The sequence below is a fragment of the Cellulomonas sp. genome, from assembly GCF_015234515.1.
Classification (GTDB): Bacteria; Actinomycetota; Actinomycetes; order Actinomycetales; family Cellulomonadaceae; genus Cellulomonas.
In genome coordinates, this window is record NZ_JADGMY010000021.1 from 113,662 (window position 1) to 156,119 (window position 42,458).

General features: G+C 73.7%; 38 protein-coding genes (1 of these 38 running past the window's edge). 20 read left to right on the forward strand and 18 right to left on the reverse strand.

Annotated elements, in window-relative coordinates; genetic code table 11:
- Both IR158_RS08665 and IR158_RS08670 read left to right on the forward strand, forming a co-directional pair.
- Window positions 1-979, forward strand: partial view of an ATP-binding protein gene (locus tag IR158_RS08665; protein ID WP_291812054.1) — the 3' portion only. Its footprint begins 110 nt before the window's first position; only the last 979 of its 1,089 coding nucleotides appear in the window; the start codon falls outside the window, past its left edge; it ends in the stop codon at window positions 977-979.
- Window positions 980-1,222: 243 nt separating this feature from the next.
- A complete protein-coding gene (locus IR158_RS08670) occupies window positions 1,223-4,990 on the forward strand; it encodes a multifunctional oxoglutarate decarboxylase/oxoglutarate dehydrogenase thiamine pyrophosphate-binding subunit/dihydrolipoyllysine-residue succinyltransferase subunit (RefSeq protein ID WP_291812057.1) in 3,768 nt (1,255 codons plus the stop codon).
- A 91-nt stretch (window positions 4,991-5,081) separates the two neighbouring features.
- Here IR158_RS08670 and IR158_RS08675 read toward each other — a convergent pair whose 3' ends face one another.
- Window positions 5,082-6,083, reverse strand: a complete 1,002-nt coding sequence (locus IR158_RS08675; RefSeq protein ID WP_291812060.1) for a helix-turn-helix domain-containing protein — start codon at window positions 6,081-6,083, stop codon at window positions 5,082-5,084.
- Window positions 6,084-6,175: 92 nt separating this feature from the next.
- Between IR158_RS08675 and IR158_RS08680 the strand changes: the two genes are divergently transcribed.
- The 3 genes from IR158_RS08680 (at window position 6,176) to IR158_RS08690 (ending at window position 7,573) form a co-directional block, all read left to right on the forward strand.
- On the forward strand, window positions 6,176-6,337 hold the full coding sequence (locus tag IR158_RS08680) for a hypothetical protein (RefSeq protein WP_291812061.1): 162 nt from the start codon (window positions 6,176-6,178) through the stop codon (window positions 6,335-6,337).
- 137 nt (window positions 6,338-6,474) lie between these two features.
- Window positions 6,475-7,077: a GDSL-type esterase/lipase family protein gene (locus IR158_RS08685; RefSeq protein ID WP_291812065.1), complete on the forward strand. Its 603-nt coding sequence runs from the start codon at window positions 6,475-6,477 to the stop codon at window positions 7,075-7,077.
- Complete coding sequence (locus IR158_RS08690) at window positions 7,067-7,573, forward strand: hypothetical protein (RefSeq protein WP_291812066.1); 507 nt, start codon at window positions 7,067-7,069, stop codon at window positions 7,571-7,573. Before IR158_RS08685 ends, IR158_RS08690 begins: the two co-directional genes overlap by 11 nt.
- 28 nt (window positions 7,574-7,601) lie before the next feature.
- Here IR158_RS08690 and IR158_RS08695 read toward each other — a convergent pair whose 3' ends face one another.
- The 5 genes from IR158_RS08695 to IR158_RS08715 all read right to left on the reverse strand — a co-directional run bounded on the left by IR158_RS08695 (window position 7,602) and on the right by IR158_RS08715 (window position 11,604).
- Window positions 7,602-8,207, reverse strand: a complete 606-nt coding sequence (locus tag IR158_RS08695) for a PadR family transcriptional regulator (RefSeq protein ID WP_291812069.1) — start codon at window positions 8,205-8,207, stop codon at window positions 7,602-7,604.
- Complete coding sequence (locus tag IR158_RS08700; RefSeq protein ID WP_291812072.1) at window positions 8,207-9,115, reverse strand: DUF4097 family beta strand repeat-containing protein; 909 nt, start codon at window positions 9,113-9,115, stop codon at window positions 8,207-8,209. Before IR158_RS08700 ends, IR158_RS08695 begins: the two co-directional genes overlap by 1 nt.
- A gap of 131 nt (window positions 9,116-9,246) precedes the next feature.
- Window positions 9,247-10,335 carry a type IV pilus twitching motility protein PilT gene (locus tag IR158_RS08705; RefSeq protein ID WP_291812074.1) on the reverse strand — a complete coding sequence of 363 codons (1,089 nt, stop codon included), beginning with the start codon at window positions 10,333-10,335 and terminating at the stop codon, window positions 9,247-9,249.
- A 301-nt stretch (window positions 10,336-10,636) separates the two neighbouring features.
- Window positions 10,637-10,954, reverse strand: a complete 318-nt coding sequence (gene rsrA, locus IR158_RS08710) for a mycothiol system anti-sigma-R factor (protein ID WP_291812076.1) — start codon at window positions 10,952-10,954, stop codon at window positions 10,637-10,639.
- Complete coding sequence (locus IR158_RS08715; RefSeq protein WP_366928422.1) at window positions 10,951-11,604, reverse strand: sigma-70 family RNA polymerase sigma factor; 654 nt, start codon at window positions 11,602-11,604, stop codon at window positions 10,951-10,953. Before IR158_RS08715 ends, rsrA begins: the two co-directional genes overlap by 4 nt.
- A 232-nt stretch (window positions 11,605-11,836) precedes the next feature.
- Between IR158_RS08715 and IR158_RS08720 the strand changes: the two genes are divergently transcribed.
- The 5 genes from IR158_RS08720 (at window position 11,837) to IR158_RS08740 (ending at window position 16,466) form a co-directional block, all read left to right on the forward strand.
- On the forward strand, window positions 11,837-12,388 hold the full coding sequence (locus tag IR158_RS08720; RefSeq protein WP_291812080.1) for a DoxX family membrane protein: 552 nt from the start codon (window positions 11,837-11,839) through the stop codon (window positions 12,386-12,388).
- A 35-nt stretch (window positions 12,389-12,423) separates the two neighbouring features.
- A complete protein-coding gene (aroA, locus tag IR158_RS08725) occupies window positions 12,424-13,755 on the forward strand; it encodes a 3-phosphoshikimate 1-carboxyvinyltransferase (protein WP_291812083.1) in 1,332 nt (443 codons plus the stop codon).
- Complete coding sequence (rsgA, locus tag IR158_RS08730; protein ID WP_291812086.1) at window positions 13,755-14,840, forward strand: ribosome small subunit-dependent GTPase A; 1,086 nt, start codon at window positions 13,755-13,757, stop codon at window positions 14,838-14,840. Before aroA ends, rsgA begins: the two co-directional genes overlap by 1 nt.
- Before the next feature lie 85 nt (window positions 14,841-14,925).
- A complete protein-coding gene (gene hisN, locus IR158_RS08735; protein ID WP_291812089.1) occupies window positions 14,926-15,708 on the forward strand; it encodes a histidinol-phosphatase in 783 nt (260 codons plus the stop codon).
- Window positions 15,705-16,466, forward strand: a complete 762-nt coding sequence (locus IR158_RS08740; RefSeq protein ID WP_291812092.1) for a class I SAM-dependent methyltransferase — start codon at window positions 15,705-15,707, stop codon at window positions 16,464-16,466. The genes hisN and IR158_RS08740 overlap by 4 nt, the downstream gene beginning before the upstream one ends.
- A 12-nt stretch (window positions 16,467-16,478) precedes the next feature.
- Here IR158_RS08740 and IR158_RS08745 read toward each other — a convergent pair whose 3' ends face one another.
- Both IR158_RS08745 and gltX read right to left on the reverse strand, forming a co-directional pair.
- On the reverse strand, window positions 16,479-17,204 hold the full coding sequence (locus IR158_RS08745) for an HAD family hydrolase (RefSeq protein WP_291812094.1): 726 nt from the start codon (window positions 17,202-17,204) through the stop codon (window positions 16,479-16,481).
- A complete protein-coding gene (gltX, locus tag IR158_RS08750) occupies window positions 17,201-18,712 on the reverse strand; it encodes a glutamate--tRNA ligase (RefSeq protein ID WP_291812098.1) in 1,512 nt (503 codons plus the stop codon). The genes IR158_RS08745 and gltX overlap by 4 nt, the downstream gene beginning before the upstream one ends.
- Window positions 18,713-18,800: 88 nt before the next feature.
- Here gltX and IR158_RS08755 point away from each other — a divergent pair, with 88 nt between their 5' ends.
- Window positions 18,801-19,634, forward strand: coding sequence for a GTP pyrophosphokinase family protein (locus IR158_RS08755; RefSeq protein WP_291812100.1), 834 nt, complete (start codon window positions 18,801-18,803; stop codon window positions 19,632-19,634).
- A gap of 22 nt (window positions 19,635-19,656) precedes the next feature.
- On the opposite strand, the gene IR158_RS08760 is transcribed toward IR158_RS08755, so the two are convergent.
- The 3 genes from IR158_RS08760 to IR158_RS08770 form a co-directional block, all read right to left on the reverse strand.
- On the reverse strand, window positions 19,657-21,114 hold the full coding sequence (locus tag IR158_RS08760; RefSeq protein ID WP_291812103.1) for a sodium:alanine symporter family protein: 1,458 nt from the start codon (window positions 21,112-21,114) through the stop codon (window positions 19,657-19,659).
- Between the two features lie 64 nt (window positions 21,115-21,178).
- Entirely contained in the window at window positions 21,179-21,967 is a 789-nt protein-coding gene (locus IR158_RS08765) for a fumarylacetoacetate hydrolase family protein (protein ID WP_291812106.1), read from the reverse strand.
- 29 nt (window positions 21,968-21,996) lie between these two features.
- Window positions 21,997-22,815 carry a methyltransferase domain-containing protein gene (locus IR158_RS08770; protein ID WP_291812109.1) on the reverse strand — a complete coding sequence of 273 codons (819 nt, stop codon included), beginning with the start codon at window positions 22,813-22,815 and terminating at the stop codon, window positions 21,997-21,999.
- Window positions 22,816-22,950: 135 nt separating this feature from the next.
- Between IR158_RS08770 and IR158_RS08775 the strand changes: the two genes are divergently transcribed.
- Window positions 22,951-24,054, forward strand: a complete 1,104-nt coding sequence (locus IR158_RS08775; protein WP_291812111.1) for a heparan-alpha-glucosaminide N-acetyltransferase domain-containing protein — start codon at window positions 22,951-22,953, stop codon at window positions 24,052-24,054.
- 16 nt (window positions 24,055-24,070) lie between these two features.
- Here the strand turns inward: IR158_RS08775 and IR158_RS08780 are convergent, their stop codons facing one another.
- From IR158_RS08780 to IR158_RS08795, 4 genes are all read right to left on the reverse strand, one after another.
- Window positions 24,071-24,853 (reverse strand): amino acid ABC transporter ATP-binding protein, encoded by a 783-nt coding sequence (locus IR158_RS08780; RefSeq protein WP_291812114.1) that lies wholly within the window; start codon window positions 24,851-24,853, stop codon window positions 24,071-24,073.
- A 13-nt stretch (window positions 24,854-24,866) separates the two neighbouring features.
- Complete coding sequence (locus tag IR158_RS08785) at window positions 24,867-25,535, reverse strand: amino acid ABC transporter permease (protein ID WP_291812116.1); 669 nt, start codon at window positions 25,533-25,535, stop codon at window positions 24,867-24,869.
- 42 nt (window positions 25,536-25,577) lie between these two features.
- Window positions 25,578-26,363 carry an amino acid ABC transporter substrate-binding protein gene (locus IR158_RS08790; protein ID WP_291812119.1) on the reverse strand — a complete coding sequence of 262 codons (786 nt, stop codon included), beginning with the start codon at window positions 26,361-26,363 and terminating at the stop codon, window positions 25,578-25,580.
- A gap of 276 nt (window positions 26,364-26,639) precedes the next feature.
- The gene (locus IR158_RS08795; protein WP_291812122.1) at window positions 26,640-27,284 is read right to left on the reverse strand and encodes a pyridoxal 5'-phosphate synthase; all 645 of its coding nucleotides are present in this window, start codon (window positions 27,282-27,284) and stop codon (window positions 26,640-26,642) included.
- A gap of 60 nt (window positions 27,285-27,344) precedes the next feature.
- Here IR158_RS08795 and IR158_RS08800 point away from each other — a divergent pair, with 60 nt between their 5' ends.
- Entirely contained in the window at window positions 27,345-28,241 is an 897-nt protein-coding gene (locus IR158_RS08800) for a 3-methyladenine DNA glycosylase (protein ID WP_291812125.1), read from the forward strand.
- Window positions 28,242-28,444: 203 nt separating this feature from the next.
- Here the strand turns inward: IR158_RS08800 and IR158_RS08805 are convergent, their stop codons facing one another.
- On the reverse strand, window positions 28,445-30,766 hold the full coding sequence (locus IR158_RS08805; RefSeq protein ID WP_291812128.1) for a beta-L-arabinofuranosidase domain-containing protein: 2,322 nt from the start codon (window positions 30,764-30,766) through the stop codon (window positions 28,445-28,447).
- A gap of 99 nt (window positions 30,767-30,865) precedes the next feature.
- Between IR158_RS08805 and IR158_RS08810 the strand changes: the two genes are divergently transcribed.
- From IR158_RS08810 to IR158_RS08825, 4 genes are all read left to right on the forward strand, one after another.
- Complete coding sequence (locus IR158_RS08810) at window positions 30,866-31,879, forward strand: LacI family DNA-binding transcriptional regulator (RefSeq protein ID WP_291812130.1); 1,014 nt, start codon at window positions 30,866-30,868, stop codon at window positions 31,877-31,879.
- 83 nt (window positions 31,880-31,962) lie between these two features.
- Entirely contained in the window at window positions 31,963-32,649 is a 687-nt protein-coding gene (locus IR158_RS08815; protein WP_291812133.1) for a ThuA domain-containing protein, read from the forward strand.
- Window positions 32,634-33,776, forward strand: a complete 1,143-nt coding sequence (locus tag IR158_RS08820) for a Gfo/Idh/MocA family oxidoreductase (protein WP_291812136.1) — start codon at window positions 32,634-32,636, stop codon at window positions 33,774-33,776. The genes IR158_RS08815 and IR158_RS08820 overlap by 16 nt, the downstream gene beginning before the upstream one ends.
- A 23-nt stretch (window positions 33,777-33,799) precedes the next feature.
- Window positions 33,800-34,945, forward strand: a complete 1,146-nt coding sequence (locus IR158_RS08825; RefSeq protein WP_291812161.1) for a Gfo/Idh/MocA family oxidoreductase — start codon at window positions 33,800-33,802, stop codon at window positions 34,943-34,945.
- A gap of 39 nt (window positions 34,946-34,984) precedes the next feature.
- On the opposite strand, the gene rnhA is transcribed toward IR158_RS08825, so the two are convergent.
- Both rnhA and IR158_RS08835 read right to left on the reverse strand, forming a co-directional pair.
- Window positions 34,985-35,425, reverse strand: coding sequence for a ribonuclease HI (rnhA, locus tag IR158_RS08830; RefSeq protein ID WP_291812162.1), 441 nt, complete (start codon window positions 35,423-35,425; stop codon window positions 34,985-34,987).
- A 106-nt stretch (window positions 35,426-35,531) separates the two neighbouring features.
- The gene (locus IR158_RS08835) at window positions 35,532-37,241 is read right to left on the reverse strand and encodes an AMP-binding protein (RefSeq protein ID WP_291812164.1); all 1,710 of its coding nucleotides are present in this window, start codon (window positions 37,239-37,241) and stop codon (window positions 35,532-35,534) included.
- 149 nt (window positions 37,242-37,390) lie between these two features.
- On the opposite strand from IR158_RS08835, the gene mgtE reads away from it, so the two are divergent.
- From mgtE to IR158_RS08850, 3 genes are all read left to right on the forward strand, one after another.
- Complete coding sequence (gene mgtE / locus IR158_RS08840) at window positions 37,391-38,728, forward strand: magnesium transporter (protein WP_291812138.1); 1,338 nt, start codon at window positions 37,391-37,393, stop codon at window positions 38,726-38,728.
- Between the two features lie 27 nt (window positions 38,729-38,755).
- Window positions 38,756-39,583, forward strand: a complete 828-nt coding sequence (locus tag IR158_RS08845) for an aminoglycoside 3'-phosphotransferase (RefSeq protein ID WP_366928423.1) — start codon at window positions 38,756-38,758, stop codon at window positions 39,581-39,583.
- Window positions 39,584-39,689: 106 nt separating this feature from the next.
- Window positions 39,690-42,287 carry an RNA helicase gene (locus IR158_RS08850; protein WP_291812139.1) on the forward strand — a complete coding sequence of 866 codons (2,598 nt, stop codon included), beginning with the start codon at window positions 39,690-39,692 and terminating at the stop codon, window positions 42,285-42,287.
- Window positions 42,288-42,458 lie beyond the last annotated feature (171 nt).

Genomic DNA, 42,458 nt, shown 5'->3' on the forward strand with positions numbered 1-42,458 from the left:
GGGGGTCCTGGTCGCCGCGACGGTCACGCTCGCCGCGTTCGTGATCTGGGTGGGCTACGGGCAGGCGCTGGGGCCGAGCCGCACGCTGCCGCTCGCCATCGCGCTGTCCCTCATCGCCACCCAGATCCTCGCGCGCGGCATGACGTCCCCGCTGCGCGAGATGACGGAGGCCGCGCGTGCGATGGCCGGCGGCGACTACAGCCGGCGGGTGCGCTCGACCAGCCGCGACGAGGTCGGTCAGCTCGCCGAGGCGTTCAACACGATGGCCGACGACCTCCAGCAGCTCGACACGTTCCGCCGCGAGCTCGTCGCGAACGTCTCGCACGAGCTGCGGACGCCCGTGACGGCGCTGCAGGCCCAGCTGGAGAACATGGTCGACGGTGTCAGCGAGCCCGACCCCGCGACCCTCGCGGTCGCGCTCGCGCAGACCGAGCGGCTCTCGCGCCTGGTGTCCTCGCTGCTCGACCTGTCACGCGTCGAGGCGGGCGCGATGGCGCTGCGGATCGAGGAGGTGCACGTCGGTGACCTGCTGCGGCAGGCCGCCGACGAGGCGACGCTGGTCGGTGCCGACAAGCGGCTGCGGTTCACGGTCGACGTCGAACCGGCCGACCTCACGGTGCCGGCCGACCCGGAGCGGCTGCACCAGGTGATCGCGAACCTCCTGCAGAACGCCGCACGGCACTCACCCGCGGACGACGAGGTGCGCGTCGTCGCCCGCCGCGACGGGGCCGACGTGCGGATCGACGTCGTGGACCACGGCCCGGGCATCGCCCGCGACCAGCGCGCGCACGTGTTCGAGCGCTTCGTGCGCGGCAACACGCCCGCGCTCACCGGCCAGGGCTCCACAGGGGGCACCGGGCTCGGTCTGGCGATCGTCCGGTGGGCCGTCGAGCTGCACGGCGGGTCGGTCGTCGTCGCGGACTCCGCGTCGGGCTGCACGATGCGGGTGCGGCTGCCCGCCGCACGGCCCCCGGGGTGACGGCTCACCCGCGGTGGCGTCCCACGCCGCTGGCCTGCCGCGGACCCGGCCTTGAGCCGCGTCCCAGACCCGCTTTAGCGGCTGTTGACCCCCGCACGCGGACGGGGTGAAGAGGCTGCACAGATCACGACCGACGCGGCTGCGCAAGGGGCCTGGGGCCTCCCGCAGCACGTAGTGTTGTCATCAACAGAACTGGCGATGGCGCGGTCCGTGAGCCGCGCACCGGAAGTGGGCGATCCCAGCGTGACGCAGAACGCGCAGTCAGACTCCACCCGTGCCGACTTCGGTGCGAACGAGTGGCTGGTCGACGAGCTGTACGAGCAGTACCAGAAGGACCGCAACGCGGTGGACCCCGCCTGGTGGGACTTCTTCGAGGGCTACAAGCCCGAGACGACGGGTGCTGCGACCAACGGTGACGTCGCCAGGTCCGCACCGCCGGGGCCAGCGGCCCCTCCAGCCGCGCCGACCGCCCCTGCGCCCTCGGGCAGCGCACCCGCGCCGGACGCCGCGCCCCGGGCCGACACGGCCGCGGCACCGGTCGTCGAGGTGACGCCCTCGCCGGTGGCCACCGCCCAGCCCGCCACCGCGCCGTACGCCGAGGTCGCGACGCGTCGCACCGACGCACCCGACGTCCTGCCGGTCGACGACGTGCAGAAGCTGCGCGGGCCCGCTGCACGCGTCGTCACCAACATGGAGTCGTCGCTCGAGGTGCCGACCGCCACGTCGGTGCGCGCCGTGCCGGCCAAGCTCATGGTCGACAACCGCATCGTCGTGAACAACCACCTGGCCCGCGGTCGTGGCGGCAAGGTGTCCTTCACGCACCTCATCGGCTTCGCGCTGGTCGAGGCGGTGCGCGAGATGCCCGCCATGAACTCCTCGTACACGCTCGTGGACGGCAAGCCGGGCGTGCTCGCGCCCGCCCACGTCAACCTCGGCCTGGCGATCGACCTGGCCAAGCCCGACGGCACCCGCCAGCTCCTCGTGCCGTCGATCAAGAAGGCGGACACGCTCGACTTCGCGCAGTTCTGGAACGCGTACGAGGACGTCGTGCGCCGCGCCCGCAACAACAAGCTGACGGTCGAGGACTTCGCCGGGACGACGATCTCGCTGACCAACCCCGGCACGATCGGCACGGTCCACTCCGTGCCGCGCCTCATGCAGAGTCAGGGCACGATCGTCGGCGTCGGCGCGATGGACTACCCGGCCGAGTTCGCGGGGACGTCGGACGAGCAGCTCAACCGCATGGGCGTCTCGAAGGTCCTGACGGTCACCTCGACGTACGACCACCGGATCATCCAGGGCGCGCAGTCGGGTGACTTCCTGCGCATCCTCGCGCGCAAGCTCATGGGCGAGGACGGGTTCTACGACCGCGTCTTCGCCTCGCTGCGCGTCCCGTACGAGCCCGTGCGCTGGGTCCGTGACGCGAACCACGACCCGGACGCCGAGGCGATCAAGCCCGCGCGCATCGCCGAGCTCATCCACGCGTACCGCTCGCGCGGGCACCTCATGGCCGAGACCGACCCGCTGGCCTACCGCCAGCGCAAGCACCCGGACCTCGACGTGCAGAACCACGGCCTGACGCTGTGGGACCTGGACCGCACGTTCCCGACCGGGGGCTTCACCGGCAAGACCCGCGCGACCCTGCGTGAGGTCCTCGGGCTGCTGCGCGACTCGTACTGCCGCACGGTGGGCGCCGAGTACATGCACCTGCAGGACCCGCGCCAGCGCCGCTGGCTGCAGGAGCGCCTCGAGTCCGGGTACGCCCGCACCCCGCGTGAGGACCAGCTCCGGATCCTGCGTCGCCTCAACGCGGCCGAGGCGTTCGAGACCTTCCTGCAGACCAAGTTCGTCGGCCAGAAGCGGTTCTCGCTCGAGGGTGGCGAGTCCCTCATCCCGCTGCTCGACGCGATCCTGTCGAAGGCCGCCAACGGCGGTCTCGACGAGGTCGGCATCGGCATGGCGCACCGCGGCCGCCTCAACGTCCTGGCGAACATCGCCGGCAAGTCGTACGGGCAGATCTTCAGCGAGTTCGAGGGCAACCAGGACCCGAAGTCGGTCCAGGGCTCGGGCGACGTCAAGTACCACCTCGGCACGGAGGGCGTCTTCACGGCGGAGTCCGGTGCGACGACCGACGTGTACCTCGCGGCGAACCCGTCGCACCTCGAGGCCGTCGACCCGGTCCTCGAGGGCATCGTCCGTGCCAAGCAGGACCTCATCGACCTCGGCGGCGACGGGTTCTCCGTGCTGCCGATCCTCATCCACGGCGACGCCGCGTTCGCGGGCCAGGGCGTCGTGTTCGAGACGCTGAACCTGTCCCAGCTGCGCGGCTACCGCACGGGCGGCACGATCCACGTGATCGTCAACAACCAGGTCGGGTTCACCACGGGCCCGTCGTCGTCGCGCTCGTCGCACTACGCGACGGACGTGGCCAAGGGCCTGCAGGTCCCGATCTTCCACGTCAACGGGGACGACCCCGAGGCCGTGGTCCGCGTCGCCGAGCTCGCGTTCGAGTACCGCGAGCAGTTCGACCGCGACGTCATCATCGACCTGGTCTGCTACCGCCGCCGCGGCCACAACGAGGGTGACGACCCCTCGATGACGCAGCCGCTGATGTACAACCTCATCGAGGCCAAGCGGTCGGTGCGCAAGATCTACACCGAGACGCTCGTGGCCCGCGGCGACATCACGATCGAGGAGGCCGAGCAGGCCCTGCGCGACTACCAGTCGCAGCTCGAGCGGGTGTTCAGCGAGACGCGCGAGGACGGCTGGACGCTCCCGCCGGCCGACGTCGACACGGTGGCGGGTCTGGAGCGCCCGGAGTCGCAGCAGGAGGACGCCGGCGTCATGGTCGGCTGGCAGACCGCCGTGCCCGCGTCGGTCCTGCACCGCATCGGCCAGGCCCACGTCAGCCCGCCCGAGGGCTTCACGGTCCACCCGAAGCTCGCCCAGCTCCTGGAGAAGCGCGAGCGGATGAGCCGCGAGGGCGGCATCGACTGGGGCTACGGGGAGATCCTCGCGTTCGGCTCGCTCCTCATCGAGGGCACGCCCGTCCGGCTCGCCGGGCAGGACTCACGCCGCGGCACGTTCGTCCAGCGCCACGCCGTGCTCCACGACCGCGAGACCGGCGCCGAGTGGACCCCGCTGCTCTACCTCTCGGGCGACCAGGCGAAGTTCTGGGCCTACGACTCCTCCCTCTCGGAGTACGCCGCGCTCGGCTTCGAGTACGGCTACTCGGTGGAGCGGCCGGACGCGCTGGTGCTGTGGGAGGCCCAGTTCGGCGACTTCGTCAACGGCGCGCAGACCGTCATCGACGAGTTCATCTCCTCCGCGCAGCAGAAGTGGGCGCAGCGCTCGTCGGTCGTGCTGCTCCTGCCGCACGGCTACGAGGGCCAGGGACCGGACCACTCGTCGGCCCGGATCGAGCGGTTCCTGCAGCTGGCGGCCGAGGACAACATGACGATCGCGCAGCCGTCGACGCCCGCGTCGCACTTCCACCTGCTGCGTCGTCAGGCGTACCAGCGCCCGCGCCGTCCGCTCGTGGTGTTCACCCCGAAGTCGATGCTGCGCCTCAAGGCCGCGACGTCCGACGTGCAGGACTTCACGTCCGGCACGTTCCGCACGGTGGTCGGCGACGACCTGGCCGCCGCCAAGGCGGACCAGGTGACGCGTGTGCTGCTGTGCTCGGGCAAGGTCTACTGGGACCTGCTCGCGCACCGGGTGTCCTCCGGGGACCAGCAGACCGCGATCGTGCGGTTCGAGCAGCTCTACCCGCTCGAGCCCGACGCGATCGCCGAGGTGCTCGCACCGTACGGCGACGCGGAGCTGGTGTGGGTGCAGGACGAGCCGCGCAACCAGGGGCCGTGGACCTTCATGTCCACGCACCTGCCGCAGATCGTCGGGCGCGACGTGCAGGTCGTCTCCCGCCCCGAGTCGGCCTCCCCGGCGGCCGGCTCGGCCAAGAAGCACGCGGCCGAGCAGAAGGCCCTGGTCGAGGCCTCGTTCGAGCGCTGAGCCACCGCGACGGGCCGGCCGACTCCCGCGAGGGAGACCGGCCGGCCCGTCGTCGTCGGTGCCGGGTCCTGCGCGCGGCCGTCCCGCGCGGTCAGGACGCCCGTTCGTCCTGCTCGTCGCCCGTCTCGTCCACGTCGCCGCGCGGTCTGCAGGTGAACCGGCGACGATAGGCCATCGGTGTCGTCCCGAGCGTGCGGGCGAAGTGGTGGCGCAGCAGCGCGGCCGTGCCGAAGCCGCAGCGCCTGGCCACCTCGTCGACGGGGACGTCGGTGCGTTCGAGCAGCTCCTGGGCCCGGGCGACGCGCTGCCGTGCGACCCACGCGGCCGGGGTGGCACCCGTCTCGGCCCGGAACCTGCGGGCGAACGTGCGCTCCGACATCAGTGCGCGTGCGGCCAGGCTCGGGACGCCGAGCTCCTCGTCGAGGTGCTCCAGCATCCAGGTGAGCAGCGGCGCGAGGGTGTCGGCCACCGGGGGCAGGGGCGTGTCCACGTACTGTGCCTGTCCCCCGTCGCGCTGGGGCGGCACGACCATCCGCCGGGCGACGCTGGTGGCGGCCGCAGCGCCGAGCTCCCGACGGACGAGGTGCAGGCACGCGTCGATGCCCGCAGCCGTCCCGGCCCCGGTGATCACACGGCCGTCCTCGACGAACAGCACGTCGGGGTCGACGGTCGCCGCCGGGAACCGGGCGGCGAGCGCTGCGGCGTGCATCCAGTGCGTCGTGCAGCGACGCCCGTCGAGCAGGCCCGCCTCCCCCAGCGCGAACGCGCCGCTGCAGATCGACAGGATCCAGGCGCCGCGCGCGTGCGCGTCCCGCAACGCCTCCAGGACCTCCGCCGGCACGGCCGCCGCGGGCATGCCGTAGGCCGGCACGACCACGAGATCGACGTCCCGTGTCGCCTCCAGACCGTGCTCGACGACGATGGAGAAGCCGCCCTTCGTCGGCATGACGGCACCGGCGGTCGGGCCGCAGACGCGGAAGTCGAAGCTGGGGCCACCGGTGTCGGAGCGGTCGATGCCGAAGACCTCGCACGCGGTCCCGAGCTCGAAGGCAGCGACGTGCGGCAGGGCCAGGACGGCCACGGTCCGGAGCATGCCCCACCGTCGCACGCCCTTGGCGGAATTTCAACGTGCATCGTCGCTTCTGCCACTCGTGGCGCGATGTGCATGAGCGGAGGATTTCTGCCATGGACATCTTCTGGCTCGTCCTCACCCTCCTGGCCACCGCCGCCGTCCTCGGGGGCCTCGCCCGAGCCGTCCGTGACGACGGTCTCGGTCACCGGGAACCGCCGCGCTCCCACCCGCACGACAACGACGGCACGCCCGTCATGCACGTCTTCTCCCGTTGATCCCCCGCGCGCCTCCCGTCGCACCACGACACGGCCGCCATCCGGGGCCGGAACGGCGCTGTTACGCTCCCGCCGCCTGAGAGACTGTCGCCCAGCAGGCTCCGGACGGCCCGGCGCTGCGGGCATGGGCAGGGGTGATGTGCGTGGGCGAGCAGCCGCTGCGCCTCGCGGTGGTCGGGGACGAGCTGGTCGCCGGCACCGGCGACCCCAAGGGCCTCGGGTGGGTGGGGCGCGTCGCCGCGCGGACCCCGACCCCGGAGCCGCTGACGGTCCTCACGCTCGCCGTCCCGGGTGAGACGAGCACCGACCTGGGAGCCAGGTGGGACGCCGAGGTGTCACGCCGCCTGTCACCGCACGCCGACAACCGGCTCGTGGTGGCGCTCGGACGCGCGGACATCGCCGCCGGGCTGTCGCTCGCGCGCAGCCGCCTCAACCTCGCCAACGTGCTGGACGTCGCCGACCAGCGCCGCATCCCCGCGTTCGTCGTGGGGCCTCCTCCGGGCGCACCCCACGACGGCGACCGGCTGGCCGAGCTGTCCGCCGCGCTCGGCGACGTCGCCGCGCGGCGCCGCGTGCCCTTCGTGGACATGTACTCGCCGCTCGCGGCGCACGACCAGTGGCTCGCCGACATGGCGACGTCGCCGCAGCACCTCCCGGGCCAGGCCGGTTACGGCCTCATGGCGTGGCTCGTCCTGCACACGGGCTGGCGCACGTGGCTCGGCCTGCCCGATGACGTCTGAGCCGGCACCCGAACCACCGCCGGTCGACGTCACGGCCACGCACGTGGCCGCCACGGTCCTGGGCCCGCAGGCCGTCCTCGAGGTCTGCGCGCGCGCCGCGCTGATCCTGCTGGGCGGCGCGCTCGTGCTGTACGTCGGCTACCTGGCGCTCGAGCGACCGACGGCCCACGACACCGTCGACGCCGAGAGCGCCGCGATCATCGTCGCCCTCATGTACGGCGTGCACCTGGCCGCGCTGTTCGCGCTCGGCTGGCCCGGTGGGATGGTGACCGCCCACCTCATGCGCCGGCACACGTCCGAGCGTCGGCACGTCGCCGCGTTCGGAGTGACCGGAGCGGTGCTGGGCGCCGCGGTGCTGCTCACGATCGGCTCCGCCGGGCCCGCGAGCGTGTGGGCCGTCGTCGGAGGGGTGTCCGCGGGCGGTGCGCGCGCGTGGACCGGTCACGCGCGCCACCGCCGGGCGGCCCGCCGGTCGACGCACCCCGCGGCGACCTGACGCGACCGGCCCGGAAGGCGCGACCGCGTCAGCGCAGGGTCGCGCGCATCGTCCGCAGCGCGGTGTCGAGCACGGTGCGCAGCGTCTCGACCGTGAGCTCGTCGACACCTGCCGCGGCGTCCGCCCGGCGCAGGTCGGCACGCACCTCGTCGCCGAACCGCCGCACGATCGCGTCGGCCTCGACCCGGCGCCGGTGCGACGCCGTGCGCTGCGGGTCCGGCTCCCCCGCCACCGGGTGGGCACCGTCACGGGCACGCTGCGCCGCGGACGTCAGATCCGCCCGCAGGCCGCGCATCGCCGCCTGCACGTCCTGACGCACCTGGGACGCCTGTGCGCGCACCGTCTCGGCGATCGACGCCTCGAGATGGGCCAGGTCGCCCCGGCGCGCGTCGAGCTCGGCGCGCCCGGCGTCCGTCAGCGTGTACGTCGCCTTGCGCCCGTCGTCGGACCGGCGCACCAGACCCTCCTCCTCCAGCCGTGCCAGGCGCGGGTAGACCGTGCCGGCGCTGGGCCGGTAGGTGCCACCGAAGCGGTCGCTGAGCGCGGTGATGAGCTCGTAGCCGTGCCGGGGCCCGTCCTCCAGCAGCGCCAGGAGGTACAGCCGCAGCTGGCCGTGCGCGAAGACCTGGGCCATCAGCGGGACCCGTCGACGGGGGCGTCGGCGACGTCACCGGCGGCCGTGCCGTACCGCACCGCCTCGCCCGGCACCGCCTCGTCGGGCACCGCGTCGGCGACGGGGGCCCGCAGCACGGTGACGTGACCCGTGACGGTCGTCGCCGACAGGAAGGCGCCGCCCTCGCCGGCCTCGAGGTCGACCGTGCGGTGGCCCGGTCCGGTGCCCTTGTGCTCCCGGCCGTCGATGACGAGCCGCCCGGACACGGACTGCGCACGCACCTGCAGGCCCGCGCCGTCCGGGATCCGCACGGTCAGGTCACCCGACACGGTCGTGACCGTGAGCGAGGAGGTGCCGGCACCGACGTCGAGCGAGACGGCCCCGGACACGGAGTTCCCCTGCACGAGCGTGAGGTCCCCCGACGCCGCGAGCTCACCCGAGACGGTGTTGAATCGCAGGTCGCCGTCGAGGCGGCGCACGACCATCTCCCCGGAGACCGAGTTGGTCGACAGCCTGCCGTGCACGTCGTCGACGACGACGGAGCCCGAGACGGTCGAGACCGACACGTCCTGCCGCAGGCCCGCGACCAGACCGTCGGCGCTGACGGTCGCGACCTTGGCGAGGACGCTGCGCGGCACGGCGAGGTGCACGTCGGCACGGTCCTTGTCCTGGAAGTTGCGGAACTTCTCGACGAAGCCCTCCCAGCCACCGAGCGTGAAGCTGTAGCCCACGCGCAGTTCCCCGTCGGAGAGCGTCACCTCGAGAGGGCGCCCGTCGACGCGGTGCACCTCGAGCCGGGCACCGTGCGCCTCGGGGTCGTCGTGCGCGACCACGTCGACCCGTCCGCCGACCAGCCCGACGCGCAGTGCGCGCACGTCGTCGATCTCGATGACCTGCGGGCCGGCGACGACCCAGGATTCCGTGGACATCCGTACCTCCAACGCGATATGTCGTGTGATAAAGACACGCTATATCGCGTCTCGACGCCGCGCAAGAGTGCACAGCACGACGGCCGGCGACCCGTGAGGGTCACCGGCCGCCGGCCGTCCGCGGGCGCGCGTCAGGACACGACGCCGGCACCACGCAGCTCGACCGTCAGGTCGTGCGGGTTCGACGCGACCGCCAGCGCCTCCTCGTACGTCACGACCCCGTCGTGGACGAGTGCGTAGAGGTGCTGGTCGAACGTCTGCATCTTGTAGAAGTCGCCGTCCTTGATCAGGTCCAGCAGCGGCGGGTTGTCCTGCGGCTCGATGATCGCCTCGGCCGTGCGGCCTGTGTTGACCATGACCTCGATCGCCGCCTGCCGTCCGTTGCCGTCGGCCTTGCGCACCAGACGCTGCGAGACGATGCCGCGCAGCGACTGTGCGAGCGCGATGCGGACCTGCTTCTGCTCGTGCGGCGGGAAGAAGTCGACGATGCGGTTGATGGTCTCGGCGGCGTCGATCGTGTGGAGCGTCGACAGCACGAGGTGGCCGGTCTCGGCGGCCGACAGCGCCGCACGCACCGTCTCGACGTCGCGCATCTCGCCGACGAGGATGACGTCGGGGTCCTGCCGCATGGCCGCCCGCAGCGCGACCGTGAAGTCCGCCGTGTCCTGGCGCACCTCGCGCTGCGAGACGATGGCCTTCTTGTCCGAGTGCAGGATCTCGATCGGGTCCTCGATCGTGACGATGTTGACCTCGCGGTAGGAGTTGATGAGGTCGACCATCGACGCCAGCGTCGTGGTCTTGCCGGACCCCGTCGGGCCCGTCACCAGCACCAGGCCGCGCGGCTCGAGCGCGAGCTCGCCGACGACCTCGGGCAGCCCCAGCTCCCCGAGCGACTGCGCTCCCACCGCGACCCGGCGGAAGACCATGCCGTACGTCCCGCGCGCCTGGTAGGCGTTGACGCGGAACCGCCCGACGCCGGACAGCGAGTACGCGAAGTCCGCCTCCTTGGTGTCCCGGAACTTCTCCACCAGGTCGTCGGGGAGGACCTCCTCGAGCATCCGCTCGGTGTCCAGCGGCCGCAGCTCCGGCGCCTGCAGCTTGCGCAGGCGGCCGTCGACCCGCACGCGCGGTGCGGACCCGACCTTGCAGTGCAGGTCGGAGCCCCCGGTGCTGGCCAGGGCGTGCAGGAACGGGATCACGGACTGGGGCTGCTGACTCACGTCAGGGGTATCGGGATGCGGACGCCCGCACTTGAGCCACGACGGGGGGCGCGCGCGGCCCGCGCGATGTGGGACGATGGAGCGATATCCCCGGCGTGCGCGGCTACTGCGCGCGCGCCGCGAACCAAGGAGAACCAGCGATGAGCAAGCGTGGCCGCAAGCGTCGCTCCCGCAAGGGGAACGCCGCCAACCACGGCAAGCGTCCCAACGCCTGAGCGTTCGACGCCCTGACGTGCCGACGGGCCCGGAGCATCGCTCCGGGCCCGTCGCCGTCCCACCCGACCTCTCGAGGCCGTGCGGTTCAGACCTCCGGTGCCGTCCCTGTGCGCAACCGCAGCACCGTCAGCTGCTCGTGGATCCGCATCCGCAGCGCGGCAGGCGCCTCCTCCTTGCAGCAGCGCCGGACGAGCTGCTTGAGGACCACCTCGATGTGCTCCTCCTCGAGGCACGGCGCGCACTCCTCGAGGTGAGCCTCGACACGCTGCTGGTCGAGCGCACCGAGCTCGGAGTCGACGTACTCCCAGAGCCGCTCGACCGCCTCGTCGCACCCGCACGGGACGCCCTCCACCGGGCGGGGCCCGGCGGCCGACCCGCTCGCGGCGTCCTCGGTCGCGCTCACCGCGCACCGTCCGGGACCGTCGGTGAGGCACCGGCCAGCCCTCGCTCGCGCGCGTAGTCGGACAGCAGGTCGCGCAGCTGTGCGCGCCCCCGGTGCAGGCGGGACATCACCGTCCCGATCGGCGTGCCCATGATCTCGGCGATCTCCTTGTACGCGAAGCCCTCGACGTCCGCGAGGTACACCGCGATGCGGAAGTCCTCGGGAATCTGCTGCAGTGCGTCCTTCACGTCGGAGTCCGGCAGGTGGTCCAGCGCCTCCGCCTCGGCGGAGCGCAGCCCGCGCGACGTGTGGGACTCCGCACGGGCGAGCTGCCAGTCCTCGATCTCCTCGGACCGGGACTGCTGCGGCTCGCGCTGCTTCTTGCGGTACGTGTTGATGTACGTGTTCGTGAGGATCCGGTAGAGCCACGCCTTGAGGTTGGTGCCCGGACGGTACTGGTGGAACGCCGCGAACGCCTTGGTGAAGGCCTCCTGGACGAGGTCCTCCGCGTCGGCCGGGTTGCGCGTCATCCGCAGGGCAGCGCCGTACAGCTGGTCGAGGTAGACCAGCGCCTCCGCCTCGAACCGGTCGGTGCGGGCGGCGTCGTCCTCGCCGGCAGGGGCACGCGTCGTGCCCTGGTCGTCGTCGACGCCCTCGGGTAGCTCACTCATCGCCCACGAGCCTAGTGCTCCGGGGACCATGGGACCCGACCGGGCGGCGGGCTCACCCCACGGCGCGACGGCCGGCAGCGGTCCGGGCGCGGGACGGGTCTCGAGGGCACAGCTCATGACCGGCCCAACACCGCGCCACCACGTGCGCATTCCCGTGGGTGCGCGCCAGGGGTCCGACGACACTAGCGTGGGAGCACCGCCGAACCGCGGTCGATCCCTTCAGGAGGAACCCGTGCTGCTGCGTCGCCTCGCCCGTCCCATGTTCGCGTCGTGGTTCGTCAGCCAGGGGCTCGACGCGCTGCGGCATCCCGGCGCCCACGCGCAGGTCGTGCGCGACGGGCTGGACTCGGTGCGCTCCCGCGTGCCCGCCGCGGCGCGGTCGTCAGCGCCCGCGCCGCTGGCGAAGGCCCTCGACGGCGGTCTGAGCGACAAGCAGCTCGCGACCGCGGCGCAGGCGCACGGTGCCGCCATGCTGGTCGCCGGCACGATGCTCGCCGTCGGCCGAGCGCCCCGCACGGCTGCGCTCGCGCTCGCGGGCCTGACCGTGCCGCTGGTGCTGGTGAACCTCCCGATCGGCGGGCGGGGGGTCCTGACGGCCGCGGAGAAGAAGGCGCGCAAGGAGCGACTCGTGCGCGCGCTGTCCTTCGCCGGCGGCGCCGTCCTCGCGGGGGTCGACCTCGAGGGCCGGCCCGGGGTGACGTGGCGCGTGCAGCACGCCCGCACCGACCGCGCCGCGCTGCGCGCCGCACGCGCGACCGAGGCTGCCAAGCACGTGGACGGCTGACGCCCGCCACGCACCGACGCCGCTAGCCTGGCCGCATGACGAGCTCGCACACCGACCTGTGGTCCGCGCCCGTGGCCCAGGCACCCCTCGACGCCACGGTCGCCGTGCCCGGCTCGAAGTCGCTGAGCAACCGCTACCTCGCCCTGGCCGCCCTGGCCGAGGGGCCGAGCACGCTGCGCTCGCTGCTCGTCTCGCGCGACACGCGGCTCATGGCGGCGGCGCTCGAGACGCTGGGCGTGCAGGTGGACCTCGGCGGTGACGCCGTGCGCGTCACCCCTGCCCAGCTGCGCGGGCACGTCACGATCGACTGCGGCCTGGCCGGGACCGTCATGCGCTTCCTGCCCGCGATCGCGGCGCTCGCCGACGGCCCGGTGCACTTCAAGGGCGACGTCGAGGCGCTCGTGCGACCCATGGGTCCGCTGCTGCAGGCGCTGCGCGCGCTGGACGTGCGCGTGGACGAGGAGGGTGAGCCCGGCCACCTGCCGTTCACGGTCCACGGCCGCGGCGCGGTGGGCGGTGGCCACGTCGACATCGACGCGTCGGGGTCGAGCCAGTTCGTCTCCGGCCTGCTGCTCGCGGGAGCGCGCTTCGAGCGCGGGCTCACGGTGCGTCACACGGGCCCCACCCTGCCGAGCCTGCCGCACATCGAGATGACCGTCGCCGTGCTGCGTGCCGCGGGCGTCGTCGTCGACGACTCGCGTCCCGAGATCTGGCGCGTCGAGCCCGGCCCCGTCGCGGGACGTGACGTGCACGTCGAGCCGGACCTGTCGAACGCCGCGCCGTTCCTGTGCGCCGCGATGGTCGCCGGCGGGTCCGTGCGCGTCCCCGGGTGGCCGGCGAGCACCACCCAGCCCGGTGGGCTGCTGCCGGACATCCTCACGCGCATGGGTGCGTCGGTCACGCTCGACGGGGAGGTGCTGACCGTCACCGGCACCGGTGAGGTGCGCGGTGTCGACCTCGACCTGCGGGCCGCCGGCGAGCTCGCACCGACGATCGCCGCGCTCGCGACGCACGCGGACTCCCCCACGCGGCTGCGGGGCATCGCGCACCTGCGGGGGCACGAGACCGACCGGCTGGCCGCGCTCGCGGCGGAGATCACCCGGCTGGGTGGCCAGGCCGAGCAGACGTCCGACGGCCTGGTCATCACGCCGCGGCCGCTGCACGGCGGCGTGTGGCGCACGTACGCCGACCACCGCATGGCGACCGCGGGCGCCCTCGTGGGGCTGCGCGTGCCCGGCGTCGAGGTCGAGGACGTCGCCACCACCGCCAAGACCCTGCCGGGCTTCGTGGACCTGTGGACCGGCATGCTCGCGGCGTCCGCCGGCCACGTCGTGCGTGACGGGCTGACCGCGGGACCGACCGCCTGATGGCCGAGCGGCGCTACGACGAGCGGGACGTGCGGATCCGTCCCGGTCGAGGTTCGCGCCCCCGCACCAAGCGACGGCCCGAGCACGCCGACGCGCGCACGGCCATGGTCGTGGCCGTCGACCGCGGCCGGTACACCGTCCTCCTCGACCCGGGCGGCCCCGACGAGACCCGGATCCTCGCCATGAAGGCGCGCGAGCTCGGCCGCGACCGCGTCGTGCCGGGTGACCGCGTCGACGTCGTGGGCGACACCACCGGTGCGGAGGGCTCGCTCGCGCGCATCGTGCGGATCGGTGAGCGCCGCACCGTGCTGCGCCGCACGGCCGACGACACCGACCCGGTCGAGCGCATCATCGTCGCCAACGCCGACCGGCTCGTCGTCGTCACCGCGCTGGCCGACCCCGAGCCGCGCACGCGGATGATCGACCGGTGCGTGGCAGCGGCGTACGACGCGGGCATGGAGGTGCTGCTGGCCCTCACCAAGGGTGACCTGGCGGACCCCGCCGAGCTGATCGCGATGTACGCACCGATCGGCGTCGACGTCGTCGTGACGAGCCGTGGCGTCGACCCCGTGACGGGTGAGCGCACGATCGTCGGGCTCGACAGGCTGCGCGACGTGCTGACGGGCGACGTGTCCGTGCTGGTCGGCCACTCGGGCGTCGGCAAGTCCACGCTCGTCAACGCCCTCGTGCCGGACGCGCGGCGCGCCGTGGGAGTCGTCAACGACGTGACGGGCCGCGGGCGTCACACGTCGTCCTCCGCGATCGCGCTCGAGGTCCACGGCACGGACGCCCCGACGTGGGTCATCGACACCCCGGGCGTGCGCTCGTTCGGGCTCGCGCACGTCGACCCGAGCCACCTGCTGGGGGCGTTCCCCGACCTCGACGAGGTGGCGCGCGAGTGCCCCCGCGGGTGCACGCACCTGGCCGACTCCCCCGACTGCATGCTCGACGAGTGGGTGGCGGACGCGCCGGACGACGTCGTCCGCGCGGCACGCGCCGCGCGGCTCGACTCGTTCCGCCGGCTGCTGGTCAGCCGCCTCGGCGTCGAGGACGAGAGCGACGGGGACGGCGCGCGCGGCCGGTGATGTGCCCCGCGTTTCGGTAGGTTGACGCCGCGGACCGCCCGCCGACGACGGCGGACGGGTACCGCACCCGTAGTAGAGGAGCCCCATGGCCTACGACGACGACCTCCGGCTGGCGCACGTCGTCGCCGACACGGTCGACTCGCTGACGATGTCGCGCTTCAAGGCGCAGGACCTCCAGGTCGAGACCAAGCCGGACCTGACGCCGGTCACCGACGCGGACCGTGCCGCCGAGGACCTGGTCCGCTCGCAGCTGGGCCGCGCGCGACCACGCGACGCGGTCCACGGCGAGGAGCGCTCGGACACCGGGCACGGCCCGCGCCGCTGGGTCGTCGACCCCATCGACGGCACGAAGAACTTCGTCCGCGGGGTCCCCGTGTGGGCGACGCTGCTCGCGCTGATGGACGGCGACGAGGTCGTGCTGGGCGTGGTCAGCGCACCGGCGCTCGGGCGGCGCTGGTGGGCGGCGAAGGGCACGGGCGCGTTCACCGGCAAGTCCCTCGCGGCCGCGACGCGGCTGCGCGTCTCGGGCGTGGAGCGCCTCGAGGACGCGTCGCTGTCGTACTCCGACCTGGGCGAGTGGGAGGAGCACGGGCGCCTGGACCCGTTCCTCGACCTCAGCCGTCGCGTGTGGCGCACCCGCGCGTACGGCGACTTCTGGTCCTACGTGCTCGTCGCCGAGGGCGCGGTCGACGTGGCCGCCGAGCCGGAGCTCGAGCTGTACGACATGGCCGCGCTGGTCCCCGTCGTCACCGAGGCCGGCGGACGCTTCACGTCGCTGAAGGGCGTGGACGGCCCGCACGGCGGCAACGCGGTGGTCACCAACGGCCTGCTGCACGACGAGGTGCTGGCCGTCCTCGACGGCCGATGAGCTCGCGCGAGGACGCCTCCACGGGTCGGCACGCAGCGCACGCGGAGTCGTTCACCCACAACGCCGACGCGTACGCGGCCGTCCGGCCGGGCTACCCGCCCGCAGCGGTGGACCTGCTGGTGCCGTCGGACGCCCACGACGTCCTGGACCTGGCCGCCGGCACGGGCAAGCTCACCGAGCCGCTCGTCGCACGCGGGCTGCGTGTCGTGGCCGTCGAGCCCGCCGAGGGCATGCGCGAGCAGCTCGTCGCCCGCCTCCCCCAGGTGGAGGTGCTCGACGGGACCGCGGAGCGGATCCCCCTGCCCGACGCGTCCGTCGACGCGGTCACGGTCGCCCAGGCGTGGCACTGGTTCGACGAGCCCGTGGCCGCCGCCGAGGTCGCGCGCGTCCTGCGCCCGGGCGGCACGCTCGGGATCGTCTGGAACGACCGCGACGAGGACGTGCCGTGGGTCGGCGCGTACGGCGCGCTGCTGCACGAGGTCGCCGGACCCCAGCTCGCGCGGGGCACCCATCCCACGCTCGGCGACGCGTTCACCGACGTCCTGCGCACCGACGTGCGGTGGGAGCACGTCCTGACGCCGGAGGAGCTCGTGCGCCTGGCGGGCACCCGCTCGTACGCGCTGGTCCTGCCGGCCGACGAGCGGGAGGCGCTGCTGGAGCGCGTCCGCACGCTCGTCACGACGCACCCGGACATCGCGGGGCGCGACCGCGTCCCGGTCCCGTACGTCACGCGCGTGTACTCGGCTCGCCGCCGCTGACGGGCAGGGCGCTCAGGGCAGGTCCAGCACCCCGGGCAGCTCGTCCAGGGAGTGGATGACCGTGACGTCCGCTGCAGCGACGTCGGCGTCGGTCACGACGACACGGCGCGGGCCCGGGCGGTCGAGCCACACACCGAGCAGCCCGGCGTGACGCGCCGCGACCGGGTCGACGTCGAGCTCGTCGCCGACGTACGCGGTGCGTCCGGGCGCGGTGCCCAGCCGTCGGCATGCCTCGAGGAACACGCGCGGGTCGGGCTTGCCGTAACCGAGCGTGTCCACGCCGACCAGGACCTCGAGCCGGTCCCCCAGCCCGGCACGGACGAGCTTGGTCGTCTGGTAGGCGCTCCTCGCGTTCGTCAGCGCCCCCACGCGGACGCCCGCATCGAGGAGCCGCACCAGGACGGCGTCCGCGTCGTCGTGCGCGGCCCACCCCGACGCGAACGCGTCGTCGAACAGGGCGTCCCACTCGTCGTACGCGTCGTCATCGAGCGCCGGACCGCCGAACGCCGCGTGCAGCTCGTTCGCGCGCGTCATCCGCTGCTCGCGGAACGTCCGCTCGCCGCGCGTGTACGCGCGGTAGTGGCCGCCGGGGTCGGCGCGCCACAACGCCAGCGCCGCGTCGACGTCCGCACCCGGCGCGTACCGCTCGAGGACGGCCGCGAGCGCGACACGGAACGCCGCGCGCGTCTCGACGAGCGTGTCGTCGATGTCGAACAGGACGCCGTCGACCGCGGTCACAGGGTCGTGCGCAGCGCGGCGATCCGCGCCAGGGTTGCGTCCTTGCCGAGGATCTCCATGGACTCGAACAGCGGCGGCGACACCCGGCGGCCCGTCAGTGCGACGCGCAGCGGCGTGTACGCGAACCGCGGCTTGATGCCCAGGCCGCCCTCCTCCGCCGGCGCCACGAGCGCGGCGCCGAGCACGGTCTGCGTCGCGTCGGTCGTGAAGCCGTCGGCGGGGATCTCGGCGAGCACCTGCGCCGCGCGGTCGAGCACGTCCGCGGACTCGGCGCGCAGCGCACCGCGGGCGTCCTCGGCGACCTCGAGCGCGTCGTCGGCGACGAAGAGGAAGCCGAGCATGCCCACGGCCTCGCCGAGCAGCGTCATGCGCTCCTGGACCAGCGGCGCGCCCGCGTCCAGAAGGGCCCGGTGCTCGGCCGACAGGTCGGCGTAGGAGTCCGCCGGGACCAGGCCCGCGGCGTGGAGGTACGGCACCAGGCGGTTCCGGAAGTCCTCGGGGGCCAGCAGCCGCACGTGGGCGCCGTTGATCGCCTCGGCCTTCTTGAGGTCGAAGCGCGCCGGGTTCGGGTTGACGTCGGCGACGTCGAACGCCGCCACCATCTCCTCGAGCGTGAACACGTCGCGGTCGGGCGCGATCGACCAGCCCAGCAGCGCCAGGTAGTTCAGCAGCCCCTCGGGCGTGAACCCGCGCTCCCGGTGCAGGAACAGGTTGGACTCGGGGTCGCGCTTCGAGAGCTTCTTGTTGCCCTCCCCCATGACGTACGGCAGGTGGCCGAACTGCGGCACGACGGTGGCGACGCCCAGGTCCAGCAGCGCGCGGTAGAGCACGACCTGACGCGGCGTGGAGGACAGCAGGTCCTCGCCGCGCAGGACGTGCGTGATGCCCATGAGCGCGTCGTCGACCGGGTTGACCAGCGTGTACAGCGGGTGGCCGTTGCCGCGCACGATGACGTAGTCGGGCACCGACCCGGCCTTGAACGTGATCTCGCCGCGGACGACGTCGACGAACGAGACGTCCTCGTCGGGCATCCGCATCCGGATGACGGCCTCGCGCCCCTCGGCCCGGTAGGCCGCCTTCTGCTCGTCGCTGAGGTCCCGGTCGTAGCCGTCGTAGCCGAGCTTCGGGTCGCGGCCGGCGGCGCGGTGCCGGGCCTCGACCTCCTCGGCGGTCGAGAAGGACTCGTACGCGTACCCGCCGTCGACCAGCCGCGCGACGACGTCCCGGTACAGGTCGTAGCGCTGCGACTGCCGGTACGGCTCGTGCGGGCCCCCGACCTCGACGCCCTCGTCCCAGTCCATGCCCAGCCAGCGCAGCGCGTCGAGCAGCTGCAGGTACGACTCCTGCGAGTCGCGCGCCGGGTCCGTGTCCTCGATGCGGAAGACGAACGTGCCGCCGACGTGCCGGGCGTACGCCCAGTTGAACAGCGCGGTGCGGATGAGGCCGACGTGGGGCGTACCCGTCGGGGACGGGCAGAAGCGGACACGCACGGGGCTGCTGGCGGACACGGAACACCTCGGTGATGGCAGGAGCGGGATCCCCTGCAGCCTACCGAGCGGCCGGAACCCCGACGTGCCGCGGGTCGTTGGAGGGGACATGCACGGCACCGCCGCAGGACCGCTGATCGACCCGACGTCTCGACCCGCAGCGGCGGCACCGCCGGACGGCGACGCGTCGGCCGGCACGTCCCAGGCCGTGGGCGACGTCGTGCGACGGCGGGCCGCCGAGCTGGTCGCAGCCGACATGGACCCTGGCAGCGTCGCCGGGCACGTGCGTGACGCGCAGCGTGAGATGGCGCGCTTCCGGATGGGCTACGAGTTCGGCATCGAGGAGATGCTGACGAAGATCCGCATCCTGCGCTCGGAGTTCCGCCAGACGCACGACCACAACCCGATCGAGCACGTCACCTCCCGGCTGAAGTCGATGGACTCGATCCTCGACAAGGCCGTGCGCTACGGCTGCGCCACCGACGTGCCGACGATCCGCGAGCGCATCCGGGACATCGCCGGCATCCGCATCACGTGCAGCTTCGAGTCGGACGCGTACTGGGTCGCCGACATGCTGTCGCAGCAGCCGGACGTCGAGATCGTGCAGCGCAAGGACTACATCGCCGCCCCCAAGGCCAACGGGTACCGCTCGCTGCACCTCATCGTGCGCATCCCGGTGTTCCTGTCCGACCGGACCGAGCACGTGTTCGTCGAGGTGCAGATCCGCACCATCGCGATGGACTTCTGGGCGAGCGTCGAGCACAAGCTGTCCTACAAGTACCGCGGCGACGTGCCCGGCCACCTGGCGACCGAGCTCCTGGACGCCGCGCACACCGCAGCCGAGCTCGACGCACGCATGGGGCGGCTGCGCGACGAGGTGCGTGACCTGGGGACGGAGGGCGCCCCTGGCGCACCTCGCGACGCCGAGACGACACCGGCCTGACGAGGACCGCGCTGCGGCGCGCTCAGCGGGCCGGGACGGCGTCACCGTCGTGCACCCCCGCCGCCCAGACGTCACCCGGCACGTCGCCCGGCAGCAGGGGGTTGCCGTGCCCCTGGAACCGGTCGTCCCGGCCCGCGCGCCGGGCGGCCTGGTAGTCGGCCAGCGCGCCGAACGCCCAGCGGGACAGCAGCAGGATCGCGACGAGGTTGACGGTCGCCATCAGCGCCATGGCGATGTCCGCGACGGCCCACACGGTCGTCAGCGCGAGCAGCGAGCCGATGCCGATGGCGGCCAGGACCAGGGTGCGCAGCGCCGTCAGGGCGCGTCCCCGGATGCCCAGGTAGGTCAGGTTGGTCTCCGCGTAGGAGTAGTTGCCGAGCACCGAGCTGAACGCGAACGAGAACACGAGCACCGTCATCGGCAGGATCGTCCACGACCCGAGCTCGTGCTCGATCGCGGCCGACGTCAGCGCCGCACCCGCGTTCGGGCCGGTCTCCCCCGGCACGTACACCTCGGGCCCGGCCGACAGGACGATGAACGCCGTCGCCGAGCAGACGAGCATCGTGTCGACGAACACCCCGAACGACTGCACCAGGCCCTGCTTCACGGGGTGCGACACGGTGGCGGTCGCCGCGGTGTTCGGCGCCGAGCCCATGCCCGCCTCGTTGGAGAACAGGCCGCGCTTGGTGCCGTTGAGCACCGCCGCCAGGATGCCCCCGGCCGTGCCGGCCAGCGCGCTGTCCAGTCCGAACGCGCCGCGCAGGATCTGCCCCACCACGTCCGGGAGGGCCGAGATGTTGAGCGCCACGATGACGATCGCGAGCAGCAGGTACGCGGCGGCCATGAGCGGCACGACGACCTCGGCGACGCGGGCGACGCGGCGCACCCCACCGAACAGCACCGGGGCGGCGATGACCATGAGCCCGACGGCGGTCCACGCGACGGGGACCTCGTGGCTGGAGGACAACGTGTCGGCGATGGTGTTGGCCTGCACCATGTTGAAGGCGAACCCGAACGTGACCACGAGCAGCACGGCGAACACCGCGCCCCACCGGTAGGAGCCCAGGCCGCGCTGGATGTAGTACGCGGGGCCGCCTCGGTAGGAGCCGTCCTCCTGGCGCACCTTGAACACCTGGGCGAGCGTCGCCTCGATGAGCGCGGTGGCCATGCCGACCGCGGCCACGACCCACATCCAGAACACCGCGCCGGGTCCGCCGAGCGTCAGCGCGACCGCCACACCGGCGATGTTGCCCGTTCCCACGCGCGACGCCAGACCGACGGCGAACGCCTGGAAGGACGAGATGCCGCCCTCCGCGCCGGAGCGCGACGACACGAGCTGCGCGACCATCGTCGGGAACAGCCGCACCTGGACGAAGCCCGTGCGCAGCGTGAACCACAGGCCCACGCCGACGAGGGCGTAGACCAGCCAGTAGGAGTACAGCGCGTTCGTCAGCCAGTCGATCCCCACCTGCAGGTCCATGGCGCGCCCCCGTCGTCGGTCCCGTGGAGCCGACGCTAGACGGGGCGCTCCCGTGGGGCTAGGGCTACGGGGTCCGGCGCAGCACCGGGTTGCGCAGCACGCCGATCTCCTCGACCTCGACCTCCACGACGTCGCGGTGCTCGAGGCGGCCGACGCCCGCGGGCGTGCCGGTGAGGATCACGTCACCGGGCAGCAGCGTGAACACCTCGGAGACGTACGAGACGAGGTACGCCACGTCGAACACCATCTGCGACGTGCGACCGTCCTGCCGGCTCTCGCCGTTGACGCGGGCGGTCACCGCGAGGTCGTCGACGTCCAGGCCGGGCACGATCCACGGGCCCAGCGGGCAGGAGGTGTCGAAGCCCTTGGCGCGCGTCCACTGGTCGTCGGAGCGCTGGATGTCGCGCGCCGTGACGTCGTTGGCGACGGTGTACCCGAACACGTGGTGGAGTGCACGCTCCGGCGGCACGTCCTTGGTGACCTTGCCGATGACGACGGCCAGCTCGGCCTCGTGCTCGACGTGCTCGGTCCAGTCCGGCAGCACGATCGGGTCGTCGGGGCCGATCACGGAGGTGTTGGGCTTGAGGAACAGCAGCGGCGACGTGGGGACGTCGTTGCCGTGCTCGGCCGCGTGGGCGGCGTAGTTGCGGCCGACCCCGATGATCTTGGACCGCGGGATGACGGGCGCGAGCAGGCGCACGCCGTCGTCGTCGAGGCGGACCCGCTCGCCCGTGGGCTGCACCGGCGTGTAGATGGGGTCGCCGCTGATGACGACGAGCTCCTCGTGGCCGGGCTCGCCCTCGACGAGCGCGTAGCGGGGGTCGGAACCGTTGGTGAACCTGGCGATGCGCACGGGCCCAGCCTAAGTCCGCCCCGGGCGCCTCAGGCGCGGGCGAGGACCTCGCCGTGCGGGACCATGAACCAGCCGTCCGGCGAGGTCCCCCACTCGCGCCACGCGTCGGCCAGCAGCTCGAGCGCCACCTCGTCGGCGAGGTGGTGGCCCATCGCCTGCACGGCGAAGTTCGACGCGACGCACCGGTCGGCCCACAGGCTCGCCCACCACGTCCGGTCCTCGGGTGTCGCGTAGCACCAGACGCCCGCACCGGGCGCGACGCCCGCCGGGTCGAAACCGGCCTGCCGCACCCAGGAGAGCAGGCGCCGGCCGGCGTCCGCCTCCGCGCCGTTGGCCTGCGTGACCTCGTGGTACAGCGCCTGCCACTCGTCGAGGCCGGGGTGCGCGGGGTACCACGTCATGCCCGCGTAGTCGGCGTCGCGCACCGCGACGACACCGCCGGGGCGCGTCACGCGTCGCATCTCGCGCAGCGCGGCCACGGGGTCGGTGAGGTGCTGCAGCACCTGGTGCGCGTGCACGACGTCGAACGTGTCGTCCTCGAACTCCAGCGCGTACGCGTCACCGACCTCGAAGCGCACGTTCGCCGCGCCCTTCTCGGCCGCGTGCTCGGTGGCGACGGCCAGCACGGCGGCGGACCGGTCGACACCCACGACGTCACCCGGGGCGACGCGGGACGCGAGGTCCACCGTGACGGTGCCCGGGCCGCAGCCCACGTCGAGCAGCCGCTGGCCCGGCGCCAGCGCCGGCAGCAGGTAGCCGGCGGAGTTCTCCGCCGTGCGCCACCTGTGCGAGCGCAGCACGCTCTCGTGGTGGCCGTGCGTGTAGACGTCGTGGGTCCGCGTGGTCACAGAGCACTGTAGGCGCGCGCCCGGCCACCGGACCAAGGTCCGGGACGGATGAGGTCACATGCTGAGAACTGGTGCGCCCTGCACCGCGTGCGCCACCCGGGGCGGACCTCGGCACACCCGTCTAGCATGCCCAGGGTGCGACGCATCGTGGGGGTGGACACCGCCCGTGGACTCGCCGTGCTCGGCATGGTGACCGCGCACGTCGGCCTGGCCGACCCCGAGCGCACCTTCCCGCCCGGCGGCTGGGCGCAGCTCACCGACGGCAGGCCGTCCGCGCTGTTCGTCCTCCTGGCGGGCGTGGGCCTCGCGCTGCTGTCCGGCGGCGACACCCCGGTGCTGGGCACGCGCCTGGTCCAGGCCCGGCTGCGGATCCTCGTGCGTGCCGTGCTGCTCGTGGTTCTCGGGACGGGCCTGGTGCTCCTCGAGACGCCCGTCGTCGTGATCCTCGTCGTCTACGCCGCGCTCTTCGCGGCCGGCACGGCGGTGCTGCGGTGGCCGCGCTGGGCGCTCGTCGTCACGGCCACCGTCGTCGCGCTGCTCGGGCCCGTGCTGCGCCAGCAGCTCGCCGTGCACGTCGAGGTCGACGACGCCCGCCCGCTGGACCTGCTGACGGTGCTGCTCGGCCAGTACTACCCGGCGATCGTGTGGATCGCGTACGTGCTGGTCGGGCTCGCGGTGGGCCGCAGCGACCTGCGCGCCGGGCGCACCCACGCGGCGCTGGCCGCCTGGGGTGCGGGGCTGGTGGTCCTCGGTCACGGGGGCGCGTGGGCGGCGCGGCTCCTGCTGGGGAGCGTCACCGAGCTGACGACGGCCGAGCCGCACTCGTCGACGTTCTTCGAGGTCGCCGGCAACACCGGCACGTGCCTGCTGGTGCTCGCCGTCTGCCTCGCCGTCGGCGTGCGGTGGCCGCGCGCGCTGGCGCCCGTGTCGGCGACGGGCGCGCTCGCCCTGACCGCCTACACCGGGCAGCTCCTGGCCATCGCCGTGCTGGGCGACGACGTGGTGTGGCAGGCGACCGCCACCAGCTGGCTGGCTTTCCTGCTGGTCACCGTCGGGTTCTGCTGGCTGTGGCACGCCACCGTGGGACGCGGCCCGCTGGAGACCGTGCTGCACGCGGTGTCGGTGCGCGCCGCGGACGTCGCACCGGACACGCTGCCCCCGCGCACCGAGCCGGGGCATCGACCGGCCCCGGCACGTGCGCCCGACGCCCCGCGCACCGACCCCGTCGACCAGCGCTGACCGCGCGAGGCGCGGCTCAGAGCGGATCGAGGATCCGCTGCAGGAACCGCCGCGTGCGCTCGTGGTGCGGGTCGGCCAGCACGTCGTCGGGCCGCCCCTCCTCGACGACGACGCCGTCGTCCATGAACACGACGTGGTCGGCGACCTGCCGCGCGAACCGGATCTCGTGCGTCACGACGACCATCGTCCAGCCCTCCGCCGCCAGGTCGCGCATGACGGCGAGCACCTCCCCCACGGTCTCGGGGTCCAGCGCCGACGTCGGCTCGTCGAACAGCAGGAGCCGCGGGCGCAGCGCCAGGGCGCGCGCGATGCCCACGCGCTGCTGCTGACCGCCCGACAGCTCGTGCGGGTACGCGTCGGCCTTGTCGGCGAGCCCGACCTTCGCGAGCAGCGCCGTCGCCTCGGCCACCACCTCACCGGCCGGGCGTCGCTGGGCGAACAGCGGCCCCTCCGTGACGTTCTGCAGCGCCGTGCGGTGCGGGAAGAGCTGGTGGGACTGGAACACCATGCCGGAGGTCGCGCGCAGGCGCCGCAGCTCGGCACGCGTGGGGCGACGCGCGAGGTCGATCTCGACGTCGTCGACGCGCACGGTGCCCGCCTCCGGCACCTCGAGCGAGTTGAGGCAGCGCAGCAGCGTCGTCTTGCCGGACCCGGACGGTCCGATGAGCACGGTCACGCTGCCGCGGTCGACCGTCAGGCCGATGCCGCGCAGCACGTGCAGGTCACCGAAGGACTTCTCCAGGCCCCGGACCTCGACCAGCGGCCGGGCGTCGGGTGGCGTCGTCGCGTCGCTCGTCATGTCGTCTCCCACGTCAGTGCGCCACGAACCGGTCGAGGCGGCGCTCGAGGCGCGACTGCCCGGTCGACAGCACCAGGCAGATGAGCCAGTAGATGACCGCCGCCAGCGAGTACAGGGTCATGAACTCGTACGTCGGCGCCGCGATCTCCTGCGCCTTGCGCAGCAGCTCGGTGACCATGATCGTCGAGGCGAGCGACGTGTCCTTGACCAGCGAGATGAAGGTGTTGGACAGCGGCGGCACCGCGACGCGCAGCGCCTGCGGCAGCACGACGCGCTGCAGCGTCAGCCGGTGGTCCAGGCCGATCGTCGCGGCGGCCTCCCACTGCCCGCGGGGCACCGACAGGATCGCGGCGCGGATCGTCTCGGCTGCGTACCCGCCCACGTTCAGCGAGAACGCGACGACCGCCGACGGGAACGGGTCGATGACCAGCCCGAGCGACGGCAGCGCGTAGAAGATGATGAACAGCTGCACGAGCAGCGGCGTACCGCGGATCAGCGAGATGTAGACGCGCGCCGCACCGGACACGAGGCGGTGCCGCGACAGCCGCGCGAGGGCGACGACGAGCGCGAGCACGAGCCCGATGACGAACGAGATCAGCGTCAGCGGGATGGTGCCGCGGATCGCGCCCGACAGCAGCGGGCCGATCGACGAGACGACGAGGTCCCAGGTGTCCCCCGTCATGCGTCACCTCGGCTCGTCGCACGCCCTCGCGTCCCGCCCGGCTCACTGGGTGACGTCGTCACCGAACCACTTCTCCGAGATCTGCGTGAGCGTGCCGTCGGCGCGCAGCGAGGCCAGGGCGTCGTCGATGCGGGCCGTGAGGTCCGCGCCCTTGCGCAGCGCGAACGCCTGCTCGACGGTGTCGCCGGTCTCGAAGGCGATCTTCACCGAGGTGTCCCCGGACTGCTTGAGGTAGTCGAGCACCGCGAGGTCGTCGTTGAACGTCACGTCGATGCGCCCCTGCTTGAGCAGCGCGACCGCCTGCGTCAGCCCCTCGACGGACTCCACCGTCGCGCCCGCGTCGGTGGCGACCTGCGACCAGTTCGACGTCGCGGACTGCGCGGCGGTCAGCCCCGAGACGTCGGCGAGCGACGTCACGGCGTCGTTGTCGGCGGCCACCAGCGCGACGCCCGTCGACACGGTGTACGGCTCGCTGAGGTCGTACTTCTCGGCGCGCTCGTCGTTGACGGTGACCTGGTTGGCGATGACGTCGTACCGCTCCGACTCGAGCCCCGCGAAGATCGAGTCCCAGGTGGTCTCCGAGAACTCGACGTCGAGGCCCAGCTCGTCCGCGACGGCCGTGACGACCTCGACGTCGTAGCCGGTCAGCTCGCCGTCGGCGTCGTGGAAGCTGAACGGCGAGTACGTGCCCTCGGTTCCGACGCGCAGCACGCCCGACTCGGAGGTCGCGCCCCCCTGGGGCGCCTCGTCGCCGGACGAGCAGGCGGCCAGCGCACCGACGGCGAGGATCACGGGGAGCACGAGCAGGCGGTGGGACGTGCGGAGCATGGCTGGGCCTTTCGGGGCGCGGGGGCAGCGGTCTCTCGCGGCCGGGCACGAGGCCCGGGAGGGGTCAGGAAAGACGAGAGCACCACGGGACGGGGGTACGTGCCACCGGAGCGACGGCTCGCGTCGCGCGGGGCCGGAGCAGTCCGGCGGGTCGAGGCGTGTCAGCGACAGCAGCGACAGGAATGACGACGACACGTGGCGGCGCAGGTGGCACGCGGGGTCGTGGTCATGCGGCAGACCCTACACCGGCGCCCGAGCGGACTCGGCGTGCCCTCGTCACGGCCAGACGAGGCCGTGCGACCACCCCGCGGCGTCGCGCCGGTACACCAGGCGGACGTGTGCGCGGTCCGCGCTGCCCTGCCAGAACTCCACGACCTCGGGGACCACGAGCCACGCCTGCCAGGTCGGCAGGACGAAGCCCGGGTCGGCGTCGATCCGCTCGCGCGCCTGGGCCATGGCGTGCCGCAGGTGCGCGACCGACGGCAGGGGCTCCCCCGGTCGCACGCCCGCCGCAGCGGCACGCGACGCGGGCGACCGCGCGAGGTAGTCGTCGGCGGAGACCTCGTCCCCGAGGTACCGCGCGGCACCGGACACCCGCACCTGCCGCACCACCGGCTGCCACCAGAAGCTGAGCGCCGCCTGCGGATTCACCGCCAGGTCCCCCGCCTTCGTGCTGCGCGCGTCGGTCGCGAAGGCGAAGCCGTCGGCGCCGAGGTCCTTGAGGACGAGCACGCGGGCCGAGGGGCGGCCGTCGGCGTCCGCGGTCGCGAGGGTCGCGGCGTGCGGCTCGGGGACGCCGCGCTCGACGGCGGTGGCGAACCACGTCGCGAACAGCTCGAGCGGGTCGTCCGGGGCCGCGTCGGGGTCGAAGGCGGGCGCGTCGCCGGACAGGGCAGGCAGGGACCGCAGCAGCTCGCGCACGAGCGCCACCCTGCCGGGCGGACGCGGCGGGGGCAACCGCCGGCGACCTACCCTGGACGTGTGCCTCCCGTCCCGTCCGCCGCCCCGACCCTGACCGTGCTCGACGCGGCCACGTGGTCGGCGCGCGCCGCCGCGCACGCCGAGCGCGCCGACGCGCTCACCGCCGGTCACCGGGCGCGACGGTCCCGGCACGAGAAGCACGCGATCGAGGACTTCCTGTTCGAGTACTACCCGGCGACGCCTGCCCAGCTGCGCCGGTGGCACCCGGGGGCCAGGGTCGCGCTAGCCGCCGGCCCGGACGGTCCCGCCCCGCACGCGGCGTGGCGCTGGTACCGCACCGCCGACGACGGCACGGTGACGCTCGATGTCGCGGCGTTCCTCGACGCGCGCGGTGACACCGTACGGTTCGTCGCCGGGCTGCTCGCGGCGACCGCGTCCCGCCCCGCGGCGACCGGGTGCTTCGGGCTGCACGAGTGGGCGATGGTCTACCGCGAGGGCGACGACGCGCACCGCCACCCCCTGCCCCTGCGGCTCGGCGGCGCCGGGACCGACGCGGTCGTCGAGGCGCACCGCATCCGCTGCACGCACTTCGACGCGTTCCGGTTCTTCACGCCGGAGGCGGTCGGGCGCAACACGCTGTCCCCGACGCGCGAGACGCAGACCGCGATGGAGCAGCCGGGGTGCCTGCACGCCAACATGGACCTCTACAAGTGGGCCCTCAAGCTGGGTCCGCTGGTGCCGGGTGACCTGCTGCTCGACTGCTTCGAGCTCGCGCGGGAGATCCGGACGACCGACATGCAGGCCAGCCCGTACGACGTGACGTCCTACGGGCTGGAGCCGGTCGCGATCGAGACCGTCGAGGGCAAGGCCGAGTACGTCCGTCGGCAACGCGACTACGCGGACCGCTCGACGACCCTCCGCCACCGGCTCCTGACCCACGTCGCCCTCCAGCCCTGACGACGAACTCGACGTTCGGCGGCTTCTGACCACGTCGACCCCCAGCCCTGACGACGAGCTCGACGTTCGGCGGCTTCTGACCACGTCGACCCCCAGCCCTGACGACGAACTCGTCGTTTGGCGGCTTCTGACCTTTCATAAGCCGCCAAAGGACGAGTTCGGCGGGTGGGGGTGGGTCAGTGGGGGCGGGGCAGTGGGGGTGGTCAGTGGGGGTGGTCAGTGGGGTCGGTCAGGAGGTGGAGGGCGACGATTCTCGGGGTCTGGATCGGGGATCTGGTCGGGGTCGGGGATGGGCTCGCGGGTGACGGGTCGGCCACGACGGTGACCTCGTGGGGGCCGGCGGCGACCGGGACGTCCAGGACGCGGGTGCCCGGTGCCGGGTCGGTGACCTCGACGACGCCGACGACCGTGCCGTCCACGACGACGCGAGCACGCCCGGGCTCGGCCAGGTACGTGACCCTCAGCACCGCGCCGCGACCCTCGGGGTCGGCCAGCAGGTAGGAGAACCGGTCGCGCGACGCGCGCCAGTGCCGACCGTCGACGGCACCCGTCCACGTGTCGGAGCCGGCGAAGTGGTGGTCGGTCTCGGGCTGCTGCTCGCCGCACGCCACGGCGTCGACGGTGCGGGCGGCGAGGCCGAGCTGCTCGTCGTCCAGGGCCGCGAGCTCGACACGTCGGCGTCCGAGGTCGGCGGCGTCGCGGACCGCCGGGAAGTAGAGGGTGTACCGGGCCTCGTGCAGCGTGCGCAGGGGCTCGAGCACCAACGGCGCGTCGGTGCCGCGGTCGAGGACGAACGCGCCGTCGTCGGCCGGTCGCAGCGCCCCGGCGAGGTCGTCGTCCGACCCGACGAGGATCGGCGCGTCGGCCAGCGGGCGCAGCGGTCCGTGCGCGACGTGCCCCATGCGGGCGCCGTCGGCCCGCAGGCCCACGAGGTCGTCGTCGTCGCCACGCGCGGCGAGCGTGACCGGACCCCAGCGCAGCGCGACCCAGCCGTCGTCGCCGGGCAGCCGCTCGGCCGCGGGGCCCGCGACGAGGCTCCAGGTGACCGTCTCGCCCCCTTGCCACGTGCGGCGCACCGTCACGTAGCCGTCCCGCTCGGACGCGGGCGTCACGGCCGCTCCGTCGACGGACAGCACGACGTCCTCGCGTGCCCACGCCGGGCGTCGGACGTGCACCGCGAGCTCGGTCGGCGCGTCGACGTCGACCGTCAGCGCGACCTCGGTGGCCGGCAGCGCCGCGGGGTACGACGACGCGAGCCGCACGCGCACGCCGCGCCCGGCCCAGTCGAGCGTCGACGGGACGGGCAGGTTCACCAGCAGGTCGTCGCCGGCGCGGGCGTACGCGAGCTCACCGAGCCGCGCGTACGTCTCCAGGGCCGTGCCCACGCAGCACCACATGCACTCGTCGCGCGTGGAGTACACGCGGTAGTGGCCCGGCCGGGCGGGCGTGAAGTACACGAACCCGCCGTCGGGGTGCTGCGCGGAGAGCACGTGGTCGACGAGCTGCCGCTCCGCCGCGTCGAGCAGCCCGGTGTCCCCGGTCAGGGCGTACAGGCGCCGCTCGACCTCCAGCATGTTGGCGGTGTTGCACGACTCGGGGCCCTCACGGTGCAGGACGTGGGCCTGCGCGTCGGGCGTGAGGTGCTCGGAGACCGAGTTGCCGCCGAACGCGAGCGTGCGCCGGTCCAGCACGTGGCGGACGAACGTCGCCGCGGCCTCGGTCTCGCCGATCCCCGGCCAGCCGACGACCTTCGCGATCTGCGTGTTGGCGTGCAGGCCGTCGAGCGCGTCACGTCCTTCGCGCAGCGGCGCGAGCAGCGACTCGTCCGCGAACCGCCGGGCCAGCGCGGCGTACCGCGCGTTCCCCGTGAGCTCGGCGAGGTCGCCGTACGCCTCGCACATGCCACCGAACTCGGTGCGCAGCATGCGGGCGAACGCCTCGTCGTCGAGCCGGTCCGACAGCGCGACGCCCCAGTCCCCCAGCCGCACGGCGGCGCCCAGCGCCCGGGCCGCGACGTCGGTGGGCGCGTACCGGGCGGCGTCGATGAGCCCCGCGTACGTCTTGTGGACGTTGTACCAGGGCACCCACGCGCCACCCAGGTCGAACGTGCCCGCCTCGGCACCGCCCGACGCGACCGACTCCCACAGCGCGACGCCGCCCGGCACACCCCCGACGTACCCGGTGCCCAGCGCGTCCTGGCACTCGACGAGGCCGTCGACCAGCGCCCGGGCCATCGTCGCCGCGCGCTCCTCCCCGGTCGCGGCCCACTGCAGCGACGCCGCCGACAGGGCGTGTCCGCCGATGTGCCCGTCCAGCCCGATCGACTCCCAGCTGCCGTACGGCTCGGCTCGGGGCGGCAACCCCGCCTCGCGACGGAACGGTGCCAGGAGCCGCTCGGGCCGCAGCCCCAGCAGGTACTCCCGCGCGGTGCGCTGCGCGGCGGCCATCGGACCGTCGAGCAGCCGCACGGCTGACAGGTCGAACAGCGTGACGACGGACGACGACGGGGTGGCGACGGTGCTCACGGGCGCCAGCCTGGCAGCCGACGGCGCGTTCGTCACCCTGTTGACAGAGATCGATCTCCGACCAACCCTGTGGACCCCTCACCGTGGCACCATGCGTCCATGAGCCGGTCCGCGCGCCCCACGCTGCTCGACGTCGCGCGCGCCGCGGGCGTGTCCCGCGCGACCGCCTCACGCGCCCTGGCCGGGCTGCCCAGCGTCGACGCCGAGCTCGCTCGCCGCGTGCGTGCCGCGGCCGCCGAGCTCGACTACCGCACCAACACCGCGGCACGCGCGCTGCGCAGCGGCGCGACCGGGTCCGTCGCTCTGGTGGCGCCCAGCAGCGAGCTGGAGGGTCAGGGCGGCCCGTTCGTCGGGGCCCCGCTGCGCGGCGCGACCGCCGAGCTCTTCGCGCGGTCGGTGCAGCCCGTGCTCCTGCTCGACGACGGCCGCGACCGGGCGCCGCTGCTGCGGTACCTGGCGTCCGGGCACGTCGACGCCGCGGTCGTCGTGCTGCAGCGCGAGTCCGAGCCGCTGTTCGCCGAGCTCGGCGGGCTGCCCCTGCCCGTCGTGTTCGTCGGACGCCCTCGCGCGAGCATGGACGACGCCCTGACCTCGGTCGACAGCGACAACTACGGTGGGGGCCGCCTCGCCGCGCGGACGCTGCTGGAGGCGGGCCGGCGCCGGGTCGCGACGATCGCCGGGCCCGCGGGCTACGCGCCGGCGGACGAGCGCACGCGCGGCTTCCGGGACGAGCTCGCGGCGTGGGGCCTGACCCCCGGACCCGTCGTGCACGGGTCGTTCTCGATGTCGTCGGGCGCGTCCGCCGCCGCGTCGGTGCTGCGCCGGGACCCCACGGTCGACGGCCTGTTCGCCGGTTCGGACCTCATGGCGCTCGGCGCACTGCGCGTGCTGGAGGCCGGTGGGCGGCGCGTGCCGGACGACGTCTCGGTGGTCGGGTTCGACGACACCGTCGTCGCCGCGACGTGCGACCCGCCGCTGACGTCCGTGCGCCAGCCGCTGCGCGAGCTGGGGGCGCGTGCCGCCGAGCTCGTGCTGGACGTGCTGGCCGACCCGCACGTCGAGCCGCAGCACGTCCTGCTCCCCACCGCGCTCACGGCGCGCGAGTCCGTCTGACCTCCTGGCCTCTGCCCGGGTCACCGGGTAGCGTGCGAGAGATCGATCTCTCATCGACGCGAGATCCCCACGGAAGGCTCCACGTGAAGCAGGCTCTGGTGGTCCGGGGCGGCTGGGACGGGCACGCGCCCGTCGCCGCGACGGACATGTTCATCCCCCATCTCGAGGCGACGGGGCACACCGTCCGCATCGTCGACACCCCTGAGGTGTACGCCGAGGACGCGATGGCGGACGTCGACCTGGTCGTGCAGTGCTACACGATGGGCGAGGCGTCCGGCGCGGCCGTCGCCGGGCTGCGCAGGGCCGTCGCGGCCGGCACGGGGCTGGTCGGGTGGCACGGCGGCATCGCCGACTCGTTCCGCAACAGCTCCGACTACCTGCAGCTGATCGGCGGCCAGTTCACCACCCATCCCTCCAAGCACCCCGACGAGTGCCACGGCGACCAGTCCGACAACTACCTGCCCTACACGGTCGACATGCTGCCCGCCGCGGCCGACCACCCCGTCACCGCCGGGATCGAGTCCTTCGAGCTGACCACCGAGCAGTACTGGGTGCTCACCGACGACCTCAACGACGTCCTGGCCACCACGACGCACCCCGCGCCGCCCTGGCACCCGTGGCACCGCACGATCACCTGCCCGGCCGTCTGGACGCGCCAGTGGGGCGACGGCCGGATCTGCGTCGTGACCCCCGGGCACAGCGTCGACGTGCTCGAGCACCCCAGCGTCCGCACGATGATCGAGAGGAGCATGGTGTGGGCCAGCCGCTGAGGGTCGGCGTCGTCGGCTGCGGCGTCATCTCGAACGCCTACCTGACGACCGCCGCGACCACCCCCGACCTCGAGATCGTCGCGGTCGCCGACCTGGACCGCGCGCGCGCCGACGCGACGGCGCTGCAGCACGGCGTCCGCGCGCTCGACCTGCCGGACCTGCTCGCGCACGACGACGTCGAGTGGGTGCTCGACCTGACGACGCCCGCCGCGCACGAGGAGGTCGCGCTGGCGGCGGTCGCGCACGGCCGGTCCGTCTACAACGAGAAGCCGTTCTGCGCGACGGTCGCCTCCGCCCGGCACGTGCTGGACGCTGCCGCCACGGCCGGCGTCGCGCTCGGCGGCGCGCCGGACACGGTCCTGGGCACCGGCGTGCAGACCGCGCGGGCGGCGGTCGAGTCCGGCGCGATCGGCCGTCCCGTCGCCGCCACCGCCACCATGGCGTGCGGCGGCCACGAGGCCTGGCACCCGCAGCCGGACTTCTACTACGCCCCCGGTGGCGGCCCGCTGCTCGACATGGGCCCGTACTACCTGACGACGCTCGTGCACCTGCTCGGACCGGTCACGGCGGTCCAGGGCGTCGCGACCCAGCCGCGCACGCACCGCACGATCGGCCAGGGACCGCGCGCGGGCGAGCTCGTGCCCGTCGGCGTCGCGACGCACGTCACCGCGCTGGTCGAGCACGCGTCCGGGGCGGTGACGACGCTCGTCATGAGCTTCGACGCGCCCGCCTCGATGGCGCGGCCCATCGAGGTGCACGGCGAGGAGGGCTCGCTGCTGGTCCCCGACCCCAACCGGTTCGAGGGCGACGTGCTCGTCCACGCACGCGGCGGCGAGTGGCAGACGCTGCCGCCGTCCGCCGGGTACGCGAACGCCGGGCGCGGGGCCGGACTCGTCGACGCCGCCCGCAGCGCGGACCGCCGCACGACCCGCGCGTCGGCCGACGTCGCGCTGCACGTGCTCGACACCATGGAGACGGTGCTGCGCGCGGCGGACGCGGGCACCCGGCTGGCCGTCACCAGCACGTGCGACGTCCCGCCGCTCGTCCCGCTCGCCGACCTCACCACCCCCGGGAGGCCCGACATGGCCCGCACCGCGTCCGCCCCGCTCACCCGGACCGCCTCGTGACCGCGCCGCGGCTCGGCGTCGGCATGGTGGGCCACGCGTTCATGGGCCTCGCCCACTCGCACGCCTGGCAGACGGCGCCCCGGTTCTTCGACCTGCCGCTGCGCCCCGACCTGACGGTCGTCGCCGGGCGCGACGCGCAGCGCACGGCCGCCGCAGCGGAGCGCCTGGGTTGGCGCTCGTCGACGACCGACTGGCGCGAGCTGCTCGACCGCGACGACGTCGACCTGGTCGACATCTGCACACCGGGCGACACCCACGCCGAGATCGCGATCGCCGCGCTGCAGGCGGGCAAGCACGTGCTGTGCGAGAAGCCGCTCGCCAACTCGGTCGCCGAGGCGGAGGCGATGGTCGCCGCCGCGCAGGCGGCGCCCGACCAGGTCGCGATGGTGGGCTACTCCTACCGCCGGGTCCCGGCGATCGCGCTGGCACGCCGGCTCGTCGCGGAAGGTCGCATCGGCACCGTGCGACACGCCCGCGGCCTGTACCTGCAGGACTGGCTGTCGGACCCGGCGACGCCGCTGTCGTGGCGGCTGGACAAGGACAAGGCCGGGTCGGGATCGCTCGGGGACATCGGCGCGCACGTCATCGACCTCGTGCAGCACATCACCGGCGAGCGCCTCACGGGCGTCTCGGCGCAGCTCGCGACGTTCGTCGAGGAGCGGCCCGTGGCGGCCGCGTTCGGCGGGCTGTCGGGCGTCGGGGACGCCGGCGGCGCGACCGGCCCGGTGACGGTCGACGACGCCGCGGTGTTCACGTCACGGCTGTCCGGCGGCGGGCTCGCCCTGTTCGAGGCGACGCGCTTCGCGCTCGGGCGGCGCAACGCGATCCGCGTCGAGATCAACGGCACCGAGGGCTCGCTCGCGTTCGACTTCGAGGACATGAACGTCCTGCACGTGTACGACGCGCACGACCCGGCGGGCCTGCAGGGCTTCCGCCGCGTCTACGTCACCGAGCCCGAGCACCCGTACACCGGCAGCTGGTGGCCCACCGGCCACGGCCTGGGCTACGAGCACGCGTTCACCCACCAGGTCGTCGACCTCGTCGAGGCGGTCGCGGCGGGCACCCACCCGGCACCGACCTTCGCCGACGGCCTGCAGGTGCAGCGCGTGCTCGACGCGGTCGAGCGGTCAGCGGCGGACGACTCGCGGTGGACGCCCGTCGGGGGCTGACACACCCACGCAGTGCGCGCGGTGTCGGCACGGCCGGGCTCAGCGCCCGGCTGGCGCCCCCGCGCGCACGTCGTCCACACCCCGGTTCGCCAGGCCGTCAGCCCGCTCGTTGCCCGGGTCGCCTGCGTGGCCCTTCACCCAGACCCACGTCACGTGATGACGCTCGACCTCGGCCTCGAGCGCCTGCCACAGCTCCTTGTTCTTCACGGGCTTCTTCTCCCCCGTGACCCAGCCGTTGCGCTTCCAGTTGGGCAGCCACTTGGTGAGCCCGTTCATGACGTACGTCGAGTCGACGTGCAGCGTCACCCGGCAGGGACGACGCAGCGCCCGCAGCCCCTCGATGACCGCCGTGAGCTCCATGCGGTTGTTGGTGGTGGCGGCCTCGCCGCCCCACAGCTCCTTCTCCTGGTCGCCGAAGCGCATCCAGGCGCCCCACCCGCCCACGCCGGGGTTGCCCTTGCAGGCACCGTCGGTCCACATCTCCACCACGGCTGCGTCGTCCGTCTCGCTCACGCGCACACGGTACTTCGGTCCGTCACCGACCCGGCGCCTGGGGAGCGGCGGGGGCGACGCTCACGCGGGGGTGTCAGGGCTTCTTGGGGGTCTTGTCGAGCACCTGCTCGCGGACCACCCGGCGCAGCACCTTGCCTACCTGCGAGCGCGGCAGGTCCGTGAGCACGACCAGGCGCCGCGGCAGCGCGTACCGCGCGAGGCGCGTCTCGCACCACTCGCGCACCGCGGCGAGGTCGATGCCGGCGCCTGACCCGTCCTCGTGCAGCACGACGGCGGCCACGACGTGCTCGCCCATGTCGCCGGCGGGCTCGCCGACCACGGCGACGTCGAAGACGCCCGGCATGCCGCGCAGGTGGTCCTCGACCTGCGAGGGATACACCTTGAAGCCGCCGGTGACGATCATCTCCTTCATCCGGTCGACGAGGACGACCATGCCGTCGTCGTCCACGCGGACCACGTCACCGGTGCGGAGCCAGCCGCCCTCGAGCAGCTGGTGGGCCGTCTCCTCCGGCCGCTTCCAGTAGCCCTGGAAGACCTGCGGACCGGAGATGAGCAGCTCGCCCTGCTCGCCCGTCGCGACGTCGCGCGTGGGGTCCTCCTGGTCGACGACGCGGATGTGGGTCGACGGGAACGGCAGGCCGAGGGAGCCGGGCCGCCGGTCGGGGCTCAGCGGGTTGCCGAGCGCGACGGGCGACGTCTCGGTCATCCCGTAACCCTCGGAGACGATGCCGCCGGTGACGCGCTCCCAGCGCTCGGCCGTCGCGCGGGGCAGCGCCATCGCACCGCTGATCGCGTACTCGAACGACGTGAGGTCGGCGCCGGCCTCCTCCGCCGCGGCGGCCAGGCGGTCGAGCATGGGCGGCACGGCCGGGATGAAGGTGCCGGGCCGGCGGCGCTGCGCGGCGAGCACGCGCGCCGGGTCGAAGGACGGCAGCACGACGAGCGTGGCGGCGATCCGCACGGAGTACGTGAGGCACAGCGTCAGGCCGAAGGCGTGGAAGAACGGCAGGACCCCGTAGACGACCTCGGTGCCGGTCTCGTGCTGGGTCCACGTCTGTCCCTGCAGCGCGTTGGCCACGAGGTTGCGGTGGCTCAGCACGGCGGCCTTAGGGGTGCCGGTGGTGCCCCCGGTGTACTGCAGGAGGGCGACGTCCGACGCGTCGGGCGCGTCGGAGGGCAGCAGCGGCTCGGCGGCGTCCAGCAGCCGGTGCCAGTGCGGGATGTCGGCGGGCACAGGCCCGCGCATCGCCGCACGCGTCTTGCGCGCCGTGGCGACGGGCAGCCGCAGCGCCCAGCGCGAGGTGCGGGGCAGGTCGGCCGAGAGGTCGACCGCCACGACGTGGCGCAGGTCGGTGCGGTCCTTAGCCTCCAGCACGCGCGGGACCGCCTGCTCCCAGACGATCGCGACGGTGGCCCCGGAGTCGGTGAGCTGGTGCGCGAGCTCGTCGGAGGTGTACGTGGGGTTGTGCTCCACCACGACCCCACCGAGCCGCAGGACGGACCAGAACGCGACGACGTGGGAGGTGCAGTTCGGCATCACCAGCGCGACGCGGTCACCGGCACGCACGCCGAGGTCGTGCAGCACGCGCGTGCCGCGCTCCACGCGGGCGCCCAGCTCGCGGTAGGTGGTGGCCTGACCCAGGAAGTCGACGGCGACATGGTCCGGGTGGTCGCACACGGCGCGGTCGAGCGTGGCGGTGAGCGGCTCGTCGGGGATCTCGATGTCGCGCGGAACCCCCTGCGGCCAGGCAGCGGGGAGGTCGGCGGGGACTGCTGGGAGCATCACTACGCCAGCGTAACCTACGTGACCGTAGGTTACTGGTCCGTACGTCCCAGGACGGCGAGGATCACGTCGCCACGTACGCTGCCGAGGGCCGACCGCCCGGGCGGCCGACCCCCGGGCGCGACCAGCGCACGACGTGAGGAGGCGGCATGCCCCACCCCGACCACGGCGACGCGACGGCCACCGCCGAACGCTCCCCCGCCCTGCGCGACCTGCGGGCGCGCCTGGCGACCCTCGACGTGCCGGACATCGTGCACGAGCTCGGCCGGCTCGGTGCCACCGACCGTGCCGTGGCCTTCCGGCTGCTGTCCAAGGGCCGCGCCGTCGAGGTCTTCGAGGACCTCGACCCGGCGCTGCAGGGCGAGCTCGTCACCTCCCTGCACGGGCACGCCGCCGCGATCTTCGCCGCCCTCGACCCGGACGACCGCGCCGCGCTGCTGGACGAGGTCCCCGCCGGCGTCGCACGGCGCCTCCTGGCGGGCCTGGCGCCCGACGACCACGCGGCGACGACCGCCCTGCTGGGCTACCCCGAGGACAGCGCGGGCCGCCGCATGTCCCCCGAGGTGGTGGCCGTGCCGGTCGGCACCACCGTCGGCGACACGATCGCCCAGGTGCGCGCGGCCGGCGACGACGCCGAGACGGTCTACGTCGTCCCCGTGGTCGCCGACGGGCGGCGCGTGCGGGGCGTCGTGTCGCTGCGCCGGCTGGTCCTCACCGACCCCGCCACGCCCGTCGACGCGGTGATGTCGCCCGCCACCACGGTGCGCGCGACCGACGACGCGGAGGACGCCGCGAACGTCGTGCGCGACGGCGGCTTCGTGGGCGTGCCCGTGGTCGACGAGGAGGACCGCCTGGTCGGGGTGCTCACGGTGGACGACGCCATGCGCGTGCTCGAGGCCGAGGACGACGAGGACTCCGCCCGCACCGGTGGCACCGAGCCGCTGCGCCGCCCCTACCTGTCGGTCTCCGTGCTGGGCCTGGTGCGCTCGCGCGTCGTGTGGCTGCTCATGCTCATCGTCGCCGCCTCGTTGACCGTCGGCGTGCAGTCCTACTTCGAGGACGAGCTGGCGCAGGTCGTGGCGCTGGCGCTGTTCGTGCCCCTGCTCATCGGGACCGGCGGCAACGCCGGGTCGCAGGCGGCGACCACGGTCGTGCGTGCGAGCGCCGTCGGCGACGTGCGGACGGGCGACGTGGCGCGGGTCGTCGGCCGCGAGATGCTCACGGGCCTGCTGCTGGGCCTGACGCTCGCAGCCGTGGGTGTGGGTCCCGCGATGCTCGTGGCCGGCCCGGCGATCGGCCTCGTGCTCGCGCTCACGGTGGTCGCGGTGTGCACGCTCGCCACCACGGTCGGCTCGAGCGTCCCGCTGCTGGCCAAGCGGGTCGGCGTCGACCCGGCGATCGTGTCGGCGCCGTTCATCTCGACCTTCGTGGACACCACGGGCCTGATCGTCTACTTCACCATCGCCAAGGCGGTTCTCGGGATCTGACGGCGGCGGCGGTGCGATGATCGCCGCGTGCCCGACATCGCCACCGGACCGATCGTCCCTCCCGAGATCCCCAGCGGGATACCCGGTGAGGAGGTGCCCGTACCGGCGGCGGTGGAGCGGATCGCCGCAGGCGCCCCCGTCGAGGCCGTGTGGGTCAACCAGCTCGGCGGCGTGACGTTCCGCGTCGGGCGCGACAGGTACGTCAAGTGGGCACCCGCCGACGTCACCGAGATCGACCTGCTGGCCGAGGCGGAGCGCCTGGCGTGGGCCGTCCGGTTCACGCCCGTGCCCCACGTCCTCGACCTCGGCGCCGATGACGACGGGACCTGGTTGGTCACCGCAGCCCTCGACGCCCGCAGCGCCGTCGTGCCGCCGTGGTCCGGCCGACCGGCGGAGGCGGCGTCCGCGATCGGCGCCGGGCTGCGGTCCCTGCACGAGAGCCTCCCCGTCGGCGAGTGCCCCTTCGACTGGTCGGTGGATGCGCGCCTCGCGATCGCCCTGGAGCACCTCGACGCGGGTGACACCCCCGCCGCGTGGTCGCCCGAGCACCGGGGTCTGACGGTGCAGGAGGCACGTGCGCGGCTGGTCGACGTCCCGCCCGTCGACCTGCTCGTCGTGTGCCACGGCGACGCCTGCGCCCCCAACACGCTGATCGGCGACGACGGCCGTTGGGCCGCGCACGTCGACCTGGGGCGCCTGGGCGTCGCGGACCGCTGGGCCGACCTGGCGATCGCCGCGTGGAGCACGCGGTGGAACTACGGCCCCGGGTACGAGACCACCGTCTACGAGGCCTACGGCGTCGAGCCCGACGACGAGCGCATCGCGTACTACCGGCTGCTGTGGGACGCGACCTGACGCGTGCAGGGACGACGGCGTCCGAGGCCGGCCGCCGGGTGTCGCGGGGCCCGGCCGGCACCGGCCGGGCCACGGGCCGCGGAGCACCACGTGCGAGGATCGCCCCGTGCCCGACGCTGCGAACCTGACCGACCGCCTGCCTTCCGGGGACGCCGCGCACGACCCCGACGCGCTGTACGAGGTGTTCACGTCCTGGGCCGCGGACCAGGGCCTGTCGCTCTACCCGCACCAGGAGGAGGCGCTCCTCGAGCTCCTCACCGGGGCGCACGTGATCCTGTCGACGCCGACGGGGTCGGGGAAGTCGCTCGCGGGCGTCGCCGCGCACGCGGTGGCGCTGGCGCAGGGGCGCCGCTCCTACTACACCGCACCGATCAAGGCGCTGGTCAGCGAGAAGTTCTTCGCGCTCGTCGACGTGTTCGGGTCCGCCAACGTCGGGATGGTGACGGGCGACTCGGCGATCAACTCCGACGCCCCGATCGTCTGCTGCACGTCCGAGATCCTGGCCAACCAGGCGCTGCGCGAGGGCCCCGACGCCGACGTCGGCCTCGTCGTCATGGACGAGTTCCACTACTACGCGGACCCGCAGCGCGGGTGGGCGTGGCAGGTGCCGCTGCTCGAGCTGACGCGCACGCAGTTCCTGCTGATGTCGGCCACGCTCGGCGACGTGTCGTTCTTCGTCGAGGACCTCGCGCGCCGCACGGGCCGTGACGTGGCCGTCGTCGCGAACACCGAGCGGCCCGTGCCGCTGACGTTCACGTACTCGGTCGAGCCGCTGCACGAGCTGCTCGACGAGCTCGTCAGCACCCGCCGCGCACCGGTGTACGTCGTGCACTTCACGCAGAAGGAGGCGGTCGAGCGCGCGCAGTCGCTGCTCTCGACGCCCCTGGCCAGCCGCGAGCAGCGCGACGCGATCGCCGCGGAGCTGGGCGGGTTCCGGTTCGGCCCCGGGTTCGGCAAGACGCTCTCGCGCCTGCTGCGGCACGGCGTCGGCGTGCACCACGCGGGCATGCTGCCGAAGTACCGCCGCGTGGTCGAGCGCCTCACGCAGCGCGGGCTGCTGCCGGTCGTCTGCGGCACCGACACCCTGGGCGTCGGCATCAACGTGCCGATCCGCACGGTCGTCCTGACGAGCCTCGTCAAGTACGACGGGGTCCGCATGCGGCACCTGAGCGCGCGCGAGTTCCACCAGATCGCGGGCCGCGCCGGACGCGCCGGGTACGACACCGTCGGCGAGGTCGTCGTGCAGGCGCCCGACCACGTCATCGAGAACCGCAAGGCGCTCGCCAAGGCCGGCGACGACCCGAAGAAGCAGAAGAAGATCGTCCGCAAGCAGGCGCCGTCGGGCCACGTCAACTGGACGGACAAGACGTTCGAGCGCCTGCGGGACGCCCCGCCGGAGCCCCTCACGTCGAGCTTCCAGGTGTCGCACGCGATGGTGCTGCACGTCCTGCAGCGCGGCCGCGACGGCCGCGCGGACCCCGTGGCGGTCATGACGCACCTGCTCACCGACAACCACGAGCCCGCGAGCGCGCGCTCGCGCCACGTGCGGCGTGCCGTCGACGTGTACCGGTCCCTGCGCGCGGGCGGCGTCGTCGAGCGCCCGTGGGTCGACGACCCCTCGGCACCGGGCGGCCGACGCCGGACCGTGCAGCTGGTCGCCGACCTGCCGTTCAACTTCGCGCTCGACCAGGCCCTCTCGCCGTTCGCGTACGCGGCTCTCGACCTGCTCGACCCGCAGGACCCCGGGTACGCGCACGACGTCGTCTCGGTCATCGAGGCCACGCTCGACGACCCCCGCCAGGTGCTCGCGGCGCAGGAGAACAAGGCCCGCGGCGAGGCCGTGGCCCGCATGAAGTCCGAGGGGCTGGAGTACGACGAGCGCATGGCGCTGCTCGAGGGCGTCACGTACCCGCGTCCGCTGAGCGAGCTGCTCGAGGCCACGTTCGCGACGTACCGCCGCACCAACCCGTGGGTCGCGGACCTCACGCTGTCGCCCAAGTCCGTGGTGCGCGAGATGCACGAGCGCGCGGCGACGTTCGCCGAGTACGTCCAGCTGTACTCCCTGGACCGCACCGAGGGCGTCCTGCTGCGCTACCTCGCCGACGCGTACCGCGCCCTGCGCCGCACGGTCCCGGAGGACCGCCGTACCGAGGAGCTCGAGGAGCTCATCGCGTGGCTCGGCGACCTCGTGCGGCGCACCGACTCGAGCCTGCTCGACGAGTGGGAGCGGCTGTCCGACCCGACCTCGGCGCTCGAGGACGACGCCGACCCGGACGGCGAGGACACTCCGCCGCCGATCACCGCCGACCCGCGCGTGTTCCGCGCGCTCGTGCGCGGCGCGATGTTCCGTCGTGTCGAGCTGGTGGCGCGCGAGCGCTGGGGTGCGCTCGCGGCGCTGGGCGACGTGGACGCCGAGGACCAGCCGTGGGACGCCGACCGCTGGGCCGACGCCGTCGAGCCGTACTTCGACGCGCACGACGAGATCGGCACCGGCGCGGCCGCGCGCGGTCCCGCGCTGTTCCAGGTGACCGCGGGCACGGCAGCCGACGCGCACGGCCCCGCGGCCGGTACGTGGCACGTGCGGCAGATCCTCGACGACCCGGCGGGCGACCACGACTGGCGCATCGACGCCCTCGTCGACCTCGCGGCGTCCGACGAGGCCGGCGAGGTCCGCCTACGCATCCTCGACGTCGGCCCCCTCTGACCCTCCCTCTCCCCTCCCCTCCCCCCGCGAGAGTGCAATCCAGTCACCCCCCACAACCCGAGGCGTAACTCGATCGCACTCTCACGCCAGCGTTGGGGTAGGGCACGCACCCCTCGCCCCGCGAGAGTGCAATCCAGTCACCCCCCACAACCCGAGGCGTAACTCGATCGC

Coding starts and splice junctions, on each gene's coding strand:
- mgtE (WP_291812138.1), top strand. CDS start 37,391: ATGCCCCACCCCGACCACGGCGACGCGACGGCCACCGCCGAACGCTCC.
- IR158_RS08760 (WP_291812103.1), bottom strand. CDS start 21,114: ATGGACCTGCAGGTGGGGATCGACTGGCTGACGAACGCGCTGTACTCC.
- IR158_RS08700 (WP_291812072.1), bottom strand. CDS start 9,115: ATGTCCACGGAATCCTGGGTCGTCGCCGGCCCGCAGGTCATCGAGATC.
- IR158_RS08790 (WP_291812119.1), bottom strand. CDS start 26,363: ATGCTCCGCACGTCCCACCGCCTGCTCGTGCTCCCCGTGATCCTCGCC.
- IR158_RS08780 (WP_291812114.1), bottom strand. CDS start 24,853: ATGACGAGCGACGCGACGACGCCACCCGACGCCCGGCCGCTGGTCGAG.
- IR158_RS08690 (WP_291812066.1), top strand. CDS start 7,067: ATGACGTCTGAGCCGGCACCCGAACCACCGCCGGTCGACGTCACGGCC.
- IR158_RS08810 (WP_291812130.1), top strand. CDS start 30,866: ATGAGCCGGTCCGCGCGCCCCACGCTGCTCGACGTCGCGCGCGCCGCG.
- IR158_RS08695 (WP_291812069.1), bottom strand. CDS start 8,207: ATGGCCCAGGTCTTCGCGCACGGCCAGCTGCGGCTGTACCTCCTGGCG.
- hisN (WP_291812089.1), top strand. CDS start 14,926: ATGGCCTACGACGACGACCTCCGGCTGGCGCACGTCGTCGCCGACACG.
- aroA (WP_291812083.1), top strand. CDS start 12,424: ATGACGAGCTCGCACACCGACCTGTGGTCCGCGCCCGTGGCCCAGGCA.
- IR158_RS08715 (WP_366928422.1), bottom strand. CDS start 11,604: ATGAGTGAGCTACCCGAGGGCGTCGACGACGACCAGGGCACGACGCGT.
- IR158_RS08755 (WP_291812100.1), top strand. CDS start 18,801: ATGCACGGCACCGCCGCAGGACCGCTGATCGACCCGACGTCTCGACCC.
- IR158_RS08825 (WP_291812161.1), top strand. CDS start 33,800: ATGGTGGGCCACGCGTTCATGGGCCTCGCCCACTCGCACGCCTGGCAG.
- IR158_RS08675 (WP_291812060.1), bottom strand. CDS start 6,083: ATGCTCCGGACCGTGGCCGTCCTGGCCCTGCCGCACGTCGCTGCCTTC.
- IR158_RS08835 (WP_291812164.1), bottom strand. CDS start 37,241: ATGCTCCCAGCAGTCCCCGCCGACCTCCCCGCTGCCTGGCCGCAGGGG.
- IR158_RS08740 (WP_291812092.1), top strand. CDS start 15,705: ATGAGCTCGCGCGAGGACGCCTCCACGGGTCGGCACGCAGCGCACGCG.
- IR158_RS08685 (WP_291812065.1), top strand. CDS start 6,475: ATGTGCGTGGGCGAGCAGCCGCTGCGCCTCGCGGTGGTCGGGGACGAG.
- rnhA (WP_291812162.1), bottom strand. CDS start 35,425: ATGTGGACCGACGGTGCCTGCAAGGGCAACCCCGGCGTGGGCGGGTGG.
- IR158_RS08785 (WP_291812116.1), bottom strand. CDS start 25,535: ATGACGGGGGACACCTGGGACCTCGTCGTCTCGTCGATCGGCCCGCTG.
- rsgA (WP_291812086.1), top strand. CDS start 13,755: ATGGCCGAGCGGCGCTACGACGAGCGGGACGTGCGGATCCGTCCCGGT.
- IR158_RS08680 (WP_291812061.1), top strand. CDS start 6,176: ATGGACATCTTCTGGCTCGTCCTCACCCTCCTGGCCACCGCCGCCGTC.